The sequence below is a fragment of the Flavobacterium sp. I-STPP5a genome (assembly GCF_009764685.1).
In the GTDB taxonomy this organism is placed as follows: domain Bacteria; phylum Bacteroidota; class Bacteroidia; order Flavobacteriales; family Flavobacteriaceae; genus Flavobacterium.
The window spans coordinates 115344-173014 of the sequence record NZ_VHLM01000010.1 but is presented as its reverse complement, the minus strand read 5'-3'; the positions used below and the strand labels follow the sequence as shown (position 1 = coordinate 173014).

The following is a 57671-nucleotide window of genomic DNA, read 5'->3' as shown; positions in this document are numbered from 1 at the left end:
AAAACCAATTAGTAAGAATGATGAAATTCCAATAATTTCCCAACCGATAAATAAGGTTTCAAAATTTCCTGATAAAATGGCTAAATTATATCCAAAAAAGAAGAATAAAACTGTGATAAAAAAACGTTTGTATCCTTTTTCTCGATGTAAATAATAGCGACTATATGTAGTTATCATTGAGGTTAATAAAGCACCGATGAATAAATACACCGCGGTTACTTTGTCGAAATAAAAATCTATAAAGAAGTCGTAGTCATTTGTTTTGACTAACGATACTTCGAATAGGTTTAAGTCTTTAGCGCCATTTGCTATCCAGTAAATTATAAAAGCACACAACACTAACAACTGCACAAAAACCGTTGTAAATGCCGTCCAAGATAACCAAGATTCTTTCTTTTCTGGAATAAAGAAACTAATCAAAAATCCTACAATAGGAATAATGATAAATACTAATAAAAATTCATTTGTCATCATCTTATTTTAGTAGCGTTATGTTTAAATTTTCCGAACTCGTTATCGCATATTCCAAAGAATTTTCGATAGTTTGAATGTTAAATGCAACGGGTTGGTAAATTTCAAATTCACCATTCACAAAACGATATAGTTCCTTAGTTTCTGGATGCAAGGCAACCAAGTTCACCCAATTATTGATAAACCATTCGTAAGTTGCAGGAGATTTTGTTATGGCATATTTTACAATTTCAGGAAAATGTTCTACTACAATTAATAATCGTAATGGATCGTGAACTTCAATCATTTGACTAGGTAAACCTGGTCGTAAATCGCCATCAATTCCATTGGCAACTCCAATTAATCCCATAACATTATGAGGCAATTTGGAACCCGCACCAAGTTTGTGATTGTCGACTCTAGAAAAATAATATTCTAAATTAATTCCGCCACCAACAGGAGCTACGGCATTTAAAATTCCAGCTAAATAATCGCCTTTTGGATCTACTTCATAATCAAAAGAATTCATGAATGAACGTCTGTCTAGAAACACATGATCCGAAACACTTCTTCTTCCCACAATACACATGGCATTTGTCGCGTGATTTAATTCAGGTCGAGGTTCAAATAGTGAAACCGAACGATTTTTTATTTTCTCATGCACTTTTGAAATGCTAAGGTTAGAATCAATTGTATCAAATCGTCTAGAGCGTTCTTTGGCATTATTTGCTAAAGCGTCTGTGAATGTTTTGCTGTTTTCTTTATGTGAAAAAGCGTTTACTACAGAAAGTAATGCTTCATCGTAAAAAACAATTTCATCTCTAGTGGTATCATGTAAAGCGGGTAAAAACTGCGTTTCGTTTGGAATTAAAATACCTCTTTCAGCCAAAATTTCACGAACTTTTACATGATTTGCAGCGAAGCTTAATACTTTCGCGTTTACGCTACTTGGTCTTCCGCTACATGCACCGCAATCGTAACCGGCAAAATGGGTGTTGTTTACGCTAGTTGCGCCGTGGCCAACCACATACACAAGAGGTGCGAAGTTTTCCACTAAACCAATACTTTTTAAAATCCCTTCCACTCTGTTTGCCATTTCTTCCACTGAAAAACCAACTTGTAAACCTCCAATAGTTTCCTTTGGATTGGTGTTTTCAATAATTAATTGCGATTTCTTATTCAAATGTTTAAATGAAGAAGAAGTGGCTGGTGACATGCTCGGTTTAAAAATATTTAAAAACAATTTAAACGCTGAGGTATACCCTAAAGTTTGAGAAATAAGCCAACCAAATACTAAAGAATGCGATTTCTTATGGTAATGATAATCTTTAGCGCTTTTCTTTTTTCTCGGTAATTCTTTAATTAAAAATTTTGGAGTCACAGGTGCTGGACATAATTTGGTAAAGAACTTTCCATTTACAGGTTGATAGAAAAATTCGAAATTAAAAAATGCCGCTACGCCAAAAGTTTTTACACTTGGTTCTAAAGCTTCAATATGTCTACGCAATGAACATTCTCTGTCGTCCATACAAAAGAAAGCTTGAAATTTTGTGCTTTCCCCTGAGGTTTTTACACTTGTTTTATGTTGTAAACCTGTTAAGGCTTGGTTGTAAAAGGTCCATTCAAAAGCTTCTTGCCAAATGCAAAGCACTTCAAAATATTCTGAGTAAGCCGATTGAGAAAATAAATTTTCAGCTTCAAATGTGATTTTGGTAATTAGAGGTTCCCAGTTCTCACCAAATTTTTTATCTAATGCATCAATCTCTAAAAGTAACTCGAAAGTAATAAGTTCTTTTAAAGTTATTTTTCTTTCATCTAAAAGTGAAGTCGGATTGCTTTCTAAAGTGGCAATCATACCGCTCCATCCAGGATGAGAAAATTGTTGATCAAAGAGATAATTTTCAAAATACAAACCGTCTCCAACTAAAATTTGAAGTAATTTATAAATGGAAGTGTCTTCTTCTAGTAATTTCTTAACTCTTGCCGTTGAAAAAATACTAAAAACACCATTTTTATCTAATTCTTTTATAGAAGCTAAAAACCCGTCTTGATGAACAGGAAATGCCCAAACAGAAATGCCTTGATCTAAATAACTACATAAGATTCTAAAAAGAATACCGTGAGTAGATTTGTCTAAGTTTATGGCATATTTCTCTTTCCATAGACTTCTAAGTTTTCCAATTTTTGGATAAATGGCTTCGTCGTAATTTTTATGCAGAACATTTTCTTTCCAAGATGAAAAGTTATCTTCTCCTTTTTTCTGATAAATAATTTTATCTAGAATTGCCTCATTTATTTGGTTGTTTTTTAACTTATTTCTAAAATCAGAAAGAGGTAAAAATGTTTTGTAACCAAATATTTCAGATGATTCTTGTAAGGCAGTAAAGAAATCTTTATCCTGAAAAGCATGTAATGTGTTATGATGCACAAAGTCTTTCAACGGATTTTGTGCAGGTAGAAAATGCGAAAGTTTGTGAAGAGTTGCTTCTTCCACAAATCGCAATGAAGTTAAATTCATTGTATTCTAAATTAAGTTAATAACAATATTTATTTGCTTGTTTAGCAAACAGTTATAAATGTTATATTAACTTAAATTAAGCTTCCAGTTGCAGAAAAGATCGTATAAAGGAATACTCTTTTGTAGGATACAAAAAAGTGTTTTATTGTAGATTTTTTGATTTTTGGAATATGAAAATAAACCAAAATTAGAACTAACTCCAGTGAAACATTTTTCTAAATCATCACCAAATTCAACATCTTCTTCAATGTCAAAATTGATAAATTCAAAATCATTTTCAATTTCATTTAGAGCAGAAAATCCATAAGATTTTGCGTGCTCTACTTTATAATTCTTAGAATTGGTACTGACTTGCGGTGTATTATTTCCATACGAAAAATTCCCACATACAAAGTATGTGAGAATTGTGAGTAGGAATAATATTTTTTTAATCATTGTAATAATAAGTAGTCGTCAAGCAAAACTATTAAAAAAAAATAATAAAAGCGTATAATTATATTTTTAATCATTCAACTTTAACACCGCCATGAAAGCTTCTTGAGGAATTTCAACATTCCCTACCAATCGCATTCTCTTTTTACCTTTTTTCTGTTTTTCTAATAATTTACGTTTACGAGAAATATCTCCTCCGTAACATTTTGCTGTAACGTCTTTACGCAATGCTTTGATCGTTTCACGCGCAATAATTTTAGCACCAATGGCCGCTTGAATCGGAATGTCAAATTGCTGTCTCGGAATCAATTCGCGCAATTTCTCACACATTTTTTTACCAATGTTGTAGGCATTACTCTCGTGTATCAACGCAGACAAAGCATCTACAGATTGCGAGTTCAATAATACATCAAGTCTAACTAATTTCGATGTACGCATTCCTATTGGAGAGTAGTCAAATGAGGCATACCCTTTAGAAACCGTTTTCAATCTATCGTAAAAGTCAAATACAATCTCGGCTAGTGGCATGTCAAAGTTCAATTCAACACGCTCTGTTGTCAAGTAAGTTTGATTGGTAATGACACCACGTTTTTCAATACACAAACTCATTACGTTACCCACAAAATCAGCTTTAGTGATGATAGTTGCCTTGATAAAAGGCTCCTCTACACGGTCTAAACGTGAAGGTTCTGGTAAATCAGATGGGTTATTAATGATAAACGGTGTTTCCGGATCTTTTTTGGTATACGCCAAATACGAAACGTTAGGAACCGTCGTGATTACAGTCATGTCAAACTCTCGCTCCAATCGTTCTTGGATAATTTCCATGTGTAGCATTCCTAAGAATCCACATCGGAAACCAAAACCTAAAGCCGCTGAACTCTCAGGCAAAAATACAAGCGAAGCATCGTTCAATTGTAGTTTTTCCATCGAGGCACGCAAATCTTCATAATCCTCTGTATCAACAGGGTAAATACCGGCAAAAACCATTGGTTTTACATCCTCAAAACCCGTAATCATATTTGTTGTTGGCGTTTTTGCATCCGTAAGTGTATCACCTACTTTTACTTCTTTCGCCTCTTTAATTCCAGAAATTAAGTACCCAACATCACCTGCTGAAATCACTTGTTTTGGCACTTGATTGAGTTTCAAAGTACCTATTTCATCAGCAAAATATTCATTGCCAGTAGCCATGAATTTAATTTTTTGCCCTTTTCTAATTTCTCCATTTACTACTCTAAAAATAACCTCAATACCTCTAAACGGGTTGTAATGAGAGTCAAAAATCAAAGCTTGCAAAGGCTCGTCAACATTTCCTTTTGGAGCAGGAATTTTTTCAATAATTGCTGCTAATATATTTTCGACACCAAAACCAGTTTTTCCAGAGGCGTGAATAATATCCTCTAGGTCGCAACCCAACAAATCAATAATATCATCGCTCACCTCTTCAGGGTTGGCACTTGGTAAATCTACTTTGTTTAAAACCGGAATAATTTCCAAATCGTTTTCTAAAGCTAGGTATAAATTTGAGATCGTTTGTGCCTGAATACTCTGCGCTGCATCCACAATCAAAAGCGCACCTTCGCAAGCCGCAATGGATCGAGAAACTTCATACGAAAAATCAACGTGTCCCGGAGTGTCAATTAAATTCAAGATGTATTCCTCACCCTTGTAGGTGTACTCCATCTGAATTGCGTGACTTTTAATTGTAATACCACGTTCACGCTCCAAGTCCATATTGTCAAGCAATTGCGCCTTTTCTTCACGAGCAGTTACAGTTTGTGTAGCACCTAGTAAACGGTCTGCAAGCGTACTTTTCCCGTGATCAATATGTGCAATAATGCAAAAATTCCTTATGTGTTTCATTTTCCGTTTATATCAAATTTATTTTGGGCGTGACCACAAGGGTCGGGCTATCCGTTTCAAGTCCTCGTCTCGTCAAAAAAAACGAGACTGTGGGCTTTACACTACTATCCCTCACGCAAATACCAGTTTATTTTAAAATACTTGACAACTACTTGCTGTCTTCCGCTTAATCTCAAATGTCACGCTATTACTAATCTACGACAATTAATCTGCAAATATAAGCTAAATTCAACAGTTTCAAATACCAGAATACGTAAACTAATCGCTTTAATACTAAGTCTTTCTTCTTTCTTCTTTTATCCTTTCATCTAAAAAACGTAATTTTGCACTAAAATAAATGAAGATGATCAAGATTGGCAACATAATATTACCGGATTTCCCCTTACTTCTTGCTCCAATGGAAGATGTCAGCGATCCGCCGTTTCGTAGATTGTGCAAAATGCATGGTGCTGATATGATGTATTCCGAATTTATTTCTTCCGAAGGTTTAATTCGTGACGCCATCAAAAGCCGAATGAAATTGGATATTTTTGATTACGAACGACCTGTTGGAATCCAAATTTTTGGTGGAGATGAAGAGGCAATGGCCTTGTCTTCTAAAATTGTTTCTACCGTAAATCCGGATATAATTGATATTAATTTTGGATGCCCCGTAAAAAAAGTAGTGTGCAAAGGCGCCGGTGCTGGTGTTTTAAAAGATGTCGATTTAATGATTCGGTTGACCAAAGCCGTTATTGATAGCACACATTTACCAGTAACCGTAAAAACGCGTTTGGGTTGGGATGATAACTCTATTAATATCGATGAGGTGGCAGAACGTTTGCAAGACATTGGTGTTGCTGCATTGAGCATACACGCTAGAACACGTGCCCAAATGTACAAAGGTCACTCCGATTGGTCACACATTGCCCGCGTTAAAAACAATCCAAGAATTACAATGCCAATTTTCGGGAATGGCGATATTGATTCTCCAGAAAAAGCATTACAATATAAAAATGAATACGGGATTGACGGAATCATGATTGGTCGTGCCGCTATTGGTTATCCTTGGATTTTTGACGAAATCAAACATTACTTCAAAACAGGAGAACACTTATCAAAACCTACCGTTATTGATAGAGTTGAGGCCGTGCGCAATCACCTTACTTGGGCCATGGACTGGAAAGGAGAACGATTGGGAATTGTGGAAACCCGCCCGCACTACACGAATTATTTCAAAGGAATCCATTCTTTTAAAACCCACAAACAAAAATTAGTAACGCTAGATCGCCCCGAAGAGTTATTTGCTGCTTTAGATGAAATTCAGGACGCTTACGCCGGTTATGAGCTGGTTTAGTTTTAAATCTTATCTTTGATTGTAAGACTGTTCCTCACGCAACCCAATAGTAAAGTGGATACTACGCCACAGTTTTTTTGTACAACAGTGTACTCGCAACAGTTACAGACAACACCTTATAAATTAAAATTCTCTAATTAATGCGTGAATATTGGTATAGCAAATTTAAGTACTGGAAAAACCACTTGTTAATTTGTAAAAATAACCATTAATGTTGGAATGCAGTAATTATTATCGCCCTGAATAAAAGAATCAGAAACAATTATACAAAATAAACGAAGTGCTTTACAGCTTTTTAATAATAGAAAGAAAAAAATAAGTCAATTTTTTCGAATATTATTTTCTATGCTGCTCTTTCAAAGGCTATGTAATGGCTTAACTCTCCTTTGTTATTAAATACAGGAAATCCTTTTATCAAACAGGCGTAGACTTCTCCATTTTTCTTATAATTCATTACTACATTCTCAAAAGGTTCTTGAGCATCTATAGCTTTTTTAATCTCGCTTGATGTAATTTTATTAGTAACTTTACCTTGAAACATTTTTGGGCTTTGACCAAGGACTTCCTCCTCAACATATCCGTTCATTTTCACAAGATTGTGTGAAGCAAAAACAATTTTGAGATTCGCATCGGTAACAATAACAACATCATCTCTCAAAATAGATTGCAAATCCCAATCGGTATTTTTCCATTTATTACGTGTCGCTAAATCTTTTATTCTAGCTGTATCTATAAAAGTATTTTGTAAAACCTTAGTGTATTCATGGTGAAAATCAAAGGAATAAAGAGGCAAGGTCTTTATGCGCATGCAACTATAAAATCTTGCATTTGCAGCGTCGTATTGTGATAAATTACTCATGGTGTTTACATTATTGGTCAAAAGTATATTTATTTATAATGAAAAAATATTATTTTACCAACTTTAACCATTGTTCAACTACAAATGAGTGTTTAGAATTCAAATTTTAATTGAACTACTACAAATTTTTTTTCATCGGTGTTTAAGTTATTCATTGAAATCCCTAATAGCCTTACCGAATTTTTAAGCCGTTCTTGATACAATAATTCTTTAACAATTTCTAAAATAAGAGATTTATCCGCAATAAAATAAGGTAACGTCTTGCTTCTTGTTTGTTGTGTAAAATCACTGTACTTAATTTTTAAAGTCACCGTTTTACCAGAAACGTTGTGTCTTTTTAATCTTTTTTCTAATGAGGATGCAATCATTTCTAATTTTTCTATCATAAAAATTTCTGATGATAGATTGATATCAAAGGTATGCTCTGCTGCCACGGACTTTGCTATTCGGGAACTTTTTACAGGGCTATTATGTATTCCTCTAACCACATCATGATAATAGCTGCCCATTTTACCAAAATGTTTTTCTAAAAAGGCTACTGATTTGTCTCTTAGCTCAAGTCCGGTAAAGATACCAAGTTGATACATCTTCTCAGTAGTAACCTTACCAACTCCATAAAATTTTCTAATAGGCAAAGCCTCAAGAAATGAAATGACTTCATCAGGTTTAACTGTTTTTTGGCCATTTGGTTTGTTATAATCACTAGCAACTTTTGCAACAAATTTATTAATTGATATCCCTGCCGAAGCGGTAAGTCCTACTTCATTATAAATTCGAGCTCTAATTTCTTGAGCTAATAAGGTTGCACTCGGATTTCCCTTTTTGTTTTGGGTTACATCAAGGTAGGCTTCATCTAGAGATAATGGCTCAACAAGATCTGTATAATCGTAAAAGATTTTTTGGATTTGTTTTGAAATCTCTTTGTACCGATCAAAACGTGGTTTAACAAATATAAGATCAGGACAGTTTTTCTTAGCTACAATACCACTCATAGCACTTTTAACGCCAAACTTCCTAGCTTCATAGCTTGCTGCAGATACTACGCCACGCACCTCCGAACCACCAACTGCAATAGGTTTTCCTCTTAAGGCAGGATTATCCATTTGTTCTACCGATGCATAAAAAGCATCCATGTCTACATGGATAATTTTTCTATTTGACACTTCTTCTTGCATCTAAGTTGCACGTTATACAATTACTTAAACTTTTTTATGACTATCATCCTTAGCATTATCTATTTGTAAATAGTTTTCAATAACGGCGGTTTTATTTTTACTCTCCGTTGGGAAAAAGAAACTTAAAGGTTTCGATCTAAAATGTCTCCAAATAGAGATCGCTATAGGCCTCAACTCTAACCAAGACATTCCTCTAGAACGAAAAGCAAGACCTAGGGAAAGACTAAAACTAACAAGGAAATTGATTAAACCTATAATTCCGATACCAAAAATACCCCAAAATACCATAGTTTGACTTACTTGATAATTAGACCCATATAACGCTAAAGCAAGATTACCACTAGCAAAGGTAATGTGTCTAATGTCTAAATTCAACCCTACAAACAACCCAAATGAAGCTGTGCTACCCATGAAAATACCAAACCAAAAATTTGAAATAATACCAGCCCAGCGTTTTTCATATAATTTTGATAATGCCAAAGTCTTCTGGATGCCCAAATTTCGTTTTAAAAAAGGATTCTCAGCAATTCTATAATATACCTGATTGTGCTTGTCCCTATTTGCAACACTACCTGAAATAATACCCGATAAAAATAAGAAAACACCCGCTATAGCGGCATGCAGGATCGCTAAAGAATGTATTGGACTTAAATCTTGAACTAAGTTTTCCCATTTTGATCCAGCAATATTATAATTAAAATAATAATCTATGATCCATATACCAAATAACGAAACCGGAAATGCCATAAGAACGTTTCCAACAAACGCTATAAATTGAGAACGAAAAACACGTGCAAATAAAATGGAAAAAGCCGTATATTTTTCTATTTCTCTCCCTTTTTTGAAAGCACCATCCTCTAAAGCCTTTATTAATGCTGATGCTGTCATTGCAGGCTGCTTTGTGGCTAATGTAAATCCCAAAACATAAATTAAGAAAAATCCAAATGCATAATTCATACTATACAAAAAAGCATGACCAAAAAGACTAGTTTCTACTTTTGAAAGAGCAATCTTAATCAAACACAATATTCCTACTACAAGACCACCTCCTATTGCAGTCCGCAACATCTTAAAATATTCTTTTCGGGTTTCGGTTATGTAGTGCTCACCTGTTTTAGCCGTATGCTGAGTGATTTCATAAGATAAAAGTTGTGTACTCTCGGCAATAAATTTTCGAATATTACTCTTATAACAATTAAACTGAATTAATTGTATACCAAGTCGTATTGTGTTTGTTGTAGTTCCATTTACATCCGAAACAACTGTCAAGGAAATAAGAAATTCCAAACGTTCTAACTGTTGTTTTATTTTTAATAAATTTTGGTTCACCCGCAACGATATCCCAAACTTACTACTATTATGAAACGCCTTATTTACAAAATCAAAACATTGTTTATGCAGGACTAAAAGTTGTTGATAAAACAAATCATCAGGGGTTAAAAAACGTTCCTTTAATTCTAATATTCGATCCTCAATCAAAAATAATTCTTTTTCAAAAGCAGAAAAAGGACTTTGTAATTGTTCATATTCAGGAACCATTTTGATCACTTCCCTTTCCATGGCACGTCCACTAACACGTTGCGTTATAACATGCATGGACATCATAACCTCAGACAAGGCAAAATTAGCGGGTCCTGGATCATAAATAGTTTCTAAATCTAATAAATTAAATAAATGCTCTAACTGAATGATTGGAATAGTACTAATCCAATCTCCATCTGTTGGCAAATAAAATATTTGGTTCAAGACAAACTCTAAACTATCTTTTTCTGGTTGAAAAGGAAGAAACTTAGCTATAATTCGTTTCTTTAATTCGAAAATAAAATCTACATCTTGCAATATAGCTGCGTCCGAAAGTACCGAATTGAACTTTAAATCCTTTAAAACTAATTTCAAATACAAGGTAAATTGTTCACCAAGAGATGGATTTTGTTCTAAAAAAGAAATAAATTCCTGCAAGTCAACTGTTTTGTTTACGTCTTTTTTTGAAGGCCTTAGGATACTTACCAACTGTACCAGGAGTTCATAAGACAGATTAGGAATAAAACCGCTAGAGTCCTTCTCAAAAAAATTTCTGAAAGTGGTTTCGAACGTTGGCTTACCTTTAGGTTTTGAAAAAAATTTCATGACTTGGAATTTATGTAAATTTACAATTCATAAAATAGAATGACGATTTCTTTGATAACAAAAATCAATACCCAATGCGATAAACTACTTTGACAGTAAAAAAAAGTACAATTCTATATCGAACATAACAAGTTCAACTAAAAAACGATACATTTGAATTGCTAATAACAAAAATGCTATGATTGAAATTGAAAGAAAATTTATTGTAAAAAATCAATCCTTTAAAGAAGAAATTCACACAAAAAGCATTGTATCTCAAGGATATTTAAGTTCAAATCCTGAACGTACGGTACGAGTAAGAATTAGAAACGATAAAGGATACCTTACCATAAAAGGAATTTCTAACGAATCTGGGACATCAAGATATGAATGGGAAAAAGAAATACCACTCCCAGAAGCCAAAGAACTATTTAAATTATGCGAAAAAGGAGCCATCACAAAAACACGATATGAAATCCCGTTTGCAAATCATACGTATGAAGTAGATGAATTTTATGGAGATAATGAAGGGCTTATCATTGCAGAAATCGAATTGAGTTCTGAGAACGAAAAATTTGACAAACCCAATTGGCTTGGAGATGAAGTCACAGGAGAACAACGCTACTATAACTCTAACTTAAGTATCTTACCTTTTAAGGAATGGTAATTTAATTGTTTAACACTTCAAGTGTAACAAGCATTCCACCACTACCTTTATTAGAGGCAATTTCCATAAAAGCTCGTTTGGTTAAATCAATTTCTCTTGATCTAACAAAGGGACCCCGGTCTATAACTTCTACAATTACTGACTTACCATTTTTTTCATTAGTCACTCTAACTTTAGTACCAAAAGGTAACTTTTTATGAGCTGCTGTTAGCTTAGAGTTATCAAATCTTCTACCGCTAGAAGTTTTCTTTCCATTAAACTTATCAGCATAATAAGAGGCATGTGATTCTTTTTTATACAACTTGAACGTACCTAAGGTAGCCATCATTGAATCGGCTTTTTTCTCCTGAATATTGGTAATGGTTCTATCTTTTTTTATGGAATCTTTTTCTACAGGACCCTTATTACTAGACACTTTAAGAGAAACCCCTTTAGTATTTAACATACTTTGCTTACTTGGCGTGGCTGTTTGACTGACAGCAATACCAATCATAGTAATAAAAATGATTAAAGTAATTGATTTTTTCATGTATTATGTATTAGTTGAACAAAAATTGCAAAAACCATACCTAGATAAAAAAAGCTCTATTTCTAGAGCTTTTACAGGTTTTTACAACCATAAATTCCATGGTATTCTACTTAAAATAAGAAGCAAACCAATACCGTAAAAAATAGAAAACGTTTTAAATTTAGACTCGCTTGAAACTAATTTTTTATGTTTAGACCAACCTATTGTAATAAGAACAATGGCAATAATATTGATTAATGGATGCTCTAGAGAAGTTAAGCGTAGTGCCTTATCCTGCATCTGCCCCAAAGAGTCCAAGCCTAATGGGGAAACAAAATACAAAATAATTCCAACTAGTAATTGAATGTGAATTGCAATCAAAGCAAACAGTGCTATTTTACGATCTTTTGCAGTAAATTCTTTTTTAGAAAACAATCCTATTGCAGCGTTTACAACTGCAACAACTAGAATTAAAAGCGCTAGATAAGCCCAACCAGAATGAAATTTTTGAATAAAATTGTACATAAATTTTGTTTTTGTTTTAACAAATATAATAAAAAAAGACATAAAAAAACCACTAATTACTGAAAGTAAAAGTGGTCTTGAAAAAATGATTTATTAAAAAACTGGCCAAAATAAATCTTGACCAGTTAGCTTCAATTTTTTATAAAAGCTACAAAGTAGTTGGTTGCAATACTCTATCTAGCACTTGAATTACTCCATTAGTTCCTTGAATATTAGTAACTTTAATATTAGCATTGGTAGTTCCCACAACACCATCTTTAATTTTAACGGTACCTAATAAAATTGTAAATCTATTTGGAGTGAACAATGTTGACACAGAAACATCAGCTGTAGCAGTAGATGAAGTAAATGAAGTTGCTGAACTTGAAGTTTTATTCCCGTTCTCCAAATGATATCTTAAGATATTTGTAACCTGCGCATCTGATTTACCAACTAAATAACCTGCAGTTGCAGTAGCGGCTGTAAATGCAGCGTTGTCAGGAGCGTAAACAGTTACAGCCGAAGAACCTGTAGCTGCATTAAGAGTAGCTAACACAGAAGTCTGTTGAGCAGACGTAACTACAGCCAATAGAGAAGATAAATTTGGATTAGACTTAATTTGATCAATTATAGTTGGCAATTTTAATATGTTGTCAATACTGTGTAATACACCATTATTCCCTACAGCCAGATCAGCAGTAACAATCTTTGCACCACCATTAATTGCTCCTCCGTTTAATATAATATCATTTCCAGATTTACTAACATACAAGTTTAAGTTTGCACCTGATGTAGCAGTTGACGTAGTTTTAATAAATCCAAAAGTTTTGAAATAACCACCTGCTACTAAATCATTCGATTTAGTTCCTAAACCAATTACATGATTCTGCAAGATCAATCTTAAGGTTGCGATTGCAACGTTATCTGCTGGTGCAGTCAATGCGTTAATTCCTGCACTAGTATAACCAGCTGCAGTAAAAGCAGCATTTGTTGGAGCAAAAACGGTATAAGAACCTGCACTACTTAAAGTAGTTTCTAAACCGGTCTTCTTCAAAGCATCTACTAAAATACTAAACTTTGCTGGATCTGCTTTTGCTATTTCAACAATAGATTTTAAAGGAGCAACCTCTTTAGGCTCATCAGTTGAACATGAGAAAGTCGTAAGAGCAACAACCAAAATGGCTACAAAAGACAGAATTTGATTTTTTATTTTCATGATAATTTTATTTTATTTTATGTTCGTGTATTGTGTTACTGTAATTATAAAAATTTATTAGTTTCCGAAAGTGTATCTTAGTGTAAATTGAGCTTGCCAAACATCTGATACAGATGCATTTTTTTGGAAAGTATCTTTTGCTAAAAACCTTCTTCCTTGATTATCTGTTTGAAATCCTAATTGGTATCCTGGAATAAAGTTGTTTGAACTACTAGGAGCTTGATTTCCTACTACTAAAATATTTGTATTTGTAGCTCTTTGAGAAACTCCCCATTCACGATTTAATAAATTGGTAAAGTTTAAGATATCTGCTCTAAACTGGAAACTATTCTTTTTACCTCCAATTTTAAGGAAAAAATCTTGAGTAACAGATAAATCAACTCTATGTAACATAGGTAATAAATTCTCATTTCTATCTACGTACTGACCTCTTTTTTTAGATAAATAAGGATCTTGATCAATAAATTTATCAAAAGCCTCTTCTTGTTCAGCTACAGTGTATAACACTAAAGAAGATCCTCCTAAATTTTGAGTGATTGGTACAAAACGAAGATCACTTGCTTTTTTAGGAACAAATAACAAATCGTTTCCGTTGATACGATCACCGTTTAGATCTCCACCGTATACATAAGAAAACGAACTTGACTGCTCACCAATATATCCTAGGTTGATTGAAGTTGCAGCTCCAGTTTTGTTACCGTATTCTATCTTATAACCAAGAATACCAACCATTCTATGAGGAGTATTGTTGTTAGATAATCCTAAACGTTGATCATTATTACCATTGATTGAACGAACTCCAGTCCAGCTTCCTGATGCAGTTGATCCAGGCGATAATAAGTCATTAGCTTGTGAGTGCGTATAAGCGAACGAACCCCACAATCCTTTTTTATAAGGATACTCTAACTTAACTGTGGTAGAATAAAAATACCCTTTATCCGTATTGCTTAGTAGAATACCATTAATGACATTGTTGTTAATACGAACGCCATTATCATTTCCAGCAAACAATGGTCTATTATCTGGACCACTCATTGTTCCTACAGCATTTTCAAAATTCACATTAGAATATGCTGTTTCATTTATGTTTTTACTAAAAATACTTTCTATTGTACCCGTAAATCCAAATAGCAATTTTTGGTCTACTGCAATTGTAGTTTTCCAAACCTGAGGGAATTTGTAGTTTTTATCAGTAAACGCCAAGTCAATAGAACTTGGCAAAGTTGGCGTACTCGGAGTAAAATATTGACTTGGATTAGCCGTAAAACCATATCCTCCAGGACCAACATTAGCATCACTAGCGTCTACTAGACCAGTAAGAACTCCGTTATTACCTATTGCATTTGATAAAAACACAAGTGGTGGCCTTCCTGAAAATATACCAGAACCTCCTCTAACTATCGTTTTAGCATCTCCAGCAACATCTAAATTGAAACCTAATCTTGGCTCAAAAAGATATTGAGATTTTGGCATATCACCAGTGTTAAATTTTGCACCATTGGCAAAACTAAGCGTACTAACAAGTGGGTTTTCTAATGCTGTATCAACAAATGAAACTCTAGTTCCTCTTAAACCGAAAGTCACTTTTAATTTATCATTCACTTTAAAATCATCCTGAAAATAAAGATCTATTTTATCCGATTTTAAAATTTGCAATGGTTCTGCTCCACCAGGTAAAGCAGAATATCTAAATTGAGTTCTTACAGGCAAGTTATTTACCGAAGGAGCTCCGTTCAACGCAATAGATTCATTCGCTGCGCTATAGAATTCATCTAACGAGTTGAAAATAAACACTCCATTAGAACCAGAGAAAAATAAATTACTTGATTTGAAATGCTCATAATTTGCTCCAAATAATAGCGAATGCCTCCCTATTGTCTTAGTAAGATTGTCAGTAAAATGTAAAGTAGAATAGCTTAGTAAATTTCCTTTTGTAAAAGGATCTAAACCAGCAGAGATAAAGTTTAAGTTACCTACTACACCACCAGCTGCAGGAGATGTACCGTTTTTAATATCAATAGTAGGGAACAAACCTCCACCTATCAAACCTCTATCTTCAATTTGTTTGTCGTAACCTCCAATAAAATTGTTACTCCATGAATTAGACAATTTACTATCTAACTGTACAACAATAGATCGTGTATTATCAAGAATAGTATACCCTGAATTTTGGAATGCCATTGAATTCACATTTGTTCTTCTATTACCAAAACCTAAAGAGTTTGAGTTAGAAGTCAGTTCATCAGAAGAAGAATCATGATGAACATAACGAATAGAAAATTTATTATTGTCATTAATGTTCCAATCAATTTTAGCTAAGAATTTTTTAGATATTTTTTCAGCATCATAATTTTCCCACGGACCAGTTGTGTAATTAAATTTTTGTTGTAAAAAAGTAGAAAGATCCTGCATTTGTTGAAAAGTAGGAGCAGATAATTGCCCACTCGGATTTGGAGAACCTGTAGAAGTCCATGTTGTTGCGGGGCTAACATTGTTTATTGTTTCAAAGTTACCAAAGAAAAACAATTTATCTTTGATAATTGGTGCACCAATTCTAGCTCCCCAAATGTTCTCTTCAAATTTAGCAGGTATAATTCTGGTTTGCCCAGCTTTTGTTCCTACAAATTCTTTTTTGTTACTTCTTGTAGATGTATAAACAGATCCTTCAATTTCATTTGTACCACTTCTAGTTACACCATTGATACCAGTTCCTGTAAAACCAGATTGACGTACATCAAAAGGAGCAACACTAACTTGTAATTGCTCAATAGCGTCTAAAGAAATTGCAGTAGAACCCGTTCTTCCTCCAGCTTGCGCATCAGAACCTAATCCAAAACCATTATTAAAAACTGAACCATCTATTGTAAAGTTATTTAATCTTGAATCTTGTCCTCCAAAAGAACCTCCACCACCAGCATTAGCATTATACTTAGTAATTGAATTAATTGACCTTGCACCAGTAACTGGTATAGCCGTTATCTCTCTATTAGAAAATTGCTGTGAAGCGCCAGTTTTCCCCTTATTAAACGCACCGTTTGATTTCGAAGAAACAACAACTACCTCTTTTAATGTATTTGTATCTTCTCCAACAACAACATTAACAGTCAAATTACTTCCCAAAGGAGCATTGATTTCTGTAATTTCTGTTGTTTTGTATCCAATATAGGTTACTTTCAAAGAATAAGGACCACCTGGTCTCAAACCTTGAACTGCATAAGAACCGCTGTAATCTGTTGTTGAGAAATATTTCGTACCAGTTGGCTTGTGCCTCACTTCAACTGTAGCTCCTGGAAGAATCTCTCCAGTATTAGACTTAACAGTACCAGACATCGCCGATGTAGTTACCTGCGAATGGCCCAAAACTGATAAAAAAATAATCAAAATAAAAATAATTCTTTTCATTTTTGCTTTTTTGTTTAGTTTATTAATATCTGGCAAAATTATAACAAAATTAGCTAAGTAAGTTAACAGAATGTTAAGAATCAGATATTGCCAAAATAAGAAATTAATAAATATCAATAAATCTGTATTATTAGTGTTTATTTATGAATTAAACACAACAATAAAGCCTATTTTGTAGTTATTCACTAAATAAGTCGCTGTTTTATAAAAAGAAATATTTATTCACATTCTTTTTACTTTTTTAAATCAAAAAAAACGTTAAAACTTACTATTCAAAGCGTTAGAAACGCGGTTGAAACAGATAGGATTTAACGTTTTTTGAAAAATATAACTTTTACTTAAAGTCAGTTAAATTATTTATTTTTTAAAAAATGATTTAATAAAAAAGCAGTAGAACTATCATGATTTCGAACCTCTTTTGCAACAATCTCCGCTAAAATAGAATTTGCCAATTGTTTACCGAGTTCAACACCCCATTGATCAAAACTAAATATATTCCAAACAATACCTTGAACAAAAATCTTGTGTTCATACAAAGCAATCAACGAACCTAAAGTGTGCGGAGTTAATTTTTGAATCAAAATTGTATTAGTAGGTTTGTTACCTGAGAAAATTTTATAGGGCAATACAAATGCAGCTTTCTCAGCAACGGTTCCCTGTAAATCAAATTCCTTTTGAACTTGTTCTGCTGATTTTCCTTGCATCAGCGCTTCTGTCTGTGCAAAGAAATTAGACATTAACTTATCATGATGATTGGCATCTCCATATAAAGGAGTAACAAATCCGATAAAATCAGCTGGGATTAATTTTGTCCCTTGATGTATCAACTGAAAAAAAGCATGTTGTGCATTGGTACCAGGTTCACCCCAAATGATTGTACCTGTTTGATAATTAACTGGCTTTCCATCTCGACCAACACTTTTACCATTACTTTCCATGGTACCCTGCTGCAAGTAAGGTGCAAATTTTTGCAAGTACTGGGTGTAAGGAATCAAAGCTTCACTTTCAGCACCAAAGAAGTTATTATACCAAACGCTCAACATCGCCAATATAATAGGCATGTTTTTATCAAAATCAGCTGTCTTAAAATGCTCGTCCATTTCATTAGCGCCTTTCAACAAACTGTCAAAATTATCATACCCTATTGATACGCTGATAGTAAGACCTACCGCACTCCATAAAGAGAAACGACCGCCAACCCAATCCCACATTGGAAAAACGTTGCTGGCATCTATTCCAAAAGCAGTTACTTTCTCAAGGTTAGTTGAAACTGCAACAAAATGCTTGGCAACATCTTGTTGTTTTGCTGATTTTAGAAACCAATCTTTAATCGTTTCTGAATTCGTTAGAGTTTCCTGCGTGGTAAATGTTTTTGAAACAATCACAAAAAGCGTTGTCTCTGGATTTAATTTTTTTATGATCTCTTGAACGTGATCACCATCAACGTTTGAAACAAAATGAACGTTAAGATGGTTTTTATAAAACTGAAGCGCCTCGACTACCATTGCTGGACCCAAATCTGATCCTCCAATTCCAATATTTACGATATCTGTAAAAGGCTTTCCTGTAAAACCAGTTCGTATACCAGAAACAACTTCGTTTGTAAATCCTTTTATTTTATTTTTTACTTCATATACTTCAGGTATTACATTTACGCCATCTACATTGACCACTGCAGATTCAACAGCACGCAAAGCAGTATGAAGGACCGCTCTATTCTCGGTTTTATTAATCACTGTACCATCAAAATAATCAGCAATAGCAGCTTTAAGTCCAACTTCATTTGCTAATTCTACTAATAATTGAACTGTTTCCTGATCAATAATATTTTTTGAGTAATCTATTAAAAAATCATTCCATTGAATATTCAATTTTTCAGTTCTTGCTGGATCTGACTCGAACAAATCTTGAATTGTTGCCTTTTGCATAGTTTGAAAGTGCAATTCCAGTTTTTTCCAAGCATTAGAAGTTGTTGGATTAATTGTATCTAAAGCCATTTAAAATGTATTTTTTTAGTTGTAATAAAATTTGGGTAAAAATACTCAAATTAGTTTAATGAATAAGAACCCGATTGTTTCACATATAGAAGTGTAAAGTATTTTCATTTTTAAAAGCAGATGCTCTCTACCTACTATTAAAATAAAATACTGTTTGCTTATAAATTTGCAATACTATCCAGTTCTTGTTTCAAAGGAGTTATTTGTTGTAAGAACCTATTTCTATTTGCACCTGTCATGGGCTCGCCAGTAGGTAATTTGAGTCTTAATGCATCAACCTGAACTCCATTTTTCCAGAAACGATAACATACGTGAGGACCAGTTGCAAGACCAGTGCTACCCACTAAGCCAATAACTTGTCCTTGAGTAACTCTTTGCCCTCGTCGCACAAGAATTTTAGACATGTGCAAGTACTGCGTAGAAAAAGTTCCATTGTGTTTGACTTTTACAAAGTTTCCGTTTCCGGCAGAAAAACCACTTTGCTCAACCACTCCTCCTGCTGTGGTTGTAATAGGTGTTCCCCTTGGCGCAGCATAATCGGTACCTTTATGTGCTTTCCAGCGATGCTGAACGGGATGAAATCTACTCGATGAAAAACGAGAAGAAATTCTACTAAACTTTATTGGAGATTTGAGAAAGAAATTTTTTAATGTCTTACCCTGTTCGTCATAATAATCTACTTTACCTGATTCTGGATTTTGCGCAAAAGGGAATGCATAAATAAACTTTCCTTTGTATTCAAAAAAAGAAGCCTCAAGTTCCTCCACTCCATCATAAATAGAATCATTGATATACCTCTCCGTAAATGTTAATGCAAAACGATCCCCTTTTTTCAATTTCATAAAATCTATAGAGTAAGCATAAATTTTAGTGATTTTACTAGCCAATGCACCTTCTATTTTAGCATTCCCTAAAGTTTCTGATAATGATTCTTTCAAGACGCCACCTATTGTTCGTCTTTTAATAGTTATAGGTTTTACTTTTTTATACACCGAAATTGCAGTATCCCTAAAATCTAGAACATAATAACTCAAATTATCAGGCTGATAAATAAAAACCTGTAGATCATTAGTTTTGTTTTTAGATCTAAGAATAGTAAAAGGCTTGTTTAGCCGAATTGTTTTAACATTAAAACTATCTTTAACTTTTGCTATAATATCATAAACTTGTCGACTACCAATGTTTTGACTCTCCAGCAAAGTCCCAAAGGTATCGCCATCATGAATGGTATCATGTATAACATTAAAATCAGCATAAACAAAACCAAACTCACTTTTTTTAGGTTGGGTTTTATTCTTTGCGCTATCAACTTTAAGTTCCTCTTGTTTGCATGACACTATTAGTATAAGTACAGCAATTATTGTGAATATTTTTTTCAAACTATGTGTTTACGTTCAACTTACACCTCAACTCCCCAGTTCTCTAATTCTTGACTGCTCCATAATTCTGGGAAGAAAATTCTCTTTTGGTATTTAGGATGCATGTACTTTTTCCAGTCGCTTCCGCCAGTTGCTTCTCCATCTCCTTGACCGCTTTGATCAATATATTTCTTAGCCGTATTTAAATGTTGCATCACCCAAGTAATATTAACCGTATGATCATAATGCCTCATAGCTTTGATTAACTCTGGATTTTGCTGATCTAGCTCTGGTAACTGTTTGAATTTTTGCCAAATATTAATGGTATTGTATTCCTCCATGTAGGCCAGGAATTCTTTCTTGTATTTTTTCTCAAATTCATCGAGCAAATAGGTTTTTTTGCCCGTGCGATAATCCTTGCCTGCTGCTTGCCAATACAAATGTTCTAGTGCATGCTCATAAGACGTATCTCTATCTATTGATCCTCTACATCTATTGTCAATAAGGTTAATTAAATCAGTAGATGAAAATTCAATTAATCTATATTGCGCACTTTGAAAACCACTGGCAGGAGTTAATGTATTTCTAAATTTCATGTATTGATCCACCTCCATACCGTCACCCATAATACTGAAAGAAGTTGTAAGCATGTCAAAATACCTGCTAATTCTCATGACTCTTTCAGTAAAAAACTCACTATTAATAGCAGGATGATATGCAATTTGCTTAATTTCCCAAAGAATCATTTTAAAGATTAACTCATTAACTTGGTGGTACATGATGAATACCATTTCATCTGGAAGGGTGGTACGTTGTGTTTGAAGACCAAGCAAGGCATCTGTTTGAATATAATCCCAATAGGTTATAGGTTTAGACCAAAGCAAACCTTCAAGTTGGGTTTCTACTTTTTGATTAATAGCCTGATATTTTTGTTCAATTTCTTTTAAAATAGTTTCAGAAACCTCTGTATTACTCATTATTTTTTTAATTTAAATGGGCTTTTTAACCCTTTATAAGCATCTAGATCTGCTTTTATAGACCCGACAGCTAAACTAGCTTTTATGCGTAACGGCACTTTATTATTATCATCTGATATCCAGACCGTAACACTTTCTTGTTCCTTAAACACCCGCCCTGATTGAACTAATGGACGAAAGATCATAGAAGAAACAACGCCAAATTTAGTAGTTATATTTTCACGACCAATAAATTTTAGCTTGAATTTTGTGGTTTCATCATCAAAAAACATGTCTACAGCTATAGATTCACCAACATTTAACTTATCAATATTAGGATGATTCCTAAGATAATAAAATGTAGATAATATATCTTGAGTATTTTTAGGGATATAGAGTGCCTTTTCTGTTTTATTTTTGTAATCTTTTACAACTACTTTATTAGAGGATTGACTAAAAAAACCTTCTTGATTTTTTGTGTAGCCGCCTTCGTCAATTTTTCTAACAAACTGGTATGGATTTCTTGTTTCTTTATCAATGTAGCTTTCGTATAAATCATCTACTTTAAAGAAAAATCGTGACATACCTGTAGTGTAGCCTTTCCCCACAATATGAAACGTTTTTTTATTGTTTACATTAGCATCTTTTACTTCAAGAGTAGCATAACCCGCATTAACAATACCGTAGTGAATTCTGAATTTAAAAAACTCTCCTACTGCGTAGGCATCCTCTTGGGGTGAGGAAAAACCAAAGGTGATACCAATGATACAGAGTACAAGTAATTTTTTCATTTCTTAGTGTATAAATTTATATACTCGTATTACAATTTTTATTCCAAATATATTAAAACAAAAAAACTCAGTCAAATAATGACTGAGTTTTTATGCTATTAACTAACCAAAAAACTATAAACTATGAAATTTATATGAAATCAGGAAGGAAACCACCCCTTCCCTTTTTGCGAGTGCAAAGGTAGCTAACAAATCCAGTTTTATTTATAAAAAATAAAGTTTAACACAACATTTAATAAAAAACAGGTCGTTGAATGGTTATTTTTTCACAATATGTAAAAATAATTAACTTTTATAACGTTCCTCGTAATTGCTGTTCTCTTTCAATTGATTCAAATAAGGCTTTAAAGTTTCCTGCACCAAAACCTTTGGCTCCCATACGTTGAATGATCTCAAAAAACAAGGTTGGCCTATCTTGAACCGGTTTAGTAAAAATTTGCAACAAATACCCATCTTCATCGGCATCGACCATGATGGCTAGTTTTTCAATTTCGTTGATATCTTCTTTCATCATACCCATGTGCTCACCTAATCGCTCCGGAATTGCCTCATAATAAGTATGTGGCGGCGCTGATAAAAACTCTACACCTCTTGCTTTTAATTGACTTACTGTTTTAATAATATCATCTGTTGCAATGGCAATATGTTGTATTCCTGGCCCACCATAAAAATCTAAATACTCCTCAATTTGTGATTTCTTTTTTCCTTCGGCAGGTTCGTTGATAGGGAATTTAATTCTTCCGTTTCCGTTTGACATTACTTTACTCATCAAAGCTGAATATTCAGTATTGATTTGTTTGTCATCAAATGAAAGGAAGTTCACAAATCCCATCACCTCTTCGTAGAATTTTACCCAAGTATTCATTTCGTTCCAACCCACATTTCCTACCATGTGATCTATGTATTTAAGACCTGTTGGCTCCGGGTTATAATCTGATTTCCATTCTTTATATCCTGGCAAGAAAATCCCGTTGTAATTTTTTCTTTCTACAAATATATGAACCGTTTCACCGTAAGTATAAATCCCTGATCGAACTACTTGACCAAACTCGTCTTCTTCGACAGTTGGCTCCATAAAAGAGCGCGCACCGCGTTTCATGGTTTCTTCGTAAGCACTTGTAGCATCTTCAACCCATAAAGCTGCTACTTTTACACCATCACCATGTTTTTTTAAATGATCATGTAAAGGTGAATCTTGCGTTAATGGCGTAGTTAAAACAATGCGGATTTTATCTTGTTTTAATACATAAGATGTTCTGTCTTTTACACCCGTTTCTAAACCAGCGTAAGCTAATGATTGATATCCAAAAGCTGTTTTGTAATAATGGGCAGATTGCTTGGCGTTCCCTACATAAAACTCTACGTAATCTGTTCCTAAAAGCGGCAAGAAATCTTGTGCTCCTTCAAATATTTTTTCTAGTCCGTACTCTACTGATTTTACTTCTTTTGACATGGTATTTATTTGTTTTTGAATTCTTTTTTTAGATTGCTTTCCTTTAAAAGAATTGATTTGTGATTTTATTAAAATGGTTTTGAAATCTGTACTCCTAGCCCTGATGGAAGCGGCATCCTTTTTTTGGTCTCGTTTTTTTAACGAGATCAGAAAAAGATATAGCGTACAGCAGGAAATAGCTCCTGAAATCCAAGGTAAAAACTTATTTATTCAACCCAAGATTTATAATATTGACCGTCGTCTAGACCCATGGCCTCCTCAGTAACCATCAACGGTCGGAAAGTATCTACCATTACGGCCAACTCTTCGGTTCCGGTGTGACCAATACTGCGCTCCATAGCTCCCGGTGCTGGACCGTGCGGAATACCTTTTGGGTGCAGCGTTATGTGTCCTTGCTCTATGTTGTTGCGGCTCATGAAATCACCATCTACGTAATACAAGACCTCATCACTGTCAATATTACTATGGTTGTAAGGTGCCGGAATTGATTTTGGATGGTAATCGTATAATCTAGGAACAAATGAACATACTACAAAAGTGGCAGTTTCAAAAGTTTGATGTACTGGTGGCGGCTGGTGTACTCGTCCTGTAATAGGCTCGAAATTGTGAATGCTAAAACCGTATGGGAAATTATAACCGTCCCAACCGATAACGTCAAAAGGATGTGTGGCATAAACCACTTCATGCACCATGCCTTCTTTTTTGATTTTGATAAGGAAATCTCCTTTTTCGTCATGCGTTTCTAACTCGTTAGGCAAAATAAAATCACGCTCGCAGAAAGGAGAATGCTCTAAGTGCTGACCCGATTCGTTTTTATAACGTTTTGGAGTATAAAATGGAGCAAATGATTCTACGTAAAACAAACGGTTGTCCTCCGTGTCAAATTCGATTTGGTAGATTATTCCACGAGGAATAATAAGATAATCCCCGTACTCAAAAGGAATATTACCTAACATTGTGCGCAATTTTCCTTTTCCTTTGTGAATGAAAATCATTTCATCGGCATCGGCATTTTTATAGAAATACGTTGTTAAAGATTTTTTGGGCGCTGCTAAACCGATGGTACAGTCTTTATTGACTAACAAAGCTTTGCGGCTGTCTAAAAAATCATCTTCAGGTTTTAGTTCGAATCCTTTTAGCAACAAAGATTTTATGTTTTTACCAATGGCTATTTTAGGTTCAACGGAATACGATTTGAGAATTTCTTTAACTTGCGTAGGGCGGTGCACATGGTATGATAAGGAAGCATGACCATGAAAACCTTCGGTTCCAAACAATTGTTCGTAATAAAAACCTCCATTCGGTTTTTCGAATTGTATGTGTCTTTTTTGAGGGAAAGTCCCTAGTTTATGATATAGTGGCATAATTTTTTGTTTAAAAAAGTTGTAATTAATTACAGCGGTAACGCTTGGTTTTTTTTCTAAATCAAAAATTGATTCGCTACTCCGGATTTCTCTTGATTAGGAATTGTAAATGCGCTAATAAACCTGTCCAATTTGCTTTCATTATGACAAATATCGTAATTATTTTTGAATTAATTTAAGTTTAAAATAAAAAGCCTATGCTAAACCAGGTAAAACCTTTGGAGAGTTCAGGAGACCATGTATACTTGATTTCTATGGGCCCAATAATTGTTTCCATACCATATCCTACAGCATATCCAGAGTATTTAGGAATAGAAATCCAATCTACCGATTCAAAAATTCGGTCACCGATATTAGCGAAATTTGCCGAAAAATTAAGGTGGTTCTTTTTCAAGAACTCATAATCAACAGTTGCTGTAGATTTGATATAACTATTTCCGGCAACACTCAAATAATCATACCCGTACAGATATTTAAAATTATTTATCATGTTGAAACCATATCCACCGAGAATAAAATTAAAAAAAGTGACGCTTTGTTGACCAAAAGAGAAACCAGCATCTGTCTGGAACTTTATGGTGGCATTTTTAAACAAAGAAGCTGCTACCCCAAAATCACCTTTTGCAATAGAATAAGGTTGAAAGCCACCCGTATAATTTGATGATGCTACATACGTTTGTAGATCACCGGAGAAATACCATCCTTTTTTTGGAAAATATTTATTGTCAAAAGAATCAGCTTTTAGATAACCAAAAAGACTTAGGTAATTACTATTGTCAATAATAGGATCTACATTGGCAAGTGTTTCAGATTTTATTTTTAAATATTTCAACTCTACACCACCACCTATTAAAAATTTTTGAACAAATAAAGATTGAAAATAAATTTGATTTGTTAAGTCCGTAAAATCAACATTTATAAAATTGATGTCAGGATTACTTGCTGTTATAGGACTTATATCATTAGACACATTTCTACTAAATTGATTGTAAAACGACTTGAATCCAAGACTTAAATTAAAACCATTTTCAACATAATAATCTAAATTATAACGAACATTATCTCCTAAAACTATGTCAAAAGAGGCAACATCATTTTTAAAAATTGCATTTTTCCGAGTCAAATTAATCAGGACACCACTTTTAAATAAATCATCGTAATGCAACCCAAATTTTAGATATGTTTTTGTAGCATTTTCGGTTAGATTTAAGTTTAAATCCAGTTCGTTTTGATTCTTTTCAAGCGAATATGAAATAGCGCTGAAGTTTTGCGTGGCATTTATATTGTTTATCCCCCTAAGCAAATCAGTAAATGTGGTCTTGGCACCAGATTTAAATCTGAGTTTCCCTATGATGTATTCCTTTGTATAATTGTCTAGTTTACCTGTATTTACATTTCGGATATTGAGGCTATCTGATATTATTTTAAGACCTGGTTTTGTGTAAAATTTTACTGGATTGACAATGGTATTAATTTTATCTAAAACAAGTGTTGCCGCCTCTTCCCCTTTTTTTATGATTTCTTTTCCCTTATCAAATGATACCACTCCGTATTGAGAAATATCTGGTTTTATATAGATATCCGTATTTGAAATGTTTTTTTTCATTCGGTCAGTAGATTGTAAACTTGTAATTTGCACCAAGATTTTTGTAGCGTTTTTTAATTGGGTACGGTCCAGAAGTCCATCTTGCACATCAACACCAATTATAATATCTGCGCCCATTTTACGCACTTCCTCAATAGGATAATTGTTGACAACACCTCCATCTACAAGTATTTTTCCATCAATTTCTACAGGTGCAAATAAGGACGGAAAGGCAGAGCTTGCTATCATAGCCTGTGCAAGATTGCCTTTGTTCAAAATCACTTGCTCACCAGTTTCTATATTTGTACCTATACATAAAAAGGGTATGGGCAGTTTAGTAAAATCTTTAATAGTACTCACATTTCTAGTAATTCTACTCAATAAATTATAGTTGTACATCCCTTTTGATAAAGCTTCGGGGATGCCTATCTTCATTTTGTTAAAAGGGAGTACTAGCGCATAGGACTCATCATTTCCACGTTCGTAAAAGTTTTTTGAAGATCTAGGAATAAAATCATTTAACAACTCATTAAAATTAGTTGTCTGAAAAATAGAATCTATTTGAGTGGCATTATATCCAGATGCATAAAGTCCACCTATTACAGCTCCCATGCTCGTTCCGCCTATGTAATCAATCTTAACTCCTGCTTGCTCTAATACTTTTAAAACTCCTATATGAGCAAATCCTTTTGCACCGCCACCGCTTAATACCAAACCTATTTTGGGACTTTTTTGCTCTTGTGAAAAAACAAGTACACTTGAAAAAACAAGTAATAAAAGCGTTAATTTATTCATAAGTAACCCATTTATCGCCTTTAAGAAAAGGTTTTATTTATTTTCATTTGATGTATGGTAAAAGTCGGTAATTTTTTTGGCTTTTGATACACCTACAACGCCTGAAATTTCTTTTTCTGTGGCTAATTTTAATCTTTTAACACTTTTAAAATGCTGAATAAGAGTTAGCATGGTTTTTTCACCAATACCTGGAATACTTTCTATAGATGAATTTAGCGCAGCTTTACTACGTTTGTCTCTATGATGGGTAATTCCAAAACGGTGGGCCTCATTACGCAGTTGTTGGATCACTTTGAGCGTTTCGGATTTTTTGTCTAAGTATAACGGAATAGAATCACCAGGATAAAATAACTCTTCTAGTCTTTTGGCAATCCCAATAATGGCTATTTTCCCTCGTAATCCTAAATCATCGATACTTTTTAACGCCGATGACAACTGCCCTTTACCACCATCTATAATGATTAAATTAGGCAAAGGTTGGTTTTCATCTAGCAAGCGTTTATAGCGTCTGTAAACCACCTCAGTCATAGAGGCAAAATCATCTGGCCCTTCGACCGTTTTGATGTTAAAATGACGGTAGTCTTTTTTACTTGGTTTTCCATCTTTAAAAACTACGCATGCTGATACTGGATTTGTACCTTGAATATTAGAATTGTCAAAACATTCTATATGCCTTGGTTCTACGGGCAAGCGCAAATCTTTTTGCATTTGTGTCATAATTCTATTGGTGTGTCTATCTGGATCTACAATTTGCAATTGTTTGAGTTGTTCTATTCTATAAAATTTAGCGTTGCGGATGGATAAATCCAAAATTTGCTTTTTATCCCCAAGTTGTGGAACGGTTATTTTTATATTATCACCCAGATCTACTGGAAAAGGCACAATTATTTCACGAGATAACAATTGAAAACGCTCTCTTAATTCAATTATAGCCAATTCGAGTAGCTCTTCGTCAGGTTCGTCCAATTTTTTCTTGATTTCCATGGTATGTGATCTTATGATAGAACCATGGGATATTTGCAAGAAGTTAACATAGGCAGCCGCCTCATCAGACACAATGGAGAAAACATCAATATTGGTGATTTTAGGATTTACCACAGTAGAACGCGATTGATAATTTTCTAAAACCTCTATTTTTTCTTTGATTTTTTGTGCCTCTTCAAAGTGCATACCAGCGGCTAAATTTGTCATCACACGCTTAAAATCTTTCATGCTCTCCTTAAAATTTCCTTTCAGTATTTCACGAATGGCATCTACTTGTTTTTGGTAGTTTTCAATTGTTTCATGCCCTTCGCACGGCCCCATACAATTGCCAATGTGATACTCGAGACATACCTTAAACTTTCCGCTCTCAATATTGTTCTTGCTTAAATCATAATTACAGGTACGCAGCGGGTACAATTCTTTTATAAGTTCTAAAATCGTACTCACCGTTTTGAAACTGGTATAAGGTCCAAAATATTCCGATCCATCTTTAACCATCCTACGCGTAGCAAATATGCGTGAAAATGGTTCTTTCTTAATACACAACCACGGATAACTTTTATCATCACGAAGCAATACATTATAACGCGGTTGCAACGTTTTTATCAAGTTATTTTCTAACAAAAGTGCATCCGTTTCAGTAGGAACTACAATATGTTTTATGGTCACGATTTTTTTTACCAAAACATTTGTTTTAGCAGTATCGTGGATTTTATTAAAGTAAGAGGAAACTCTTTTTTTTAAGTTCTTAGCCTTGCCCACATACAATATTTTACCCTCTTTGTCATAGTATTGGTAAACGCCTGGATTGTCTGGCAAGGTTTGTATTTGAAGGGCTAATGTTGCTGATGTCATGTAACAAAGTTAATCTCAAAATTGCTAATTACAAATCAATGGTATCAAATTCTTTATGAGATTTTTATTGAATAATTAAAGCTCAATGCGTTATTATACTTATTTTTATCATTTTAAGAGTTTATGATGAAAATAAATACAACACCTATCTTACTTTTTGGCGAAAGCATTGCTCCCGGAGAAAATAAAACCATCAATGTTGAAATTGCAAGATTACACACTACTACTAAATTAAACATTCCAATTATTGTCCGTCGATCCAAGTTTGAAGGACCAGTTGTACTCTTCTCTGCAGGAATTCATGGTGACGAAATCAATGGAGTAGAAATTGTACGCCAACTGATTCATAGAAAAATAAACAAACCAAAAAAAGGTACCATTATATGTATACCCATCATAAATGTATACGGTTTTGTTAATAAATCAAGAGAATTTCCCGACGGTAGGGATTTAAATCGGGTTTTTCCAGGAAGTAAAACTGGATCTCTTGCTAGCCGATTTGCGTATCACATTCTCACTGAAATTTTACCAGTTGTAAACTATGCTGTCGATTTTCATGCCGGTGGAGCAAGCCGCTTTAATGCTCCACAAATTAGAATTGCTCAAAATAATCCCGATTTAAAAGTTCTTGCAGATGTATTTGATGCTCCCTTCACATTATATTCTAAAAACATAACTGGATCCTTTAGAAGTTCTAGTGAGAAAATGGATGTAAAAATGCTCTTATTTGAAGGTGGCAAATCACTTGATATCAATAACACTATTGCTAATGAAGGTGTTAATGGTGCCATACGGTTACTATCTCATCTGGATATGCTTGACCCAAAACACACCGTAGTTTCACAAAAACATAAAACAATCTATATTGAAAAATCGGGATGGATACGAGCAAAGTGCTCAGGACTCTTGCACGATAATAACACAATAGGTAAATTTGTTAAAAGAGGTACTATCCTAGCCACCATTACTGATCCATACGGAAAGTTTGAACGAAAAGTAAAAGCTCCAAACGACGGTTACATCATCAATGCCAATCATTCCCCTATTGTTTATGAAGGCGATGCCATTTACCATTTATCAAACGCTCTTGGCGAAGAAGGAGAATAAAATTATCGAAATGAACAAAACAGAATTACGACAAAAATACAAAGCCTTACGAAATTCTCTATCTGAAAATGAACTAGAGGAAATGAGTTTGGCTGTTGCCAATAAAATAATCGAACTTCCTATTTGGGAGAAAAACTACTTCCATATTTTTTTACCCATAACGGAACAAAATGAAGTCAATACCGAATTCATTCTTCATTTATTATCTGGAAAAGACAAGGAAATTATTGTGTCCAAAGCGGATTTTGAAACTCGAAATATGACTCATTTTCTGCTGACAGACAACACTAAAATCAGGAAAAATAAATACAACATTCCAGAACCAATAGATGGAATTGAAGTTCCCTCAACTAAAATTGACGTCGTTTTTGTACCGCTATTAGCTTTCAATACAAGCGGGCATCGCGTAGGCTACGGAAAAGGATTTTATGATAAATTTCTCTCTGAATGCAAACCAGGTGTAATCAAAATTGGACTATCTTTTTTTGAACCTGAAGAAAGTATAGAAGGTGTTTTTGAAGATGATATTGCTTTGAATTATGTTGTAAATCCCAACAGGATTTTTTCATTTTAGATCCAAAAAAACCGCAAATTCTAAGATTATAAATCAAGAATTTGCGGTTGTAAAAATTCAATATTTTTAAACGAATACCGTTATTAATTATTTTGAAATGCTTTTTTATTGAAGAAAATCAAGATTCCAACTCCTGTAGAAATTGCCATATCGGCAATGTTAAAAATAGCGTTGAAAAAAGTAAATTCTTGCCCACCCCAGATAGGTAACCAACTTGGCAATGTTCCGTGCCAGAAAGGGAAATAAAGCATGTCTACCACCTTACCATGAAACCAAGTTCCATAAGGTTGATCTGAAAATATTGTAGCTAATTGCTGTTGACTGTCATTAAAAATTACTCCATAAAAAACAGAATCAATAATATTACCGAAAGCACCAACAAGAATTAAAGAAATAGCAACAATCAAATAATTTGAACTCTTCTTTTTTACAGAATCCCACAACCAATACCCTATACCACCAACAGCACCAATTCTAAAAAGAGTTAAAAACAATTTTCCATACGCTCCTGGAATTTGAACTCCCCAAGCCATCCCTTCATTTTCAATGAATAGAATTTTGAACCAATTGAACACTTTTACTTCTTCCCCTAAAACAAAATTAGTTTTAATGTAGATTTTAGAAGCTTGATCAACAATCAATAAGATAAAAATAAGAAGATACGCTTTTCGTAATGACATTTTATAAATTTTAATGGCGCAAAAATAACAATTTAATCAAAAAAAACGCTCCCAATGGAGCGTTAAATCTTGTTTAACAAGAGATTTATCGTTGCAAATTCTTTGCTTCAATACTCATTGTTGCATGAGGAACAATTTTCAATCTTTCTTTCCCGATTAATTTACCAGTTACTTTACAAACTCCGTAAGTCTTATTTTCAACACGGAAAAGTGCGTTTTTTAAATCTCGGATAAATTTCTCTTGACGAATTGCCAATTGTGAATTTGCTTCTTTAGACATGGTTTCGCTTCCTTCTTCAAAAGCTTTGAATGTAGGCGAAGTATCATCAGTTCCGTTATTTAAATCATTCATGTAAGCACTTTTGATCAAATCTAAATCAGCTTGTGCTTTTTGAATTTTATTGAGTATTAACTCTTTGAACTCTGCTAAATCAGCGTCAGAGTATCGTGTAGCTTCATCTACCATCGTATTTTATTTTGAAATTAATATCATTGTTTTTATCTCGTCAAATTCTATTTCTGTACCTTCTTGTAAATCATCTACAAAAACTAAATCGTGCGTTAATGTTTCTGATTTTATGTATGCTTCATTTTTCAAGATAGCCTCTTCTAAAATTCCATTTCGCTTTAATTGCACTTTAATCGTATCCGTTACTTCAAATCCTGAATCTTTACGGATGTTTTGAATTCTGTTTACTAATTCTCTAGCAATCCCTTCTTGTCTTAATTCGTCTGATATTGTAATGTCAAGTGCAACAGTAATTCCATTTGAATTTGCTACTAACCAACCCTCAATATCTTGCGAAGTAATCTCCACATCTTCTAAAGTTAAAGTTACGGAATTTCCTGCAATTACAATACCCAAGCTTCCTTCTTTATCTAACTGTGCAATTTGCTCTTTAGAAAAACCTTGTATCTCTTTGGAAATCAATCCCATATCTTTACCAAAACGAGGCCCAAGTGCCTTAAAATTTGGTTTAATTTGCTTTACCAAAACTCCTGATGCATCATCAAGAAGTACTATTTCCTTCACGTTTACCTCTGCTTTTATAAGGTCAGATACGGCCTCAATTTCAGCTCTTTGATTATCGTCAAGTACTGGAATCATTACCTTTTGCAAAGGTTGACGTACCTTAATCATTTCCTTTTTACGTAGTGATAAAACTAAGGATGAAATGGTTTGTGCCTTCTGCATTTTACTCTCTAACGACTTATTAACAAAGTTTTCAACGTATTTTGGAAACTCCGCCAAATGTACACTCTCGAACGTTTCAGATTGTGTTGCTTGCGTTAAGTCTCTGTAAAGTTTATCCATGAAAAATGGAGCAATAGCCGCACCTAGTTTACTTACAGTTAACAAACAAGTGTATAATGTTTGATAAGCAGCAATTTTATCCTGCGCATACTCGCCTTTCCAGAAACGTCTTCTGCACAAACGAACGTACCAGTTACTCAAGTTTTCCTGAACAAATTCAGATATGGCTCTTGCTGCTTTAGTAGGCTCATAATCGGCATAAAAGCCATCCACTTCCTTAACTAAAGTATTCAATTCAGAAATAATCCATTGATCAATTTCTGGTCTTTCTTGTACTGGAATCTCCGCTTCAGAGTATGTAAAACCATCAATATTAGCGTATAAACTAAAGAAGGAATAAGTATTGTATAAAGTACCAAAGAATTTTCTTCGCACCTCAGCAATTCCTTCCAAGTCAAACTTCAAGTTGTCCCAAGGATTAGCATTTGAAATCATGTACCAGCGCGTAGCATCTGGTCCGTACTCTTTTAAAGTTTCAAATGGGTCCGCAGCATTGCCTAAACGTTTGGACATTTTTTGTCCGTTTTTGTCTAAAACCAATCCGTTTGAAACTACATTTTTATACGCCACTTTATCAAAAACCAAAGTACCAATAGCGTGCAAGGTATAAAACCATCCACGGGTTTGATCCACACCTTCAGCAATAAAATCAGCTGGAAAATCTTGGTTTTGATCTATTTTTTCTTTGTTTTCAAAAGGATAATGCCATTGTGCATACGGCATAGAACCTGAATCGAACCAAACATCAATTAAGTCGGTTTCGCGTGTCATTGGCTTACCCGATGCCGAAACCAACGTGATTTCGTCGACTACATTTTTATGTAAATCAATCAAATCATAGTTTTCCTCGCTCATGTTTCCGATTTCAAACCCTTTAAAAGGATTTTCTTTTTGAAAACCAGCACCGATTGATTTTTCTATTTCGTTGTACAATTCTTCAACAGAACCGATTAAAACCTCCTCTAGTTTATCCTCAGTTCTCCAAATTGGTAATGGGATTCCCCAATATCTTGAACGGGAAAGATTCCAGTCATTAGCGTTTTTCAACCAGTTCCCAAAACGACCTTCTCCAGTTGCTTTTGGCTTCCAGTTGATGGTTTCGTTTAGGTCGAACATTCTATCTTTGACCTCTGATATTTTGATAAACCAAGAATCCAAAGGATAGTATAAAATAGGCTTGTCTGTTCTCCAGCAATGTGGGTAACTGTGCACGTATTTCTCAACTTTAAACGCTTTGTTTTCTTCTTTTAATTGAATCGCAATTTCTACATCAACGGAACGCTCTGGAGCTTCACCTTCGTTGTAATATTCGTTTTTCACATACTTGCCTGAGTAACCACCAAGTCCTTGTACAAAACGTCCTTGCAAGTCTACTAATGGAACCGGAATTCCGTTTTCATCAAGCACTAATAATGGCGGCACTTCTGGTGTAGCTTCTTTGGCCACTTTGGCATCATCGGCACCAAAAGTTGGCGAAGTATGAACAATTCCAGTACCATCTTCGGTAGTAACAAAATCTCCTAAAATCACTCTAAAAGCGTTTTCAGCATTTTGATACGGCAATACCAATGGCATTAATTGTTCGTATTGAATGTTAACTAAATCAGCTCCTTTACACGTTGCCGTTATAAAGAATGGGATTTTTTTATCGTCTTCTTTGTAATTTAGCAATTCGCTTTCCTCTTGTACTTCTGTATATTTTCCAGCAAATTGTTTGTTTACCAATGCCTTTGCTAAAATTACATTGACAGGTTTAAACGTATATTGATTGTAGGTACTTACTACAACATAGTCAATTTTAGGACCTACGGTAAGCGCGGTGTTACTTGGTAAAGTCCAAGGTGTAGTGGTCCAAGCTAAGAAAAAAGTATCTTCAAAAAGATGTCCTATTTCAAAAATGCGTTGCAAATCTGAGAGGCTTTCTTCAAGAACTTTAAATTGTGCCACAACAGTAGTATCCGTTACATCGCGGTAACTTCCTGGCTGATTAACCTCGTGTGAGGACAATCCTGTTCCTGCTTTTGGAGAGTACGGCTGAATGGTGTATCCTTTGTACATCAAATCCTTGTTGTAGATTTGCTTTAAAATCCACCAAACGGTTTCCATGTATTTTGGTTTGTAGGTCACATACGGATCTTCCATATCTACCCAGTACCCCATTTTTTCGGTCAAATCATTCCATACATCCGTGTAGCGCATAACTGTTCTTTTACACGCTTCGTTGTATTCTTCAATAGAAATGGTTTTTCCAATATCTTCTTTGGTAATTCCGAGTTCTTTCTCGGTACCTAATTCTACAGGCAAACCGTGCGTATCCCAACCGGCTTTACGCTTTACTTGGAACCCTTTTTGAGTTTTATAACGGCAAAAAATATCTTTAATAGCACGTGCCATCACGTGGTGAATTCCTGGTAATCCATTTGCTGAAGGCGGACCTTCAAAAAATACGAACGGTTGATTGCCTTCGCGAGTGGTTACACTCTTTTCAAATATAGTTTCTTTCTTCCAAAAAGCAAGTACTTCTGACGCCACTGTTGGCAAGTCAAGTCCTTTGTATTCAGTAAATTTTGTGCTCATTTTATCCTTTTCTTTAATCGAAATGCGAAAGTAGTAAATTAAAGTTGAAAGTTGAAAGTCGTAGGTCGAAAGTTACGCTTTAAGCCAAAATCGATTTACTTGCATTTTGACAAAAAAGATAAAAACACTTTTATTCATCTCCTTCTAATTCAAAAAAATCATTGACTGGTTTGCCAAACAATTTTGATAATTTCAGAGCTAAAACGGAATCACGAGTGCGCTGATTTTACAAATTTGATAAAACTTGTGGTCACGGATTGCAAATACAAACTAGCGGCGTTAGTTTTTTTCTAATTCTATTTTCAGTAAATTTTTTAACTCGTTTAAGTCAATTTCATTACTGTTTCCAATTTCTACGAAATATTTTGTTTGCCAATTTTGAGTTTTTTGCGCTTGTTTATTTTCTGTTACGCTCCAATTTGGGTAAACTCTAATTCCACGTTTTCCTTTTCCTTTTGGGCTTGTCAAAATTTTATTTTCGCTCAAAACTGTTTTGTTGAAAATAAAAACTCCAAACCTTTCTGCTTGACGCGTAGCAATGAAGTAAAATTCAAATTCATCGTCAACATTATGCGGTTCTGTTATACCCTTTTCATTTCGTTTCCAGATTGACACAAATTGCCCGGTTTTGGTTGGCGTAATTTTCGCCATTCTGAATTTTACTTTTTGTTTGTTCAATTCAAAATTATGAGCAAAATACTCTTGACTTTCTTTTTCCGTCTCTACGTTTTCAAGTTGTATTCCGCAAACTTTAAATATGGAATTATTTAAAAGTTGTATTTCAGAAAATATGTTACTGGAATTTGTCAATTTTGGTAGTATTAATTTTCTTTTAAGTTTTATTTTTCTTCATTAAAAGGCAATGAAGGATTAAGTTCCCGAGCCACAAGCAATTTGGGTTTCTTCCTGTACAATGTTTTTTATACTCATTTCCAATTGTTTCGTGCCTTTGTTTCAGTTATATGAGCAAGATGGTGGTTGCAATGCCACGCATAAACTCCAATATTCTCGTCTATCCTAAACTCTTTTCCGTGTTCGGGATGAATAAATATTTTTGAATAGTCGCTTTCTGCTAAATTGTTTAATAAAACGGTCCATCTTTCGTGAATACCTTCAATCATTTTTAATGACGGTTCTATTTGCATCTTTTTGCTATCAGACAGTTCTGCCCAACGATCTTCATAATATGGTTTTATTGTTGGTTTATCCTCTGTTAATGCAAGTTTTAAGCGAATTAAACTGTTCATATGACTGTCAGCACAGTGATGAATTACTTGCCTAATTGTCCAACCATCAGGTCTGTAAGGAGTGTCAAGTTGCTCGTCAGTTAAATTTATGACTTCGCTTGATAATCTCTGAGGAAAGGTAGAAATATCAGAAATCCATTTTTTTAAAACGTCTTTCGTTATTAATGTAGGTTTGTCAAACTTACCTGTAGGGTATTTTAATAGCTCAATATTCATAAAGTTAATTTGTGTCTTTATTGTGTCTTTTTTTTTAGTATTAACGCCTACGTTACTGCAGAACAAAAGGTTTGGATTTAATTAAGCATATCGTCCAAATTGCTTGTAGCGTGTTTGAGGCAGAGGATGTTGGTAATCCTACTTACTTTTCTTTGCAGGCTTTAATTATAGTATTCTATTTTGCGCTCTGCAACCAGCGATGGAATTCCTTCCTGAGTACCTTCCATGTAGATATTGCATTTTATCCAGTTGTTATGGCTGTCATACTCGTAACTATAATAGTATTCTTTTACTGGTAATTCTTGTTCTGGGTCATCAAGAAGAAACTCTTCTTTGATCAGATCTCCGTAATCGTTGAAGGTCTTTATAAACCTTTTGGTAGGATTAGATATTTCTCCAGGACCTGTAACATAATATTTCACTGTCGCTACATAATCTTGGGTTGGATGATAAATATAATCTTCCTGAGCAACTATTTTTCCACAACCAAACATTGTGACTTGGTTGATACGCCCTAATGGGTCATAAGCATACTGTAATTGTAAATCCTCACAAAAACCACAATCAGTTCCCATATCAATATATGACCTATCTTTGCCATGTAAACCTGCAATGATTTTCTGGTTTACAACCTGTCCTTTGTCATTATAAGTAAACAATTTACGAGTAAATAAATCCTCTTTTTTATATTTTTTATGCAGCGTTTCTTTGCCTAACCTAGCAACATTATATTCTTTTTCTTCAATGATTCTATCTGACTTATCATATATATAATTGTATACATACTCAACATAATCTTGCCAAATTTTACCCTCTTCTTCAAGTACTTCATTTTCATCAGGAACTTCTATTTGATTTAGTTTTAGTAGTAAATTATGATTGTATACCGGGCGGTGTTGCTTTAATACGGTTTTATACTTACTCTTTTTATCCCAATCCTTGTCATCATATACGTACTTATCTGCCCTGCTATAATCTATTTGTGCGAAGAAATTTTCTCCAGGAATACTGGGTATTTGTGCTTGGAGTCGACCATATTTATCAAATTCTATGTAAGAATTATGACGAACTCCATTAAATAAAATAATATTGGCACCTTCTTCCTTAGACAAGATTTCTTTTAGATTTGTCAATCTCATATTGACTGATTTTACAGAGTCCTGCAAATTGAGTCCACTATAACTACTGCATTTATGCGAAAATAAACAGCTGTATTTTTGTTCTTTTTGAGCATAAATACGTGTATTTAAAAACAGTACTATTGTGAACAACAAAAAATTTAGAAATAATTTCATAAAAAGGATACTTATTTTTTACCTCAACGGTACTGATTTTCAGGATTAGATAATTCTGCAATATTTTGATTGTAAACTTGCGCCAAACTCTTTAATTCACGCAACTCTACTTCATATTCTACAGCCAAAACAAGTTGCTTTAACTTGCAAACGGCATTATTTCTTTCAGCTAATATACAAACAAATAGTACAAAATGAGCTACAAGGTTTTTGTTTTTGTATCGTTTATCATATGTTTTGCGTGAAGGATGGAAGCGGCATCCTTTTATGGAGTTTACGGAATAAAAGATACAGCGTACAGCCTGACCCAGAGTTTTTACGCAGGGGCACGCCCAAGATTTTAGGAGAAAACCTCTTTTAAAACATCAAGTGATTTTGGTTTTTTAAAGCCGTCTAAATGGAAACTGTAGTAATCAATCAGTATTTTTAGAAGGATTTGACGTTCTATGACATGAAAGATTTTTTGACTATTATCGAATTTTAAATCAATCAGTTTTTTAAACAAATTACTTTCATGCTCCGTAAGCGAGCTGATGGCGTGAAAGGGTGTGAAAATACCTTCGGTCATTTCAAAAAAAGCCATGTTCATATCCGAAGTATAGGGGTAAAAACCGAGATATTTGGTGGTTTCTAATAATAGTATTAAATGAAAATTAGCTATTTCATCGTGGTTGTCTAACCAGTGTAATGCGGTTTCTAGGAAAGTAAAAAGGGGCTCGTTTTCTTCCTCTTCGTGAATGGAATGGTGCAGCATCTCTGAAATGAACATCACCATGGTGCTCTTATAAATATCGGAGTGTATGGAATGAAAAGCAGAGCTGATTTTTATCTCCTTAAAATTTTCTAAAGTGCCTTTGTTTTTATGAACGGCCTCAATTTCAAGAATTGTCAAAGGCTGAAAATAAGCTTTTTTTTGACTTGCTTTCCGACTCGAAAAAGCATCCCGAACAAAATATGATTTTAAACCATGCGATAAGGTAAAACATTTTACGATCAAGCTTTTCTCCTGAAATTTTAATGATGAAAGAACAATAGCTTTGGTTTTGACTTGCACAATTTTAATTTAAAGATTGAAAAATATAAAGATTGAAAAATTCAACTCTCTAAATTATCTAATTATCATTACTTTTTTAATGGTAGTTTCAACACCATCTTGTGCCGAAATAAAAATCATATAAACTCCAGATGCGACCTTGTATTTCCCAAAAGCAGTTGTGTCCCATTCTACAGTTCCGCCTTCGGAGGTAGTTTCATGTACTACGTTTCCGCCCACATCGGTAATTTTTACATTTGCTTTATCTAATAATCCTGCAATTTTTACAGTTCCTTGAAAATCTGGCCGAACAGGATTAGGATACACATAAACCTTACTTAAATCTTCATTTGCTTTAGTAGAAACTCCTTTGAATGATATCATTCCTTTGCTTGTAGCAATGAACACTTCACCAGTAACTCCATTAATATCAATGTCGTTTATAATATTGCTGGGTAGCGGAGAATTGCTTGTTGTAAAATGGTATTTGGTTTCCTGACCGTTTGCCGACACAAGAAACAATCCGGCATCAGCTGTTCCTATCCACTTATTATTAGCACCATCTACAACAATTGAAGTAATAAATTGATCAAACAACAATTCTTGAGGTAGATTGTCATCAATGATAATAATAGGATTTGCTTTTAAAGGCATGTCTGTAAGGAAATTATTAACGTTATTCAAAACCCTCAACCCTTTTGATGTTCCTATCCAGAGTTGGTTTCTAGTATCTAAAGCAACTGTCCTAACATTTGAAATGGGTAAATTTCCAGTATCTGCACCCACAGTCATTTTTTTAAAAGTGGTTCCGTTTTCATTAAATCCTACTACACCGTCTTCACTTGTAGCCAGCCACTTTGTACCGTTTTTATCTATTACAATGGCACCGTAATTATTCTCTTCGGGCACATCAAGAATTTTATCCATGGCATAGCTTTGCCATTGCCCATTGGTACGCAAAACTTTAAGCCCATTTTTAATTCTACTATTGGTCACCCATAAATTCCCCGACTTGTCAAATGCGGTTGCATTGATTCTAATGTCAATATAATTAGGTCCTCCAAATGTAAGCGACTCTAGTCCGCTGTTGGTTTGATTGAATAAAATACTAGGAACATCATTCTCAATTTTGAGCAGCCCTGAAAAAAAAGAACTCGCATATACTTGATTTTCGTTTATTGGATTCACAATCACTTTACCTATAGTTTGCGCTCCTAATACCGATTCATAAGGAATATTAAGCCAGCCTTTTTTATCATATTTACTTATCCCATAGCTATCCAATGGATATGGATTGTAATCCCCTGCAAATTCCCCGTACACTGCCCACAACACAGATGGCGTGAGGTCTACAGCAAAAATATTATTTCTTAATGGCCCAAAGGGCGTACTATTTTCAAATACGGACGGTGCATTAAGGGTGGTTGTAAATAATCCGTTTTCTTGTGTACCAATATAAACCGTATCGCCAATTACGGTAGCGCAAGTAAAGGTGATGTTGGTCTCAGGAATCTGATTGGCGTTTAGTTCCCGAAGCAAAATCATTTGACTGTTATAAAAATATACTGTGCTTGGGGTACTCACAACCATAATTCCCGCCCCAACTCTCATATCTATAGCTGGCTTTGGCAATTGTGAAAATAGCACAAAAGCATTTGTAACTGCATTATACTTTTGGATTGCTCCTGTAGCACTGACAGCATACAATTCTTGATTAAGCGTTGTGATTCCTATCCAAGAGGCTGATGTTAGCGTTTCCCACTGTTTGTAATCAATTAGATTAGGGTTTGTGGCTAAGGCTCTTCTTATCCCGCTGGCAGTAGCAGCATAAAAATATCCATTAAAAAGTGCCATTTGATGTACCTTCATTTCCGTTCCGCCGTCGCCAATGAAATACGTATCTCCAAATTGCATGGTTGATAAGTTAAACTGTACAATCCCAAAATCACAAGAGACGTAAAGTATTCCTTGGTGTTCCAAGAAATGATTGATTTTTTTTATAGTAGGAGACAGTTTCTTATTGATAATATCTACTATTCTCAATATACTTCCATCCTGCTCATTAATCACTATAATAAGTCCGTTTTCATAACCCACGACAGTCTTTTTGAGCGCTGTGCTATGATATATTGCAGAAATAGTTTCTCCCGAGAGTCCATCAACGGTAGTGGTTGTTTTTATAACATTTGTACCTGTGTTTTTAGAGAACAAAGCATTTTCTGAAGCTGCAAAAACAGCATTTGGGGCTTGTGAAAGATCTTTAATTTCAGAATACGAAAAATACCCTTGCCAGGATAAGTCACTTTGGGCAAAACCCAAAAACATCCCTGTAAAAAGTAAAATAAGCGAAAAAAACTTTTTCATCCTTTGTAGCACTATTGATTTACAAATATAAACAAACGAAAGTTAAGGCTATTTGTTACATAAAAAAACCTTCTACCGCATACACGATAGAAGGTTTATTATAATTTAAGCAGTGTATTATACCACTCCTTGTGCTAGCATTGCATCAGCAACTTTAACAAATCCAGCTATGTTTGCTCCTTTTACGTAGTTTACATATCCTTCTTCATCTGTACCATACTGCTTACATTGATTATGAATTCCAACCATGATTTCTTTAAGTCTTGAATCAACTTCTTCACTAGTCCAGTTTAAACGGATAGAGTTTTGTGTCATTTCAAGTCCTGAAGCAGCTACTCCTCCAGCATTTGCAGCTTTTCCAGGTGCAAAAAGTACTTTAGCTTTCAAGAATTCTTTTATTGCTTCAAGAGTACATGGCATGTTTGCAGCTTCTGTTACACACATTACTCCGTTTGCAATTAATTTTTTTGCATCTTCTTCGTTCAACTCATTTTGAGTAGCACATGGGATTGCAACATCTACTTTCACTTCCCAAACGCTTTTTCCTTTGTGGAATTCAGCATTTGGATATTTTTCCAAATACGCTTCAGCTCTGTTATCACCTCTTGCTCTCATTTCAAGCATGAAGTCAATTTTATCTCCTGAAATTCCTTCTTCATCATAAATATATCCATCGGGACCAGAAATAGTAACTACTTTTCCACCTAGATCATTTACTTTTAAGGCAACACCCCAAGCTACATTTCCAAAACCAGAAATAGATACTCTTTTTCCTTTGATGTTTTGTCCGATAGTGTTTAACATTTGCTCCGCAAAATATACCACACCGTAACCAGTAGCTTCTGGTCTAATTAAAGAACCTCCGTATGCTAATCCTTTACCAGTTAAAACACCAGTAAACTCATTTCTGATTCTTTTATATTGACCAAATAAATAACCTATTTCTCTGGCTCCTACACCAATATCACCAGCTGGAACGTCTAATTGTGGCCCAATGTGTCTGCACAATTCTGTCATAAACGATTGGCAAAAACGCATTACTTCAGCATCTGATTTACCTTGTGGATCAAAATCAGAACCTCCTTTTCCACCACCCATAGGTAATGTAGTCAAACTGTTTTTAAAAACTTGTTCGAATGCTAAAAACTTAAGCACTGATAAATTTACAGTATGGTGAAAACGAATTCCTCCTTTGTATGGCCCTATTGCAGAGTTCATTTGAATTCTAAAACCTCTGTTTACTTGAATTTCGCCTTTATCATCAACCCAAGGAACTCTAAAAATGATAGAACGCTCAGGCTCGGTAATTCTAAGTAACAAGTTTTTACCGTCGTATTTTTTTTGTTCTGCAATAAATGGAATGACTGTTTCAGCAAATTCCCTAACAGCTTGAATAAATTCAGGTTCATTTGGATTCTTGGCCTCAACTTGAGCCATAAAATCATTTATTTTTAGTAACATAATATATAAGTAATTAATTAAGAAAACGATTTCGTTATAATATACAAAGATACATTTTATAAAAATATGCAGTCTCAGTTTTTTTATTTTATGCTTAGATTTATCTATTTATTAAGCAATTTCAAACAATTACGTTTAAGATGGATGGAAATAATACTATTGATTACCACTTTCGTAAGTAAATAAGAAATTAAGTGTTTATTTTTAATTTGCTTTTCCTTTCTAAAATGAGTGGGGTTTTTATATATTTGTATAATTTTGCAAACACTACACACTAATGATCAGACAAATAATACTTTTTTTGGGAGTCATTTTTGGATTTTCTAATTATTCAAATGCTCAATTCGACGGTTTTTCGCACGAAGTTGGAATAATTGCGGGACCAGTTGCTTTCCAGTCTGATTATGGAGAACGATCCGATTTGTCTACCAATGCAGGAAACAGCGGATTTGGCATTGGCTTAGTTCATTACTTGAACTTCACCTACGACAAATATTATAATTACACTTCTAGAACTTATTTTAACCAACACTTTAAATTAAGAACTGAATTATCATTTAATAAAACCAATTTACAACATTTTGGCGAATATGTTGAACCAAGTGACAATTCAGTTGGAGCGCAACAACTACGTGCTATGACAGGCAATACCGCAGTAACAAATATCGGTACGCAACTTGAATTTTATCCTTGGAACATCAGAGATTTTACTGCTGTAACGGGAGGTTTTGCTCCATTTATAACTTTAGGTGCTCAATTTAGTTTCTACAATACTAAGGCTAAATCGTCACTAGGTCCCCTCGGAACTCCCTCCATTACTTTTCCGAAATATTTAACCCCATCTGAAGGGCGTCCTTTCGGGTTTTCATCGGAACAAGGTACCGTTTGGTCTGTGGTTTCAAGCGTTGGATCTCGATATAAACTAACCGATTCTGGTGATTTGATGGTCGATTTACGAGTTCAATATTATTTCTCCAATTGGGTTGATGGACTTAATCCTAACCCAAAAATTTATAAAGAAAATAAAGCTAATGATTGGCTAGTTTGGTTTAATGTAGGATACATTCATTATTTAGATTAATTAGCAAAACCAATATGCTTATAAAAATAAACCCCAAAACATTTTTTTCTGTTTTGGGGTTTGTTTTATTAGGCCAATGCTTGTTTTAAATCTTCGATTAAATCATCTGCATCCTCGATACCTACGCTCAAACGAACCAAATCATCTGTAATTCCAATTTCCTTACGTTTATCTTCAGGGATAGATGCGTGTGTCATCAACGCTGGATGATTGGCTAAAGACTCTACACCACCAAGAGATTCGGCCAAAGTAAATACCTTAACTTTTTCTAAAAAGTCAATGGCATCTTCTTTTTTACCTGATACAAATGTAAAAGACACCATTCCACCAAAACCACTCATTTGTTTTTTGGCAATTTCATGATATGGATGACTCGGTAATCCAGGATAATATACTGTTTTTACTTTTGGATGATTGTTTAAAAACTCCACCACCTTAGCTCCATTTTCACAATGTCTTTGTACGCGCAAGTGTAACGTTTTTATTCCTCTAAGTACTAAAAAACTATCCATGGGTCCAAGTGTAGCTCCGGTAGCAAATTGTTGAAAATGCAATTGTGCTCCCAGTGCTTCATCTTTTACAATCAAAGCTCCCGCAATAACATCAGAGTGTCCACCTAAATATTTGGTAGCAGAATGCATTACAATATCAGCTCCTAGGTCTAGTGGTTTTTGCAAATATGGTGTTGCAAAAGTGTTATCAACAGCAAAAAGAATGTTGTTTTCCTTGGTGATTTTTGCAATTTCTTGAATATCGGCTAGTTTCATTAAAGGGTTTGTAGGCGTTTCTACCCAAACCATCTTTGTGTTTTCATTGATTAACGACTTGAATTTTTCCAAGTCATTCATGTCAACAAAATGGAATTTTATTCCTGAATCTTTATAAATACGCGTAAACATTCGGTACGTTCCTCCATATAAATCATCCATAGCAATGATTTCGTCTCCTGCTTTGAAAGATCGCAACACACAATCAGTAGCCGCTAATCCTGATGAAAAAGCCAATCCACGAGTTCCGTTCTCAATACTTGCCAAAGCGTTTTCAAGAGCGCTTCTGGTAGGATTTGCAGCCCTACTGTATTCATAATCTGGATTTAATGGCTGCCCTGGGCTGGTTTGTACAAATGTTGATGTTTGATATACTGGCGGCATAACTGCTCCTGTACTTGGATCATGGTGTTGCCCACCGTGAATTACCTTTGTATTGAATTTCATATCGTTTGATTTTATTACCTAAATGTTTCACAAATTTACCCTTTAATTTATTTTAACCAAGCTACAAGTTGATACCTTTGTATATAATTAACAAATTACAAATGAAACCTTATTTCGTTTTTGGAGTACTATTCCTTTTTTTAACTAGTTGTACAAAGGAACTTCACTTTACTTCTGTTTCTTTCGAAAAAAAATCGAAGATTGCTTGCCAAGAAAACTGTCCACAAATCAGTATCAAAATTCCAGTTGCACAAGACAATTCTGTGGAAGCCGATAGTATTAACAAAAAAGTATTTTCGGTATTGAAAGAGATTGTTTACTTTGGTGAAAAGCCATATGCAGCAACAAATTATAAAGATTTAACCACTGCATTTATTGACTCCTACGAGAAATTACACAAAGATTTTCCAAGTGAAACTATTGGCTGGGAGGCTACTGTAACGGGGAAAATAAGGTATCAATCAAAAGGGATTTTGAATCTAGAAATCAATCATTACACCTATACGGGAGGCGCTCATGGCTATCAAGGTTTGCGCTCTTTATTGTTTGACCCATCAACAGGTAAGACTATTACAAACGAAGCTATTTTTAAGGATAAGGCTGCTTTTATGGCTTTCGCCGAAAAGAAATTTAGAGCCAAATACAAAATCCCTAGTACAGCATCGATAAACGCTACAGGACTTATGTTTGAAGAGGATAAATTTCATCTTCCTCAAAATATTTTTTACACAGATAAAGGATTACTACTTTATTACAACTCCTACGAAGCAGCATCCTATGCCGATGGGCCAAAAGAATTATTGTTGGGGTACGCAACAATAGAAGCCTATTTGAAATTAAAGTAGAAAAAGATCAGACTGCTTTAGAAAACCTCTTTATCAACAAAGCAGTATACCCTAGCCCCGACAGCAGTGAAAATCCTCTGGCCCAAAACCCTATTTTTTCTTGGTAGAAAAGAGCGACCACAGGAAGCTCCTTTTATGCCTTAGAAAAAAAGGGTTTTGGGCCAGAGATGAAACGAATGGCGGGATATGGCTCCTAAATAAACTTTCGAATGATGAGCATATTGCCTATATGTAAGCCTTCATGGAAATTACTGAAAGCCATGGCATCTTCGGCATTTTGCAGGATATGATCACCGGTAGAGGTGGTGTACTCCATGTAAGTAACAAACTTTTTCTGCTCATAATCCAGTTGAGTTTGCGCTATAGTTGCAAACAATAAGGCCTTCATGTCGTCTACTTCGGCTTGTGTAACATCCCCCTCTGGGCGGGTTCCTTTTTTATACTTCTCCACCAATTCCTCTGAAACTAACATAGGTAAACCCGAAAGTTTATACACTAGCATTTGCTGGGAGACAATAATGTGCCCAATGTTCCAGATTAAATTATTGCTGCATCCCTGTGGTATGGCATTCAATTGATCCAGCGAATAGCCGTCTAAGAATTTCGAAATCATTTTTCTACTGGTGGTAGCTACATCAAATAATTGCTTCATGATTTTTATTTTTTCTATAAAAATAATCATTTTTTGACTTATACAAACTTTCTAATACTCATAATGATGCCCATGTGAATTGCCTCATGATAGTTATTAAAAGATAATGCATCTTCAATGTTTTTAATAGTCAGACCTATTGAGGTGGTATACTCCTGATAATCTTTAAATAATCTATTATTAAAATCAGCTTCGGTTTGATTTATAGTTTCAAAAAGTAATGACCTAATTTCTTCAACATCAGCTTGTGTAACATCTTGAAGTGGCTTGGTTCCACCTTTGTATTTTTCGAATAACTCATCAGAAATAATCATAGGCACTCCCGAAAATTTATAAACTAACCTTTGTTGTGTAACCACAATGTGGGCGATATTCCAAATTAAATTGTTATTAAATCCCGGAGCCATTTTATTTAGTTGTTCCAAAGTATAATTTTCCAGAAATTGTGACAACACTTTTCTACTTGCTTTGGCAATATCAAATGTTTGATGCATTTTTTTATTTTTTCTATAAAAATAATCATTTTCCGTGTCAAATGAATTTTCTTTGCACAAAGAAATTATGCTACCCATGGACAAAATATACTATCTCGCCTCCTGCGACACGTGCAGAAAAATTATAAAATCATTACCTAAAGAACATGATTTTAAATTTCACGATATCAAACAAGACCCCATTACGCTAGAAGAATTAGAACAAATGCGCGAACTTGCAGGCAGTTACGAAGCACTTTTTAGTAAAAAAGCACAGCTTTACAAATCAATGGATTTGAAAAACAAATCCTTAACCGAAGACGATTACAAGAAATACATTTTGGAACATTATACGTTTTTGAGTCGTCCGGTATTTATTATCAAAGACAAAATCTATATTGGCAACAGCCAGCAAAACATGCATCAAGTAAATCTTGCTCTTGCCCATGTCTAAACGAAATCTTGCGCTCATTGGCGCTACACTGGTCTCCATTATTTATGGTGTAACTTTTACCATTGCTAAGGATGTTATGCCTTTATATATTGATGCGTATGGGTTTATTTTGCTGCGTGTAGGAGGTTCGGTGATTTTGTTTTGGCTGGTTTGGCTTTTTATGCCAAAGGAAAAAATTGAGATTGGTGATTTTCCTCGAATTATAGCGGCTGCTTTTTTTGGCGTGGCCTTTAATATGCTTACTTTCTTTAAAGGATTAAGCTTGACATCGCCCATTAGTGCAGCGGTAATTATGGTGTCTACTCCTATGATTGTATTGACACTTTCGGCCATTATCATGAAAGAACGCATGCAGAAACGAAAAGTTTTTGGAATCATCTTAGGACTCATAGGAACTGCGTTTTTAATTTTATACGGCAAATCTATTGGTACTGCTACCAATGCCGGATTGGGGAATTTCCTGGTTTTGGTCAATGCCATTTCGTATGGATTCTATCTTATTGTAGTCAAGAAATTAATGGATAAATACAATGCCTTCACGTTTGTAAAATGGATTTATTTGTTTGGTTTTTTAATGGTTTTGCCTTTTGGCTGGAGCCAATTTCAAGCTGTTGATTGGATAGCAGTACCCGCGGCTATTGGATGGAAAATAGGATTTGTGGTGATTTTTTCGACTTTCTTCACGTATTTGTTGAATTTGCTTTCGATGAAAGAATTAAAACCAACAACCGTGGCCGTTTTTATTTATTTACAACCTTTATTTGCAACCATTTTTGCTATCAGTTTAGGTAAGGATGAGTTGAGTTTGGTAAAAATTGGTTCGGCAGTTTTGATTTTTATTGGCGTTTATTTGGTGACGATGAAAAAAAATTAGTTTACAGTGAGCAGTGGTAGTTCGCAGTTATGAAAAGTAGTCTACAATAATGAGATTTGGTTACGAATTTGATTGCTGAAAACTGAAACTGAAAACGATGACTAAATACTGCAAACTACACACTAAAAACTGAGACTGAGACTGAAAAAGTTTTTCCTTATCTTTGAGCTCTTTTTATAAAACGATATGATACAATCAATGACCGGTTTTGGTAAAGCGACTTTGCAACTACCAACCAAAAAAATAACAGTCGAAGTAAAATCCTTGAACAGTAAAGGTTTGGATTTAAATGTTCGCATGCCTTCGCTTTACCGCGAAATGGAATTGGGATTGCGCAACCAAATTGCGCTGAAACTCGAACGCGGAAAAGTAGATTTTTCTGTTTTTATAGAAAGTACTGCTGAACAAACTTCTACCAAAGTCAATGTACCGATTGTAAAAGCATATATGGATCAACTTAAAGAAATTTGTAACGAAGGATACGAAACAGAGTTGATGAAAATGGCTATTAGAATGCCCGACGCCATGAAAATAGAACGTGAAGAAATTGACGAAAACGATTGGATTCAAATTCAAACCGTTATTGAAGAGGCGTTGCAAAACATCTTGAATTTTAGAAAAGATGAAGGTATGTCACTTGAAAAAGAATTTCAATTGCGTATTGGCAACATTCGTCAATACATGACTGAGGCACTAGCGCTTGATCCAGAGCGTGTGCAAGCCATAAAAGATCGCTTGCAAACCGCTATTGCCGAATTGAAAGTAAATGTTGATGAAAATCGATTTGAACAAGAATTGATTTATTACCTAGAAAAACTAGACATCACCGAAGAAAAAGTACGTTTGACGAATCACCTCGATTATTTCTTGGAAACCATCAATGGAATAGAAGCTAACGGTAGAAAATTAGGCTTTATCACTCAAGAAATGGGACGTGAAATCAACACGATGGGTTCCAAATCAAATCATGCGCAAATGCAAAAATTAGTCGTTCAAATGAAAGACGAATTGGAGAAAATTAAGGAACAAGTGTTGAATGTATTATAAAAGTAATTAGTACTTAGTCGTTAGTCCCTCGTGTTCAAAAACGAAGGACTAAGGACCAAGAACTCTGGACTAATCATTATAAAGATGAAAAAAGGAAAATTAATCGTATTCTCGGCACCGTCAGGATCAGGAAAAACGACCATAGTTAGGCATTTATTAAAACAAGAAGACTTGAATTTAGAGTTTTCCATATCAGCAGCTACGCGCGAAGCTCGTGGTGAAGAAGTAAGTGGCAAGGATTACTATTTTATGTCATTGAAAGATTTTAAAACGCATATTAAAAACGAGGACTTCGTAGAATGGGAAGAAGTCTACCGCGATAATTTCTACGGAACTTTAAAAAGCGAAGTAGAACGCATTTGGGCACTCGGTAAAAACGTAATTTTTGATATTGATGTAGCCGGCGGATTGCGTATCAAGCATAAATTTCCAGAGGAAACTCTTGCTGTTTTTGTAAAACCACCAAGCGTGGATGAACTTAAAAGACGATTAAAGGAACGCTCTACCGAAAGTGACGATAAAATCAACATGCGTATTGCTAAAGCATCTGTAGAACTTGCAACAGCGCCACAATTTGACGTAATTATAAAAAACTATGATTTGCCAGTTGCACTTGAGGAAGCGTATCAATTGGTGAAGGATTTTGTTTCTGAGTAGTTCTTAGTCCCAAGTACTTAGTCATTAGTACTTAGTGACTAGTCATTAGTTTTTTTTGTAAATTGTAGTTCGAAAAAAAACAATTATTTAGATCATTTATGAGTGGAGTTAAATCATATAAAGAATTACTTATTTGGCAAAAAGGAATTAAAATTGTGCTTTTGGTTTATAAGCTTACAAAGGACTTTCCAAAAGACGAAATATACGCTCTTACTAGCCAGTTGAAAAGAGCAAGTGTATCAGTTCCTTCAAATATTGCAGAAGGTTTTGGACGTCAAACAGACAAGTCATTCAATCATTTTTTAAATATTGCTAGAGGTTCCTTAAACGAAATAGAAACCCAACTAATCATCGCTAGAGAATTAGGATTTATTACCGATGACAACTTGATTACTGAAATTATGTCTTTAATTGAAGAAGAAAGTAAAATGATTAATGCTTTTGCAAAAAACTTAAAGTAATTTCCACCATATAACCACTTTACCCCCTTTTAAAAACAATAAGGACTATACACTAAGAACTAAAAACTAAAGACTAAGGACTAATTACTTAGGACTAAGGACTAATCACTAGGTACTAAGGACTAAAAACAAAAAAACTAAGGACTAGAAAAATGAAAATCGGACTTTATTTCGGAACCTTTAATCCCATTCATGTTGGGCACCTTATCATTGCCAATCATATGGCGGAGCATTCTGATTTGGATCAAGTTTGGATGGTAGTTACGCCACACAATCCTTTGAAGAAAAAAAGCACACTACTTGATGATTATCACCGTTTTCAAATGGTATATCTAGCTACTGAGGATTTTCCAAAAATCAAACCATCGGATATTGAATTTAAACTACCGCAACCTAATTATACAGTAAATACGCTTGTACATTTAGAGGAAAAATATCATAACTACGAATTCTCTTTAATCATGGGAGAAGACAATTTGAAATCGTTACACAAATGGAAAAACTACGAAGTAATCCTTGAACGTCATGACGTTTATGTGTACCCACGAATCTCAACTGAAGAAGAAAATTTGGAGTTTAAAAACCACCCAAAAATTCACTTAATTGATGCTCCGGTTGTAGAGATTTCAGCAACTTTTATACGTGACAACATCAAAAAAGGCAAAAACATTCAACCTCTGTTGCCTGCAAAAGTTTGGGATTATATTGATCACAATAATTTTTATAAGAAATAAAATCAAAAAACCTTTTTCAACTCTACTTGAATATTCTCAAAAATAGTACTCAAATTATCATTTTTACCTGATAAGACATAAACAGCTGTGCTGGGCATTTGCTTGCTGTTCCACAACATCTGGATTTTATTTTCAGCTAGTAACTTTTTTGCATTGATATCCCAAACTACTCCTATTCCTGTATTTTTCGAAATGATTTCGAGCATTTCATATTCAGACGGAATTATATAATTAGGAACCATCGATGGTCTTTTTTTGTTAAAGACATGCAACCAAAATAATTTTATATGCGGAATTTGAGCATTGTGGCTGTACCATTTTTGATCGTTTAACCAATGTTCAATTGCCGCAAAATCTTTTAGTTTTATACTTGCTTTTAATGGCGTAGCATCAATTTCTGACGAGCCCACAATTACTTGCTTGACCTCACCTACTTTCTTCTGAATGGTATCAAAAGTGTCATATTGTTTGGTAACGACCGCAAAATCAAGTTTTTTTTCGTTCACCAATTCAAACAACGTGTCATTGTCATAAAAACTAAAGTCAATATACTCGAACTTTGATACCAAGGCGCTACCCAAACTAGACATTAAATGTTTCGAAATTCCTATCGAAATTAAACGATCGGCGTTGAATGCTTTGGCTCGAAAACCATTTTCTACATTTTCCAATCGATCTAAAGCCTCAATGATTAAATTATTGAGTAACTTAGCGTATTCCGTAGGTTCTACTCCTTTTGACTTTCTATTGAAAAGCTTGTACCCCACGTGCGCTTCGAGCATGGATATTTGCTGACTAACAGCGGGTTGACTAATAAACAACTCTTTGGCAGCAGTAGAAAAATTCCCGTTTTTATACACTGATTTAAAGGTGCGGTACCATTCTAGATTGACCATGATATAAATATATTTATCACAAACATAATTTAAATTATTTTTACTAATAGCATAATCGACGTAGATTTGTATAAAAAATTTATAACATGAAAAAGATCGCATTATTTGCATTACTAGTATTAACCGTGGGTTGCTTATCAGCAACGGCACAAAAAACAAAAAAAACTAAGATGAAAAAAGTATTATTTGTTGTTACCAGTCATTCCGAACTAGGGAACACAGGAGAAAAAACGGGATTTTGGACAGAAGAATTTGCTGCTCCATATTATGAGTTACTTGACAAAGGTGTTCAAATTGATATTGCTACTCCAAAAGGTGGACAACCTCCAATTGACCCAAAAAGTGAAGACCCATCTGCAGCTACAGAGGACACAAAACGTTTTGATGCCGATACTGAATTGCTAGCAAAACTAAAAAACACGCACAAATTAAGCGATGTGAAAGAGTCTGATTACGATGCTGTTTTTTATCCGGGTGGCCACGGTCCATTATGGGATTTAGCTACTGATGCTAATTCTAGCGCTTTGATTGAGTCTTTTTATACGAATAACAAACCAGTAGCTTTTGTTTGTCACTCACCAGCAGTGTTAAAAAACGTAAAAGTAAATGGAGAGTTTTTAGTGAAAGGTAAAAAAGTAACTGGTTTTTCAAACACCGAGGAAGAAGCGGTTGGATTGACTAAAGTTGTTCCTTTTTTATTAGAAGATGCGTTGCAAGCCAACGGAGCTATTTACTCTAAAGTAGCAGATTGGAATCCGTATGCAGTAGAAGATGGTTTGTTAATTACAGGTCAAAATCCAGCATCGTCTAAATTAGTTGCTGAGAAATTATTGGCTCAATTGAATTCAAAAAAATAAGAGAAAGCCGCTAAGATACTACGATTCTGAGTCAGCAAAGCTTAAATGTGCTTTAAAAAACTCAGAATCTTAGTACCTTGGTAACTCTTTAAAATTAAAATATCATGTTAAACTTCGAATTATACAATCCTACCAATTTAGTTTTTGGAAAAGGACAAATAGAAAAACTATCCACGCTGGTGCCACAAGGAGCAAAAATCCTTTTGGCGTATGGCGGTGGAAGTATTTTCAAAAATGGTATTCACGAGCAGGTAATCAACAATCTTAAAGATTTTGAAATTGTTGAATTTGGTGGAATCGAACCTAATCCGCATTTTGAAACTTTGATGAAAGCTGTTGACGTTATTAAAGAACAAAACATTGATTTTATCCTTGCCGTTGGTGGAGGATCTGTTATTGATGGGGTAAAGTTTATTTCGGCAGCCGTTCATTTTGAAGGAAATCCGATGGAAATTCTACAAAAAAGATTGTTGATTAAGGATTTATCTAAAGTAATACCTTTTGGAACAGTTCTTACTTTGCCAGCAACAGGAAGCGAGATGAACTCAGGTTCAGTAGTAACTATCAAAGCTACTCAGGAGAAATTGGCGTTTGGAGGTTCGGCTTTATTCCCAAAATTTTCTATTTGTGATCCAACAGTCATTCAATCGTTACCAGAAAGACAATTGCAAAACGGTGTCGTAGATGCTTATACTCACGTTTTGGAACAATATTTAACTTATCCGCACGAAGGATTTTTACAAGATCGTATTGCCGAAAGTATTTTGCAGACCTTAATTCAAGTAGGTCCTGAAGTTGTTGAAAACCCATCAGATTACGCCTTGGCTTCTAACTTTATGTGGAGTTGTACCATGGCCTTGAACGGATTAATTCAAAAAGGAGTTCCATCTGATTGGGCTACGCACATGATTGGTCACGAGCTAACGGCTTTGTACGGAATTGATCATGCTAGAACGTTAGCAGTAGTTGGTCCAAATTTATACCGCGTCATGTTTGAAACCAAAAAAGGGAAATTAGCACAATATGGAAAACGTATTTTCAATTTAACGGGATCTGAGGATGAAATTGCAAACGAAGCGATCAACAAAACAGTAGCCTTTTTTCACACTATGGGAATGGACACTAAACTGTCAGACTATACTAAAGAATACGATAAAACTGCCGATTTCATAGTAGACCGCTTTAAAGAAAGAGGCTGGTTAGGATTAGGCGAAAAGCAAAACATCACTTTAGAAAAAGTAAAAGCCATTGTTGAAATGAGTTATTAAACTTCAAACACACTTTTATACCATAAAAAAGGCGTTCTCATTTAATGGGAACGCCTTTAACATTTAAAAATTTAACTAATTCAATCAACATAAGTAATTATTAAAACACTGCCTACTAATCATCTATAACGACATAACAATAAAAATAGTATGCCGAAATTGAGAAAAAATGTAATTATATTTAACTTCTTTATGATAAGTTTTTAAAAACCTAAGCATACACCATACCACTGACTATAATTAAATTTGCTTCATTAACCCTTTTTTAAGTACTTTTGATTAAATTAAGAAAAAAATGACCGATAATAAAAAATTTGCAGTAATTGGTGGTGGGAGTTGGGCTACAGCAATAGCCAAGATGCTTTGTGTAAATCTTGACGAAATAGCTTGGTACATGCGTAATGAAGCTGCAATAGAACATCTTAAAACCTATAAGCACAATCCTAACTATTTGAGTTCGGTTGAGTTTGACGTTAAAAAATTAAAACTTACCAGCGATATTAACGAGGCAATAGCCTATGCTGATTATATTATTTTTGCTATTCCATCTGCCTTTCTTGGTGCAGAATTAGAAAAACTTACTGTTTCATTAGAAGATAAAATTATTTTTTCAGCCATAAAAGGAATTGTTCCAGAAACAAGCCTCATAGTAGGCGAACATTTTCATGTAAAATATGACATTCCGTATTACAACATTGGTGTCATAACAGGTCCTTGTCATGCCGAAGAGGTGGCTATGGAACGTCTATCCTACCTTACCATTGCTTGCGGCGACCCTGATAAAGCCAAAACGGTGGCTAAAAATTTGTCTGGAAACTACATTAAAACTAAAATCACAGATGACATTATAGGTACTGAATATGCTGCTATGCTCAAAAATATTTATGCTATTGCAGCAGGAATAGCTCACGGTTTGGGGTACGGCGATAATTTTCAGTCTGTATTGATGAGTAATGGTATTCGCGAGATGAAAAAATTCATCAAAAAAGTACATCGCATGAAACGCAACATCAACGACTCCGCTTATTTAGGGGATTTATTGGTGACCGGATACTCTGTTTTTTCTAGAAATAGAATGTTTGGAAATATGATAGGTAAAGGATATACCGTAAAATCAGCCATGATGGAAATGAGTATGGTTTCTGAAGGGTATTATGCAGCAAAGAGTGCCTACAAACTCAATCAAGCTTATGGCGCCAAAACACCAATAATAGATGCTGTACATAGCATTTTATATGAAGGTCAAGATGCGAAGGCAGTATTTAAAAAACTAACCGACAAACTCGACTAATATAACACCCGAATTCAAAATTAAAAAAACACCTTATGAGCGAACGATGGAAATATCAAATTAAGATGGGTGGTATTTGGGGTGTATTTATGACTGTTTTCAATGTATTGTTTGACATCAAAGAAACTCCATTCGCAGCGCAAGTTGCCGCTCCTGCTTTTTATTTTAAAGCCTTGGCTTATATTTTAGTAGGCATATTTGTTTTGGGTTATTTTACTTGGAAATCCAAACAAAAGCAAAACCTATAAATTTTTAATTTTGAGCGAAAGATGGAAATACCAACTTAAAACGGGATTGATTTTAGGAGTTGTATTCCAACGATTTTTGCCACAGCTAAAACATTCAAAATATTATTAAAAGATTTTTTACACAAAAAAAGCAGTCAAGAGACTGCTTTTTTTGTATTCCTATATTTTATTTTGTCTTGGACACTTTTTGCAACAAAGTAAATTACCTAACAATAACACCGTCAACAAATAAAATAGGCACTTCTTCTACTTCCGTTTCATTGATGGAGTTTGCTTTGAAAATGAATTTTTTATCGTACAATTTCCCATCCATGAAAAACGTAAGCATGAATTCATTATTAAGCGCTAAAACACTTTTTTCGATCATTTCGACTTTGACAACAGATACCGCTGGCACTTCTATAAAAGCGTGACGCAAAAGCGATGTTTTTTTCATTTCACCATCAATTGTACCAAAGGCTTTGGAAACAACCATCACACTTTCGATCAAGTAATCGCTATCGTTTACTAGATAAGCGTACCATACTTTTTCCATAAAATCGTCGCTCCATTCATGCACTGCTGCAAAAAAAACGTTTTCTACTTCGGGGATGATGATGTCTTTTTTCATAAATTGAGTTTTTAGTCCCTAGCATATAGTCCTTAGACATTTACACCAAGAAACTAGGTACTATTAAATTATATACTTGCTTTAAATTGCTCTAAGAAACGAACGTCATTTTCATAAAACATACGGATGTCGCCTATTTGATACAACAACATCGCAATCCGTTCGATTCCCATTCCGAAAGCAAAACCTGTGTGCTCTTCTGGATTGATGTTGCAGTTTTTTAATACATTAGGATCTACCATACCACAACCACCTATCTCTAACCAGCCGGTTCCTTTGGTAATTCTATAATCTGTTTCGGTTTTTAAACCCCAGTAAATATCAATTTCGGCACTTGGCTCTGTAAATGGAAAATAAGAAGGACGCAAACGGATCTTAGATTTCCCAAACATCTCTTTGGTGAAATACAACAAGGTTTGTTTTAAGTCGGCAAAAGAAACATCTTTGTCAATGTACAACCCTTCCACTTGATGAAAAATACAGTGGGAACGAGAGGAAACAGCCTCATTACGAAAAACGCGCCCTGGCGAAATAGTACGAATAGGCGGCTTGTTGTTCTCCATGTAGCGCACTTGCACAGATGAAGTGTGTGTTCGCAACAAAATATCAGGATTAGTTTGAATGAAAAATGTGTCTTGCATGTCACGTGCCGGATGGTATTCTGGCAAGTTCAATGCAGTAAAATTATGCCAATCGTCTTCAATTTCTGGACCTTCAGAAACGTTAAAACCAATGGTGGAAAAAATGTCTATGATTTGGTTTTTAACCAATGAAATAGGGTGACGAGAACCGATGATAACTGGTTCAGCAGAGCGAGTCAAATCACCATAAAACCCTTTACTTTCTTCTTTACTTTCTAAAGCTTCTTGTATGGATTTTACTTTTTCTTCGGCAGTGGTTTTCAGCAAATTCATAATTTGTCCAAACTCCTTTTTTTGATCGTTTGGTACATTTTTGAACTCA

The 57671-nt window shown here is 34.4% G+C and carries 50 protein-coding genes (2 of these 50 cut by a window edge); 16 read left to right on the top strand and 34 right to left on the bottom strand.

Going from position 1 to position 57671, the window contains the following annotated elements; translation table 11 throughout:
* From FJV36_RS02210 to lepA, 4 genes are all read right to left on the bottom strand, one after another.
* Positions 1–474: the start of a proton-conducting transporter membrane subunit gene (locus FJV36_RS02210; protein ID WP_233264617.1), read on the bottom strand. It extends 1398 nt beyond the left edge of the window; 474 of the gene's 1872 nt are visible here — the first part of the coding sequence; its start codon is at positions 472–474; its stop codon lies off the left edge, out of view.
* A 1-nt stretch (position 475) separates the two neighbouring features.
* Positions 476–2968 carry a YbcC family protein gene (locus FJV36_RS02205; RefSeq protein WP_158730302.1) on the bottom strand — a complete coding sequence of 831 codons (2493 nt, stop codon included), beginning with the start codon at positions 2966–2968 and terminating at the stop codon, positions 476–478.
* Positions 2969–3034: 66 nt separating this feature from the next.
* Positions 3035–3403: a hypothetical protein gene (locus tag FJV36_RS02200; RefSeq protein ID WP_158730303.1), complete on the bottom strand. Its 369-nt coding sequence runs from the start codon at positions 3401–3403 to the stop codon at positions 3035–3037.
* A 66-nt stretch (positions 3404–3469) separates the two neighbouring features.
* Positions 3470–5266: a translation elongation factor 4 gene (gene lepA / locus FJV36_RS02195; RefSeq protein ID WP_158730304.1), complete on the bottom strand. Its 1797-nt coding sequence runs from the start codon at positions 5264–5266 to the stop codon at positions 3470–3472.
* A 343-nt stretch (positions 5267–5609) separates the two neighbouring features.
* On the opposite strand from lepA, the gene dusB reads away from it, so the two are divergent.
* The gene (dusB, locus tag FJV36_RS02190; RefSeq protein WP_158730305.1) at positions 5610–6602 is read left to right on the top strand and encodes a tRNA dihydrouridine synthase DusB; all 993 of its coding nucleotides are present in this window, start codon (positions 5610–5612) and stop codon (positions 6600–6602) included.
* Positions 6603–6945: 343 nt separating this feature from the next.
* On the opposite strand, the gene FJV36_RS02185 is transcribed toward dusB, so the two are convergent.
* The 3 genes from FJV36_RS02185 to FJV36_RS02175 form a co-directional block, all read right to left on the bottom strand.
* Complete coding sequence (locus FJV36_RS02185; RefSeq protein WP_158730306.1) at positions 6946–7461, bottom strand: PAS domain-containing protein; 516 nt, start codon at positions 7459–7461, stop codon at positions 6946–6948.
* 92 nt (positions 7462–7553) lie between these two features.
* Positions 7554–8636, bottom strand: a complete 1083-nt coding sequence (gene dinB / locus FJV36_RS02180; protein WP_158980816.1) for a DNA polymerase IV — start codon at positions 8634–8636, stop codon at positions 7554–7556.
* A 24-nt stretch (positions 8637–8660) separates the two neighbouring features.
* Positions 8661–10763 (bottom strand): recombinase, encoded by a 2103-nt coding sequence (locus FJV36_RS02175; RefSeq protein ID WP_158980814.1) that lies wholly within the window; start codon positions 10761–10763, stop codon positions 8661–8663.
* 178 nt (positions 10764–10941) lie between these two features.
* Between FJV36_RS02175 and FJV36_RS02170 the strand changes: the two genes are divergently transcribed.
* Positions 10942–11409, top strand: a complete 468-nt coding sequence (locus FJV36_RS02170) for a CYTH domain-containing protein (RefSeq protein ID WP_158980812.1) — start codon at positions 10942–10944, stop codon at positions 11407–11409.
* 1 nt (position 11410) lies between these two features.
* On the opposite strand, the gene FJV36_RS16615 is transcribed toward FJV36_RS02170, so the two are convergent.
* The 12 genes from FJV36_RS16615 to uvrC form a co-directional block, all read right to left on the bottom strand.
* The gene (locus tag FJV36_RS16615; RefSeq protein ID WP_347752954.1) at positions 11411–11938 is read right to left on the bottom strand and encodes a septal ring lytic transglycosylase RlpA family protein; all 528 of its coding nucleotides are present in this window, start codon (positions 11936–11938) and stop codon (positions 11411–11413) included.
* An 81-nt stretch (positions 11939–12019) separates the two neighbouring features.
* On the bottom strand, positions 12020–12442 hold the full coding sequence (locus FJV36_RS02160) for a hypothetical protein (RefSeq protein WP_158730310.1): 423 nt from the start codon (positions 12440–12442) through the stop codon (positions 12020–12022).
* A 148-nt stretch (positions 12443–12590) separates the two neighbouring features.
* On the bottom strand, positions 12591–13637 hold the full coding sequence (locus FJV36_RS02155) for a fasciclin domain-containing protein (protein ID WP_158730311.1): 1047 nt from the start codon (positions 13635–13637) through the stop codon (positions 12591–12593).
* Positions 13638–13694: 57 nt separating this feature from the next.
* Positions 13695–17039, bottom strand: coding sequence for a carboxypeptidase-like regulatory domain-containing protein (locus FJV36_RS02150; protein ID WP_158730312.1), 3345 nt, complete (start codon positions 17037–17039; stop codon positions 13695–13697).
* Between the two features lie 353 nt (positions 17040–17392).
* A complete protein-coding gene (pgi, locus tag FJV36_RS02145) occupies positions 17393–19036 on the bottom strand; it encodes a glucose-6-phosphate isomerase (RefSeq protein WP_158730313.1) in 1644 nt (547 codons plus the stop codon).
* A gap of 158 nt (positions 19037–19194) precedes the next feature.
* Positions 19195–20415 (bottom strand): peptidoglycan DD-metalloendopeptidase family protein, encoded by a 1221-nt coding sequence (locus FJV36_RS02140; protein WP_158730314.1) that lies wholly within the window; start codon positions 20413–20415, stop codon positions 19195–19197.
* 20 nt (positions 20416–20435) lie between these two features.
* Positions 20436–21371 (bottom strand): tryptophan 2,3-dioxygenase family protein, encoded by a 936-nt coding sequence (locus tag FJV36_RS02135; RefSeq protein ID WP_158730315.1) that lies wholly within the window; start codon positions 21369–21371, stop codon positions 20436–20438.
* The gene (locus FJV36_RS02130; RefSeq protein WP_158730316.1) at positions 21371–22141 is read right to left on the bottom strand and encodes a DUF3108 domain-containing protein; all 771 of its coding nucleotides are present in this window, start codon (positions 22139–22141) and stop codon (positions 21371–21373) included. The genes FJV36_RS02135 and FJV36_RS02130 overlap by 1 nt, the downstream gene beginning before the upstream one ends.
* Before the next feature lie 292 nt (positions 22142–22433).
* Positions 22434–23594 (bottom strand): 4-hydroxyphenylpyruvate dioxygenase, encoded by a 1161-nt coding sequence (gene hppD, locus FJV36_RS02125; protein ID WP_158730317.1) that lies wholly within the window; start codon positions 23592–23594, stop codon positions 22434–22436.
* Between the two features lie 206 nt (positions 23595–23800).
* Positions 23801–24958, bottom strand: coding sequence for a homogentisate 1,2-dioxygenase (locus FJV36_RS02120; protein WP_158730318.1), 1158 nt, complete (start codon positions 24956–24958; stop codon positions 23801–23803).
* Positions 24959–25139: 181 nt separating this feature from the next.
* Positions 25140–27338, bottom strand: coding sequence for a patatin-like phospholipase family protein (locus tag FJV36_RS02115; RefSeq protein WP_158730319.1), 2199 nt, complete (start codon positions 27336–27338; stop codon positions 25140–25142).
* 33 nt (positions 27339–27371) lie between these two features.
* Positions 27372–29177: an excinuclease ABC subunit UvrC gene (uvrC, locus tag FJV36_RS02110; protein WP_158730320.1), complete on the bottom strand. Its 1806-nt coding sequence runs from the start codon at positions 29175–29177 to the stop codon at positions 27372–27374.
* 126 nt (positions 29178–29303) lie between these two features.
* Here uvrC and FJV36_RS02105 point away from each other — a divergent pair, with 126 nt between their 5' ends.
* Positions 29304–30284, top strand: a complete 981-nt coding sequence (locus tag FJV36_RS02105) for a succinylglutamate desuccinylase/aspartoacylase family protein (protein ID WP_158730414.1) — start codon at positions 29304–29306, stop codon at positions 30282–30284.
* 10 nt (positions 30285–30294) lie between these two features.
* Positions 30295–30858, top strand: a complete 564-nt coding sequence (locus FJV36_RS02100; RefSeq protein WP_158730321.1) for a 5-formyltetrahydrofolate cyclo-ligase — start codon at positions 30295–30297, stop codon at positions 30856–30858.
* Between the two features lie 83 nt (positions 30859–30941).
* Here the strand turns inward: FJV36_RS02100 and FJV36_RS02095 are convergent, their stop codons facing one another.
* The 9 genes from FJV36_RS02095 to gdhA all read right to left on the bottom strand — a co-directional run bounded on the left by FJV36_RS02095 (position 30942) and on the right by gdhA (position 43046).
* Positions 30942–31538, bottom strand: a complete 597-nt coding sequence (locus tag FJV36_RS02095; protein WP_158730322.1) for a lipoprotein signal peptidase — start codon at positions 31536–31538, stop codon at positions 30942–30944.
* An 85-nt stretch (positions 31539–31623) separates the two neighbouring features.
* Entirely contained in the window at positions 31624–32004 is a 381-nt protein-coding gene (locus tag FJV36_RS02090) for a TraR/DksA C4-type zinc finger protein (protein ID WP_086453962.1), read from the bottom strand.
* Positions 32005–32010: 6 nt separating this feature from the next.
* Positions 32011–35430, bottom strand: a complete 3420-nt coding sequence (ileS, locus tag FJV36_RS02085; protein WP_158730323.1) for an isoleucine--tRNA ligase — start codon at positions 35428–35430, stop codon at positions 32011–32013.
* A 279-nt stretch (positions 35431–35709) separates the two neighbouring features.
* On the bottom strand, positions 35710–36240 hold the full coding sequence (locus FJV36_RS02080) for a MepB family protein (protein ID WP_158980810.1): 531 nt from the start codon (positions 36238–36240) through the stop codon (positions 35710–35712).
* A gap of 116 nt (positions 36241–36356) precedes the next feature.
* Entirely contained in the window at positions 36357–36893 is a 537-nt protein-coding gene (locus FJV36_RS02075; protein WP_158980808.1) for a YfiT family bacillithiol transferase, read from the bottom strand.
* Positions 36894–37054: 161 nt separating this feature from the next.
* The gene (locus tag FJV36_RS02070; protein ID WP_158980807.1) at positions 37055–38032 is read right to left on the bottom strand and encodes a hypothetical protein; all 978 of its coding nucleotides are present in this window, start codon (positions 38030–38032) and stop codon (positions 37055–37057) included.
* Between the two features lie 496 nt (positions 38033–38528).
* Positions 38529–39242, bottom strand: a complete 714-nt coding sequence (gene recO / locus FJV36_RS02065) for a DNA repair protein RecO (RefSeq protein ID WP_158980805.1) — start codon at positions 39240–39242, stop codon at positions 38529–38531.
* 54 nt (positions 39243–39296) lie between these two features.
* Positions 39297–41585 (bottom strand): T9SS type A sorting domain-containing protein, encoded by a 2289-nt coding sequence (locus FJV36_RS02060; RefSeq protein ID WP_158980803.1) that lies wholly within the window; start codon positions 41583–41585, stop codon positions 39297–39299.
* Between the two features lie 117 nt (positions 41586–41702).
* The gene (gene gdhA / locus FJV36_RS02055) at positions 41703–43046 is read right to left on the bottom strand and encodes an NADP-specific glutamate dehydrogenase (protein ID WP_158730330.1); all 1344 of its coding nucleotides are present in this window, start codon (positions 43044–43046) and stop codon (positions 41703–41705) included.
* A 277-nt stretch (positions 43047–43323) separates the two neighbouring features.
* On the opposite strand from gdhA, the gene FJV36_RS02050 reads away from it, so the two are divergent.
* Positions 43324–44127, top strand: coding sequence for a glutamate dehydrogenase (locus FJV36_RS02050; RefSeq protein WP_158730331.1), 804 nt, complete (start codon positions 43324–43326; stop codon positions 44125–44127).
* Positions 44128–44195: 68 nt separating this feature from the next.
* Here the strand turns inward: FJV36_RS02050 and FJV36_RS02045 are convergent, their stop codons facing one another.
* The gene (locus FJV36_RS02045; protein ID WP_144890282.1) at positions 44196–45341 is read right to left on the bottom strand and encodes a cystathionine gamma-synthase; all 1146 of its coding nucleotides are present in this window, start codon (positions 45339–45341) and stop codon (positions 44196–44198) included.
* Between the two features lie 101 nt (positions 45342–45442).
* Here FJV36_RS02045 and FJV36_RS02040 point away from each other — a divergent pair, with 101 nt between their 5' ends.
* Positions 45443–46186, top strand: a complete 744-nt coding sequence (locus tag FJV36_RS02040; protein WP_158730332.1) for a DUF3298 and DUF4163 domain-containing protein — start codon at positions 45443–45445, stop codon at positions 46184–46186.
* Positions 46187–46379: 193 nt separating this feature from the next.
* Here FJV36_RS02040 and FJV36_RS02035 read toward each other — a convergent pair whose 3' ends face one another.
* On the bottom strand, positions 46380–46838 hold the full coding sequence (locus FJV36_RS02035) for a DinB family protein (protein ID WP_158730333.1): 459 nt from the start codon (positions 46836–46838) through the stop codon (positions 46380–46382).
* Positions 46839–46876: 38 nt separating this feature from the next.
* A complete protein-coding gene (locus FJV36_RS02030; RefSeq protein ID WP_158730334.1) occupies positions 46877–47332 on the bottom strand; it encodes a DinB family protein in 456 nt (151 codons plus the stop codon).
* 76 nt (positions 47333–47408) lie between these two features.
* Between FJV36_RS02030 and FJV36_RS02025 the strand changes: the two genes are divergently transcribed.
* The 6 genes from FJV36_RS02025 to nadD all read left to right on the top strand — a co-directional run bounded on the left by FJV36_RS02025 (position 47409) and on the right by nadD (position 51538).
* The gene (locus FJV36_RS02025; RefSeq protein ID WP_158730335.1) at positions 47409–47765 is read left to right on the top strand and encodes an arsenate reductase family protein; all 357 of its coding nucleotides are present in this window, start codon (positions 47409–47411) and stop codon (positions 47763–47765) included.
* Entirely contained in the window at positions 47758–48639 is an 882-nt protein-coding gene (locus FJV36_RS02020) for a DMT family transporter (RefSeq protein ID WP_158730336.1), read from the top strand. Before FJV36_RS02025 ends, FJV36_RS02020 begins: the two co-directional genes overlap by 8 nt.
* A 186-nt stretch (positions 48640–48825) precedes the next feature.
* Positions 48826–49686, top strand: a complete 861-nt coding sequence (locus FJV36_RS02015; RefSeq protein ID WP_158730337.1) for a YicC/YloC family endoribonuclease — start codon at positions 48826–48828, stop codon at positions 49684–49686.
* Between the two features lie 84 nt (positions 49687–49770).
* Positions 49771–50343: a guanylate kinase gene (gmk, locus tag FJV36_RS02010; RefSeq protein ID WP_158730338.1), complete on the top strand. Its 573-nt coding sequence runs from the start codon at positions 49771–49773 to the stop codon at positions 50341–50343.
* A gap of 98 nt (positions 50344–50441) precedes the next feature.
* A complete protein-coding gene (locus FJV36_RS02005; RefSeq protein ID WP_158730339.1) occupies positions 50442–50804 on the top strand; it encodes a four helix bundle protein in 363 nt (120 codons plus the stop codon).
* 152 nt (positions 50805–50956) lie between these two features.
* Complete coding sequence (nadD, locus tag FJV36_RS02000) at positions 50957–51538, top strand: nicotinate (nicotinamide) nucleotide adenylyltransferase (RefSeq protein ID WP_158730340.1); 582 nt, start codon at positions 50957–50959, stop codon at positions 51536–51538.
* A gap of 2 nt (positions 51539–51540) precedes the next feature.
* On the opposite strand, the gene FJV36_RS01995 is transcribed toward nadD, so the two are convergent.
* Positions 51541–52434 (bottom strand): LysR family transcriptional regulator, encoded by an 894-nt coding sequence (locus FJV36_RS01995; protein WP_158730341.1) that lies wholly within the window; start codon positions 52432–52434, stop codon positions 51541–51543.
* Positions 52435–52520: 86 nt separating this feature from the next.
* On the opposite strand from FJV36_RS01995, the gene FJV36_RS01990 reads away from it, so the two are divergent.
* The 4 genes from FJV36_RS01990 to FJV36_RS01975 all read left to right on the top strand — a co-directional run bounded on the left by FJV36_RS01990 (position 52521) and on the right by FJV36_RS01975 (position 56098).
* A complete protein-coding gene (locus FJV36_RS01990) occupies positions 52521–53291 on the top strand; it encodes a type 1 glutamine amidotransferase domain-containing protein (RefSeq protein WP_199250934.1) in 771 nt (256 codons plus the stop codon).
* A gap of 104 nt (positions 53292–53395) precedes the next feature.
* Entirely contained in the window at positions 53396–54559 is a 1164-nt protein-coding gene (locus FJV36_RS01985) for an iron-containing alcohol dehydrogenase (protein WP_158730342.1), read from the top strand.
* Positions 54560–54854: 295 nt separating this feature from the next.
* Complete coding sequence (locus FJV36_RS01980) at positions 54855–55850, top strand: NAD(P)H-dependent glycerol-3-phosphate dehydrogenase (RefSeq protein ID WP_144890235.1); 996 nt, start codon at positions 54855–54857, stop codon at positions 55848–55850.
* Positions 55851–55885: 35 nt separating this feature from the next.
* Positions 55886–56098 carry a hypothetical protein gene (locus FJV36_RS01975; protein ID WP_158730343.1) on the top strand — a complete coding sequence of 71 codons (213 nt, stop codon included), beginning with the start codon at positions 55886–55888 and terminating at the stop codon, positions 56096–56098.
* Between the two features lie 202 nt (positions 56099–56300).
* Here FJV36_RS01975 and FJV36_RS01970 read toward each other — a convergent pair whose 3' ends face one another.
* Both FJV36_RS01970 and pheS read right to left on the bottom strand, forming a co-directional pair.
* Positions 56301–56708, bottom strand: coding sequence for a hypothetical protein (locus FJV36_RS01970; protein WP_158730344.1), 408 nt, complete (start codon positions 56706–56708; stop codon positions 56301–56303).
* 68 nt (positions 56709–56776) lie between these two features.
* Positions 56777–57671, bottom strand: partial view of a phenylalanine--tRNA ligase subunit alpha gene (gene pheS / locus FJV36_RS01965; RefSeq protein ID WP_086453260.1) — the 3' portion only. The gene runs 125 nt beyond the window's last position; 895 of the gene's 1020 nt are visible here — the last part of the coding sequence; its start codon lies off the right edge, out of view — the gene reads right to left on this strand; the stop codon is at positions 56777–56779.

Bases quoted from the DNA above. Each gene is read 5' to 3' on its own strand.
- pgi (WP_158730313.1), bottom strand. From the start codon at position 19,036: ATGGCTTTAGATACAATTAATCCAACAACTTCTAATGCTTGGAAAAAA.
- FJV36_RS02005 (WP_158730339.1), top strand. From the start codon at position 50,442: ATGAGTGGAGTTAAATCATATAAAGAATTACTTATTTGGCAAAAAGGA.
- FJV36_RS02200 (WP_158730303.1), bottom strand. From the start codon at position 3,403: ATGATTAAAAAAATATTATTCCTACTCACAATTCTCACATACTTTGTA.
- FJV36_RS01990 (WP_199250934.1), top strand. From the start codon at position 52,521: ATGAAAAAGATCGCATTATTTGCATTACTAGTATTAACCGTGGGTTGC.
- FJV36_RS02160 (WP_158730310.1), bottom strand. From the start codon at position 12,442: ATGTACAATTTTATTCAAAAATTTCATTCTGGTTGGGCTTATCTAGCG.
- FJV36_RS02015 (WP_158730337.1), top strand. From the start codon at position 48,826: ATGATACAATCAATGACCGGTTTTGGTAAAGCGACTTTGCAACTACCA.
- FJV36_RS02105 (WP_158730414.1), top strand. From the start codon at position 29,304: ATGAAAATAAATACAACACCTATCTTACTTTTTGGCGAAAGCATTGCT.
- FJV36_RS02075 (WP_158980808.1), bottom strand. From the start codon at position 36,893: ATGAATATTGAGCTATTAAAATACCCTACAGGTAAGTTTGACAAACCT.
- FJV36_RS02205 (WP_158730302.1), bottom strand. From the start codon at position 2,968: ATGAATTTAACTTCATTGCGATTTGTGGAAGAAGCAACTCTTCACAAA.
- gmk (WP_158730338.1), top strand. From the start codon at position 49,771: ATGAAAAAAGGAAAATTAATCGTATTCTCGGCACCGTCAGGATCAGGA.
- FJV36_RS02020 (WP_158730336.1), top strand. From the start codon at position 47,758: ATGTCTAAACGAAATCTTGCGCTCATTGGCGCTACACTGGTCTCCATT.
- gdhA (WP_158730330.1), bottom strand. From the start codon at position 43,046: ATGTTACTAAAAATAAATGATTTTATGGCTCAAGTTGAGGCCAAGAAT.
- ileS (WP_158730323.1), bottom strand. From the start codon at position 35,430: ATGAGCACAAAATTTACTGAATACAAAGGACTTGACTTGCCAACAGTG.
- FJV36_RS02135 (WP_158730315.1), bottom strand. From the start codon at position 21,371: ATGAGTAATACAGAGGTTTCTGAAACTATTTTAAAAGAAATTGAACAA.
- uvrC (WP_158730320.1), bottom strand. From the start codon at position 29,177: ATGACATCAGCAACATTAGCCCTTCAAATACAAACCTTGCCAGACAAT.
- FJV36_RS01980 (WP_144890235.1), top strand. From the start codon at position 54,855: ATGACCGATAATAAAAAATTTGCAGTAATTGGTGGTGGGAGTTGGGCT.
- FJV36_RS02185 (WP_158730306.1), bottom strand. From the start codon at position 7,461: ATGAGTAATTTATCACAATACGACGCTGCAAATGCAAGATTTTATAGT.
- FJV36_RS02090 (WP_086453962.1), bottom strand. From the start codon at position 32,004: ATGGTAGATGAAGCTACACGATACTCTGACGCTGATTTAGCAGAGTTC.
- FJV36_RS02100 (WP_158730321.1), top strand. From the start codon at position 30,295: ATGAACAAAACAGAATTACGACAAAAATACAAAGCCTTACGAAATTCT.
- dinB (WP_158980816.1), bottom strand. From the start codon at position 8,636: ATGCAAGAAGAAGTGTCAAATAGAAAAATTATCCATGTAGACATGGAT.
- FJV36_RS02070 (WP_158980807.1), bottom strand. From the start codon at position 38,032: ATGAGATTGACAAATCTAAAAGAAATCTTGTCTAAGGAAGAAGGTGCC.
- hppD (WP_158730317.1), bottom strand. From the start codon at position 23,594: ATGTCAAAAGAAGTAAAATCAGTAGAGTACGGACTAGAAAAAATATTT.
- FJV36_RS02150 (WP_158730312.1), bottom strand. From the start codon at position 17,039: ATGAAAAGAATTATTTTTATTTTGATTATTTTTTTATCAGTTTTGGGC.
- FJV36_RS02120 (WP_158730318.1), bottom strand. From the start codon at position 24,958: ATGCCACTATATCATAAACTAGGGACTTTCCCTCAAAAAAGACACATA.
- FJV36_RS01970 (WP_158730344.1), bottom strand. From the start codon at position 56,708: ATGAAAAAAGACATCATCATCCCCGAAGTAGAAAACGTTTTTTTTGCA.
- FJV36_RS02130 (WP_158730316.1), bottom strand. From the start codon at position 22,141: ATGAAAAAATTACTTGTACTCTGTATCATTGGTATCACCTTTGGTTTT.
- FJV36_RS16615 (WP_347752954.1), bottom strand. From the start codon at position 11,938: ATGAAAAAATCAATTACTTTAATCATTTTTATTACTATGATTGGTATT.
- FJV36_RS02095 (WP_158730322.1), bottom strand. From the start codon at position 31,538: ATGTCATTACGAAAAGCGTATCTTCTTATTTTTATCTTATTGATTGTT.
- FJV36_RS01985 (WP_158730342.1), top strand. From the start codon at position 53,396: ATGTTAAACTTCGAATTATACAATCCTACCAATTTAGTTTTTGGAAAA.
- dusB (WP_158730305.1), top strand. From the start codon at position 5,610: ATGATCAAGATTGGCAACATAATATTACCGGATTTCCCCTTACTTCTT.
- nadD (WP_158730340.1), top strand. From the start codon at position 50,957: ATGAAAATCGGACTTTATTTCGGAACCTTTAATCCCATTCATGTTGGG.
- FJV36_RS01975 (WP_158730343.1), top strand. From the start codon at position 55,886: ATGAGCGAACGATGGAAATATCAAATTAAGATGGGTGGTATTTGGGGT.
- FJV36_RS02045 (WP_144890282.1), bottom strand. From the start codon at position 45,341: ATGAAATTCAATACAAAGGTAATTCACGGTGGGCAACACCATGATCCA.
- FJV36_RS02175 (WP_158980814.1), bottom strand. From the start codon at position 10,763: ATGAAATTTTTTTCAAAACCTAAAGGTAAGCCAACGTTCGAAACCACT.
- FJV36_RS02050 (WP_158730331.1), top strand. From the start codon at position 43,324: ATGATCAGACAAATAATACTTTTTTTGGGAGTCATTTTTGGATTTTCT.
- FJV36_RS01995 (WP_158730341.1), bottom strand. From the start codon at position 52,434: ATGGTCAATCTAGAATGGTACCGCACCTTTAAATCAGTGTATAAAAAC.
- FJV36_RS02115 (WP_158730319.1), bottom strand. From the start codon at position 27,338: ATGAATAAATTAACGCTTTTATTACTTGTTTTTTCAAGTGTACTTGTT.
- FJV36_RS02060 (WP_158980803.1), bottom strand. From the start codon at position 41,585: ATGAAAAAGTTTTTTTCGCTTATTTTACTTTTTACAGGGATGTTTTTG.
- FJV36_RS02030 (WP_158730334.1), bottom strand. From the start codon at position 47,332: ATGCATCAAACATTTGATATTGCCAAAGCAAGTAGAAAAGTGTTGTCA.
- lepA (WP_158730304.1), bottom strand. From the start codon at position 5,266: ATGAAACACATAAGGAATTTTTGCATTATTGCACATATTGATCACGGG.
- FJV36_RS02025 (WP_158730335.1), top strand. From the start codon at position 47,409: ATGGACAAAATATACTATCTCGCCTCCTGCGACACGTGCAGAAAAATT.
- FJV36_RS02170 (WP_158980812.1), top strand. From the start codon at position 10,942: ATGATTGAAATTGAAAGAAAATTTATTGTAAAAAATCAATCCTTTAAA.
- FJV36_RS02155 (WP_158730311.1), bottom strand. From the start codon at position 13,637: ATGAAAATAAAAAATCAAATTCTGTCTTTTGTAGCCATTTTGGTTGTT.
- FJV36_RS02040 (WP_158730332.1), top strand. From the start codon at position 45,443: ATGAAACCTTATTTCGTTTTTGGAGTACTATTCCTTTTTTTAACTAGT.
- FJV36_RS02035 (WP_158730333.1), bottom strand. From the start codon at position 46,838: ATGAAGCAATTATTTGATGTAGCTACCACCAGTAGAAAAATGATTTCG.